The sequence below is a fragment of the Microcoleus sp. T3_D1 genome, from assembly GCF_036700405.1.
Classification (GTDB): Bacteria; Cyanobacteriota; Cyanobacteriia; order Cyanobacteriales; family Microcoleaceae; genus Microcoleus.
The window spans coordinates 26,322-83,992 of the sequence record NZ_JAUBOV010000003.1 but is presented as its reverse complement, the minus strand read 5'-3'; the positions used below and the strand labels follow the sequence as shown (position 1 = coordinate 83,992).

Annotated in this window: 41 protein-coding genes (1 of these 41 only partly in view); 25 read left to right on the top strand and 16 right to left on the bottom strand. The window is 45.2% G+C overall.

Annotation, left to right across the window (positions count from 1 at the left end):
• On the bottom strand, nucleotides 1–856 hold the 5' end (the start) of the coding sequence (locus QT992_RS02950) for an iron ABC transporter permease (RefSeq protein WP_333376510.1). Its footprint begins 866 nt before the window's first position; only the first 856 of its 1,722 coding nucleotides appear in the window; it begins with the start codon at nucleotides 854–856; its stop codon lies off the left edge, out of view.
• A 126-nt stretch (nucleotides 857–982) separates the two neighbouring features.
• Between QT992_RS02950 and QT992_RS02945 the strand changes: the two genes are divergently transcribed.
• Nucleotides 983–2,071, top strand: a complete 1,089-nt coding sequence (locus tag QT992_RS02945; RefSeq protein ID WP_333376507.1) for an ABC transporter ATP-binding protein — start codon at nucleotides 983–985, stop codon at nucleotides 2,069–2,071.
• A gap of 487 nt (nucleotides 2,072–2,558) precedes the next feature.
• On the opposite strand, the gene QT992_RS02935 is transcribed toward QT992_RS02945, so the two are convergent.
• The gene (locus QT992_RS02935) at nucleotides 2,559–3,329 is read right to left on the bottom strand and encodes a TerC family protein (RefSeq protein ID WP_333376505.1); all 771 of its coding nucleotides are present in this window, start codon (nucleotides 3,327–3,329) and stop codon (nucleotides 2,559–2,561) included.
• 134 nt (nucleotides 3,330–3,463) lie between these two features.
• Nucleotides 3,464–4,630 carry an RNA-guided endonuclease TnpB family protein gene (locus QT992_RS02930; RefSeq protein WP_333376503.1) on the bottom strand — a complete coding sequence of 389 codons (1,167 nt, stop codon included), beginning with the start codon at nucleotides 4,628–4,630 and terminating at the stop codon, nucleotides 3,464–3,466.
• 397 nt (nucleotides 4,631–5,027) lie between these two features.
• Between QT992_RS02930 and psaM the strand changes: the two genes are divergently transcribed.
• Both psaM and QT992_RS02920 read left to right on the top strand, forming a co-directional pair.
• Nucleotides 5,028–5,123 carry a photosystem I reaction center subunit XII gene (gene psaM / locus QT992_RS02925; protein WP_015174804.1) on the top strand — a complete coding sequence of 32 codons (96 nt, stop codon included), beginning with the start codon at nucleotides 5,028–5,030 and terminating at the stop codon, nucleotides 5,121–5,123.
• A gap of 284 nt (nucleotides 5,124–5,407) precedes the next feature.
• The gene (locus tag QT992_RS02920; RefSeq protein ID WP_333376501.1) at nucleotides 5,408–5,824 is read left to right on the top strand and encodes a slr1601 family putative cell division protein; all 417 of its coding nucleotides are present in this window, start codon (nucleotides 5,408–5,410) and stop codon (nucleotides 5,822–5,824) included.
• Nucleotides 5,825–6,047: 223 nt separating this feature from the next.
• Here the strand turns inward: QT992_RS02920 and ctpA are convergent, their stop codons facing one another.
• Entirely contained in the window at nucleotides 6,048–7,286 is a 1,239-nt protein-coding gene (gene ctpA, locus QT992_RS02915; RefSeq protein WP_333376499.1) for a carboxyl-terminal processing protease CtpA, read from the bottom strand.
• Nucleotides 7,287–7,486: 200 nt separating this feature from the next.
• On the opposite strand from ctpA, the gene QT992_RS02910 reads away from it, so the two are divergent.
• From QT992_RS02910 to QT992_RS02865, 10 genes are all read left to right on the top strand, one after another.
• Nucleotides 7,487–8,383: an AraC family transcriptional regulator gene (locus QT992_RS02910; protein WP_333205290.1), complete on the top strand. Its 897-nt coding sequence runs from the start codon at nucleotides 7,487–7,489 to the stop codon at nucleotides 8,381–8,383.
• Nucleotides 8,384–8,722: 339 nt separating this feature from the next.
• Entirely contained in the window at nucleotides 8,723–16,435 is a 7,713-nt protein-coding gene (locus QT992_RS02905) for a DUF4347 domain-containing protein (RefSeq protein ID WP_333376497.1), read from the top strand.
• Between the two features lie 339 nt (nucleotides 16,436–16,774).
• Entirely contained in the window at nucleotides 16,775–17,836 is a 1,062-nt protein-coding gene (locus QT992_RS02900; protein WP_333316372.1) for a calcium-binding protein, read from the top strand.
• Between the two features lie 599 nt (nucleotides 17,837–18,435).
• Nucleotides 18,436–19,104 carry a cytochrome b6 gene (petB, locus tag QT992_RS02895; RefSeq protein ID WP_172190423.1) on the top strand — a complete coding sequence of 223 codons (669 nt, stop codon included), beginning with the start codon at nucleotides 18,436–18,438 and terminating at the stop codon, nucleotides 19,102–19,104.
• A gap of 184 nt (nucleotides 19,105–19,288) precedes the next feature.
• Nucleotides 19,289–19,771 (top strand): cytochrome b6-f complex subunit IV, encoded by a 483-nt coding sequence (petD, locus tag QT992_RS02890; protein ID WP_333316370.1) that lies wholly within the window; start codon nucleotides 19,289–19,291, stop codon nucleotides 19,769–19,771.
• Nucleotides 19,772–20,459: 688 nt separating this feature from the next.
• A complete protein-coding gene (locus QT992_RS02885; RefSeq protein WP_333317345.1) occupies nucleotides 20,460–21,821 on the top strand; it encodes a cytochrome 450 in 1,362 nt (453 codons plus the stop codon).
• A 269-nt stretch (nucleotides 21,822–22,090) separates the two neighbouring features.
• Nucleotides 22,091–22,402, top strand: coding sequence for a hypothetical protein (locus QT992_RS02880; protein WP_333336905.1), 312 nt, complete (start codon nucleotides 22,091–22,093; stop codon nucleotides 22,400–22,402).
• 588 nt (nucleotides 22,403–22,990) lie between these two features.
• On the top strand, nucleotides 22,991–24,052 hold the full coding sequence (gene mtnA, locus QT992_RS02875; protein WP_333317339.1) for an S-methyl-5-thioribose-1-phosphate isomerase: 1,062 nt from the start codon (nucleotides 22,991–22,993) through the stop codon (nucleotides 24,050–24,052).
• A gap of 4 nt (nucleotides 24,053–24,056) precedes the next feature.
• On the top strand, nucleotides 24,057–24,578 hold the full coding sequence (locus QT992_RS02870; protein ID WP_333336903.1) for a type IV pilin-like G/H family protein: 522 nt from the start codon (nucleotides 24,057–24,059) through the stop codon (nucleotides 24,576–24,578).
• A 3-nt stretch (nucleotides 24,579–24,581) separates the two neighbouring features.
• Nucleotides 24,582–25,424 (top strand): rhodanese-like domain-containing protein, encoded by an 843-nt coding sequence (locus QT992_RS02865; protein WP_333336901.1) that lies wholly within the window; start codon nucleotides 24,582–24,584, stop codon nucleotides 25,422–25,424.
• A 389-nt stretch (nucleotides 25,425–25,813) separates the two neighbouring features.
• Here QT992_RS02865 and QT992_RS02860 read toward each other — a convergent pair whose 3' ends face one another.
• Complete coding sequence (locus tag QT992_RS02860) at nucleotides 25,814–26,161, bottom strand: hypothetical protein (protein WP_015174783.1); 348 nt, start codon at nucleotides 26,159–26,161, stop codon at nucleotides 25,814–25,816.
• Between the two features lie 241 nt (nucleotides 26,162–26,402).
• Between QT992_RS02860 and QT992_RS02855 the strand changes: the two genes are divergently transcribed.
• On the top strand, nucleotides 26,403–27,323 hold the full coding sequence (locus QT992_RS02855; RefSeq protein ID WP_333336899.1) for a cation diffusion facilitator family transporter: 921 nt from the start codon (nucleotides 26,403–26,405) through the stop codon (nucleotides 27,321–27,323).
• A 215-nt stretch (nucleotides 27,324–27,538) separates the two neighbouring features.
• Here the strand turns inward: QT992_RS02855 and QT992_RS02850 are convergent, their stop codons facing one another.
• A complete protein-coding gene (locus QT992_RS02850) occupies nucleotides 27,539–28,963 on the bottom strand; it encodes a TIGR03985 family CRISPR-associated protein (RefSeq protein ID WP_333376495.1) in 1,425 nt (474 codons plus the stop codon).
• Between the two features lie 115 nt (nucleotides 28,964–29,078).
• Here QT992_RS02850 and QT992_RS02845 point away from each other — a divergent pair, with 115 nt between their 5' ends.
• The 10 genes from QT992_RS02845 (at nucleotide 29,079) to QT992_RS02800 (ending at nucleotide 41,442) form a co-directional block, all read left to right on the top strand.
• Nucleotides 29,079–30,380, top strand: coding sequence for a Card1-like endonuclease domain-containing protein (locus QT992_RS02845; RefSeq protein WP_333376493.1), 1,302 nt, complete (start codon nucleotides 29,079–29,081; stop codon nucleotides 30,378–30,380).
• Nucleotides 30,377–32,071, top strand: a complete 1,695-nt coding sequence (locus tag QT992_RS02840; protein ID WP_333376491.1) for a Cas10/Cmr2 second palm domain-containing protein — start codon at nucleotides 30,377–30,379, stop codon at nucleotides 32,069–32,071. The genes QT992_RS02845 and QT992_RS02840 overlap by 4 nt, the downstream gene beginning before the upstream one ends.
• Nucleotides 32,034–32,705, top strand: coding sequence for an RAMP superfamily CRISPR-associated protein (locus QT992_RS02835; protein ID WP_333376489.1), 672 nt, complete (start codon nucleotides 32,034–32,036; stop codon nucleotides 32,703–32,705). Before QT992_RS02840 ends, QT992_RS02835 begins: the two co-directional genes overlap by 38 nt.
• The gene (locus tag QT992_RS02830; RefSeq protein WP_333376487.1) at nucleotides 32,702–34,279 is read left to right on the top strand and encodes an RAMP superfamily CRISPR-associated protein; all 1,578 of its coding nucleotides are present in this window, start codon (nucleotides 32,702–32,704) and stop codon (nucleotides 34,277–34,279) included. The genes QT992_RS02835 and QT992_RS02830 overlap by 4 nt, the downstream gene beginning before the upstream one ends.
• Nucleotides 34,279–35,769 carry an RAMP superfamily CRISPR-associated protein gene (locus tag QT992_RS02825; RefSeq protein ID WP_333376485.1) on the top strand — a complete coding sequence of 497 codons (1,491 nt, stop codon included), beginning with the start codon at nucleotides 34,279–34,281 and terminating at the stop codon, nucleotides 35,767–35,769. The genes QT992_RS02830 and QT992_RS02825 overlap by 1 nt, the downstream gene beginning before the upstream one ends.
• Nucleotides 35,766–36,350, top strand: coding sequence for a type III-D CRISPR-associated protein Csx19 (csx19, locus tag QT992_RS02820; RefSeq protein ID WP_333336885.1), 585 nt, complete (start codon nucleotides 35,766–35,768; stop codon nucleotides 36,348–36,350). The genes QT992_RS02825 and csx19 overlap by 4 nt, the downstream gene beginning before the upstream one ends.
• A complete protein-coding gene (locus tag QT992_RS02815) occupies nucleotides 36,347–38,689 on the top strand; it encodes a TIGR03986 family type III CRISPR-associated RAMP protein (protein WP_333336884.1) in 2,343 nt (780 codons plus the stop codon). Before csx19 ends, QT992_RS02815 begins: the two co-directional genes overlap by 4 nt.
• Before the next feature lie 187 nt (nucleotides 38,690–38,876).
• A complete protein-coding gene (locus tag QT992_RS02810; RefSeq protein WP_333336882.1) occupies nucleotides 38,877–39,029 on the top strand; it encodes a hypothetical protein in 153 nt (50 codons plus the stop codon).
• 234 nt (nucleotides 39,030–39,263) lie between these two features.
• Nucleotides 39,264–40,727 carry an ABC transporter substrate-binding protein/permease gene (locus tag QT992_RS02805; protein ID WP_333317316.1) on the top strand — a complete coding sequence of 488 codons (1,464 nt, stop codon included), beginning with the start codon at nucleotides 39,264–39,266 and terminating at the stop codon, nucleotides 40,725–40,727.
• Entirely contained in the window at nucleotides 40,693–41,442 is a 750-nt protein-coding gene (locus tag QT992_RS02800; protein WP_333317315.1) for an amino acid ABC transporter ATP-binding protein, read from the top strand. Before QT992_RS02805 ends, QT992_RS02800 begins: the two co-directional genes overlap by 35 nt.
• Nucleotides 41,443–41,602: 160 nt before the next feature.
• On the opposite strand, the gene QT992_RS02795 is transcribed toward QT992_RS02800, so the two are convergent.
• The 4 genes from QT992_RS02795 to QT992_RS02780 form a co-directional block, all read right to left on the bottom strand.
• Entirely contained in the window at nucleotides 41,603–42,328 is a 726-nt protein-coding gene (locus QT992_RS02795; protein WP_333317313.1) for a hypothetical protein, read from the bottom strand.
• Between the two features lie 18 nt (nucleotides 42,329–42,346).
• Nucleotides 42,347–43,654, bottom strand: coding sequence for a glutathionylspermidine synthase family protein (locus tag QT992_RS02790; RefSeq protein WP_333317311.1), 1,308 nt, complete (start codon nucleotides 43,652–43,654; stop codon nucleotides 42,347–42,349).
• A gap of 274 nt (nucleotides 43,655–43,928) precedes the next feature.
• Nucleotides 43,929–44,582: a DUF1190 domain-containing protein gene (locus tag QT992_RS02785; RefSeq protein WP_333336880.1), complete on the bottom strand. Its 654-nt coding sequence runs from the start codon at nucleotides 44,580–44,582 to the stop codon at nucleotides 43,929–43,931.
• Nucleotides 44,583–44,802: 220 nt separating this feature from the next.
• A complete protein-coding gene (locus QT992_RS02780; protein WP_333336878.1) occupies nucleotides 44,803–45,858 on the bottom strand; it encodes a UPF0104 family protein in 1,056 nt (351 codons plus the stop codon).
• Between the two features lie 551 nt (nucleotides 45,859–46,409).
• Between QT992_RS02780 and QT992_RS02775 the strand changes: the two genes are divergently transcribed.
• Nucleotides 46,410–48,455, top strand: a complete 2,046-nt coding sequence (locus QT992_RS02775; RefSeq protein WP_333317305.1) for a S8 family serine peptidase — start codon at nucleotides 46,410–46,412, stop codon at nucleotides 48,453–48,455.
• A 404-nt stretch (nucleotides 48,456–48,859) separates the two neighbouring features.
• Here QT992_RS02775 and QT992_RS02770 read toward each other — a convergent pair whose 3' ends face one another.
• From QT992_RS02770 to QT992_RS02745, 6 genes are all read right to left on the bottom strand, one after another.
• Nucleotides 48,860–49,339, bottom strand: coding sequence for a hypothetical protein (locus QT992_RS02770; protein WP_333101727.1), 480 nt, complete (start codon nucleotides 49,337–49,339; stop codon nucleotides 48,860–48,862).
• A 178-nt stretch (nucleotides 49,340–49,517) separates the two neighbouring features.
• Nucleotides 49,518–51,188, bottom strand: a complete 1,671-nt coding sequence (locus QT992_RS02765) for a glycosyltransferase family 39 protein (RefSeq protein WP_333340464.1) — start codon at nucleotides 51,186–51,188, stop codon at nucleotides 49,518–49,520.
• A 36-nt stretch (nucleotides 51,189–51,224) separates the two neighbouring features.
• The gene (locus tag QT992_RS02760; RefSeq protein WP_333317301.1) at nucleotides 51,225–52,844 is read right to left on the bottom strand and encodes a glycosyltransferase family 39 protein; all 1,620 of its coding nucleotides are present in this window, start codon (nucleotides 52,842–52,844) and stop codon (nucleotides 51,225–51,227) included.
• A 119-nt stretch (nucleotides 52,845–52,963) separates the two neighbouring features.
• Entirely contained in the window at nucleotides 52,964–55,939 is a 2,976-nt protein-coding gene (gene pruA / locus QT992_RS02755) for an L-glutamate gamma-semialdehyde dehydrogenase (RefSeq protein WP_333317299.1), read from the bottom strand.
• Between the two features lie 83 nt (nucleotides 55,940–56,022).
• On the bottom strand, nucleotides 56,023–56,946 hold the full coding sequence (locus QT992_RS02750; RefSeq protein ID WP_333317297.1) for a hypothetical protein: 924 nt from the start codon (nucleotides 56,944–56,946) through the stop codon (nucleotides 56,023–56,025).
• 193 nt (nucleotides 56,947–57,139) lie between these two features.
• Nucleotides 57,140–57,466 (bottom strand): DUF433 domain-containing protein, encoded by a 327-nt coding sequence (locus tag QT992_RS02745; RefSeq protein WP_333376483.1) that lies wholly within the window; start codon nucleotides 57,464–57,466, stop codon nucleotides 57,140–57,142.
• Nucleotides 57,467–57,671 lie beyond the last annotated feature (205 nt).

The following is a 57,671-nucleotide window of genomic DNA, read 5'->3' as shown; positions in this document are numbered from 1 at the left end:
TAGTCCGACTGCGCGACCAGCGTTCTAGTAAAATTAAACCGAGAACAAATAATAATAGCAGCGCAGCTAATTGATTGGCTGCAATTCGTTCTCCCATGCCAAACCAAGTCCGATAAATACCTGTGGTGAATGTATCAACTCCAAAATACTGAACAGTGCCATAATCGTTGAGAGTTTCCATCAAAGCCAGTGCTAAACCTGCTACAATTGCGGGTCTTGCCATTGGTAAGGCAACGGTAATAAAACTCCGCCAAGGACTACAGCCCAGGATTCTACTAGCTTCTAGGGTACAAGTTGATTGCTCCAAAAATGCAACTCGTGTTAATAGGTAGACGTAGGGATATAAAACTAATATTAGCATTAATATTGCTCCTGGGAGCGATCGCACGTTAGGAAACCAATAGTCTCCATAACTCCAGCCAAAAATATAACGCACAGCAGTTTGAACTGGGCCGGAAAATTCTAAAAAGTCTGTATAAATATAAGCTAGGACATAAGCTGGGGCCGCTAAGGGTAACAGTAATGCCCATTCAAATACGCGACTAGCCCGAAAGCGACACATTGTTACTAGCCACGCACATCCTACGCCAATCACGACAACACCAAAGCCTACACCGATCATTAACAATAAAGAGTTGATGATATAACGGGTTAAAACTGTATCGGTTAAATGTTGCCATGTATCTTTAGCTTCAAAAAAGATACTGGATAAGACACTGATGACTGGTATGGCGATCGGCAATGCTAAAGCGATAACCGCAAGTGTCCACCCACTAGCGGATAAACCGCGTAAGGTCGATAGCCATTGGATTGTCCTGATTCCTGTTTGCTGTAGTGATTGTTGGGAATTTTTCATCGCTAGTAAATTGTCTAGCTTGCTAGTTTATCAGTCGGTGTAAACATTTGTCAAGTCTTTCTGACAATTTATATCACTAAACTGGTTTATTGTAGAATAGTAAGTTGTTGATTATTTATAGCAATAATGGTTCGACCGATAATTCTGCATTTGGATGGTGTAACAAAACAGTATGCCCAAGCAGCATCACCTGCGGTGGCATCTGTCACCCTGACCTTACATCAAGGAGATATACTGGGGTTGTTGGGGCCATCGGGTTGTGGGAAAACAACGTTGCTGCGGTTAATTGCGGGTTTTGAACAGCTACAAGCAGGGACGATCGCCCTAGCAGGGAAAACTGTAGCCAGTGTTAATATGTCAATGCCGCCGGAACAGCGAGACATTGGTATGGTGTTTCAAGACTATGCACTCTTCCCCCATTTGACAGTCGCGAAAAATGTAGCTTTTGGCTTAACGCATCAAGGAAAAGAGTCAAAGCATCATATTCAGAAAGGTGTCACCGAAGCATTAGCGTTGGTGGGATTAGAAGGGTTGGAAAACCGTTATCCCCATGAATTATCCGGGGGTCAGCAACAGCGAGTGGCCCTGGCCCGTGCGTTAGCCCCTAGACCTGCGATTATTTTACTAGATGAACCATTGAGTAATTTAGATGTACAAGTACGGTTAAGATTGCGTCAGGAAGTCCGCGAGATTCTCAAAGCAACGGGAACCTCTGGTGTATTTGTCACGCACGATCGCGAAGAAGCACTTTCGATTTCCGATTGGGTAGCGGTGATGCGTCAAGGCCAATTAGAACAGTTTGGCACTCCAGAGGAAGTTTATCAAGAACCAGCATCTCGATTTGTGGCTGAGTTTGTGACGCAAGCTAATTTTGTGTCTGCATCGCTGAAGCAGGATTTTTGGGAAACAGAAGTAGGTTGTTTTGCTGTTAAACGAGATTCATGTTCACAAGTTCCCTGTGATGTTTCTACTGAAGGAGAATTGATGATCCGGCAGGAAGACTTGAGTTTATACTTAGATGAAGATTCGGCTGTTGTGGTTTGCGATCGCCAATTTTTAGGTAGAGAAAATCGTTATTGTTTAAAAACACCTTCGGGCGAAAAGTTATATGCACTCACAACCACAGGAAATGTTTTTCCCATTGGTTCTAAAGTTCGGTTATCTTGTGGTGATAATTCTCCCTTAGCTTTCTTTGTCGGTAAGCCTAGGCCATAGTTAATGGCTAATTTCTTTAATAGACCTCTCCGAAAAAGAATCTAAAACCGTTGTCCTATGTAGAAAAGGTTATTTGCAGCCACTCAACAGGAAGGTTACATTTTTTCCCGACAGGTGAATGCGATCGCCTGCAACTCCTTCCAATCACTCGCCCTCTTTCCCTCTCCTCAAGAAATACAGCCACCAGCAAGGCTCAAATCTGATCGCCTGCAATCGCCAATATGCCACCAATCCCGTCAGCAAAAAATTCCCCTCGCTATCCCACCAGCCTCCCCATTGCTGAGTCTGATTTTGATAACTGGCTTCCCATGGGATCAATTGTACTCCTATAAGTTCGATCGGCTACTGAAGGAAACGATATTACAACATAAAAGCCTTTCATCCCGGTGACTTTAGTCTGGGGATGAAAGGCTTTTGCACGTTTTGACCAGCCTTCAATCTGGTTGGTTTGACAGATTTAAGCTAATTTTATTCAAATGAAAGTATGTTAAATTTCGGACTTCTGTCCTTGCGATTCTGGCACAGCAACTTCTGAATCCGGCTGATTCAGAGCCATTTCTAGAGATTTTGCAATCTCGACTGACTCAGGAGTACGCTTAGAAAATCCCCAGACAAACATCAAGACGATACTGGAAACTAGCAGCCATTGCGGAGGAACTAAATCGGGATTAATTACTTTCACCAACAACCGCATTCCCACGAACCCAACTGTGATGTAACCAGCACTTTCTAGGTGAACGAACTCATCCAGCCAGCGGATGAACAACCCGGCCATGAATCGCAGGGCAATAATTCCAATAGTAGCGCCTGTTACGACGATAAAAGTGTTATCAGAAACAGCGATCGCAGTAGTAACGCTATCCAATGAAAACGCTAAATCCGTAAAAGCAATCATGGGAATTGCTTGCCACACAGAGGCAAATCTGGGCCCGTGATGTTCTCCTTCGGAGTCTGTCTCTGAAGTAAAATGTTGGAAAACAAGCCACAGCAGGTAGAGAGCACCAAGCAGTTCAAACTGCCAGTATTGGATCACCCAAGTAGCCGTTAAAATGAGGGCTATCCGCAGTACAAAAGCAATTATCAAACCCAAGTTGAGAGCTCTTTGCTGATCCTTGGCATCTTCCAAACCTTTAGAAATAGACGCCAGGGCGATCGCGTTGTCAGCCGAAAGTACAGCCTCCAAAGCCACCAAAACCAACAATAATAAAAAGCCGTCAACTCCAAAATTGGGTGAAGCGTCGAGAAATTGATCTATCATTAACTATTTTGTGCACCTAAGATTGCCAAGGATCGAGCGCAGCACAAATTACCCGCTCTGTCTAACATTAGTGTCACCTTCACGTGAACTACCAGACGCTGACCACTTCATTGGTACAGCGCTGGCTTCCTGATTCAACGGGGCGGCGCGTCCAACAAAACCGAAGTTTTGCCAGATCGACTTACATCCCCTCCACAGGCAGAAGCGCTAGTTCCTAACGCCAAAATCCGCAAGGCTTCATTTCTAATGTTGAGGGCTGCATTTACATCACGGTCATGATGAGTACCACAATGTTTACAAGTCCATGCCCTAACATCAAGAGTGAGATGCTCAACTTGATTTAGGCAGGCATGACAAGTTTTTGAGCTAGGAAACCATCGATCAATCTCAATGTATTGTTTACCTTCACTTTGGGCCTTGTACTTAAGCATTGTGCAGAACATACCCCAGCCAACATCACTAATGGCTTTGGCTAAATTATGATTCTTGACCATGCCTTTGATATTGAGATTTTCTACTGCAATAACTTGGTTTTCGTTAACTATCTTGCGGGATAGCTTTTGTAGAAAATCTTCCCGGCATCGGGCAATCTTGGAGTGAACTTTTGCCACCGCCCGTCTTGCCTTTTTCCTGTTTTGACTGCCTTTCTTTTTGCGATCGAGCTTTTGTTGTTTACGTTTTAAGTTTCGTTGACGTTTGACGAAATACTTGGGATTGCCGAACTTAGAACCATCACTGGTAATCGCAAAATGAGTTAACCCTACGTCAATGCCAATAGCTTTATCTGCTGGGACTAACTCAGGCTGTTCTTTCCCATCGTCAATCAAAACAGAAACAAAATGTTTACCGTCCGGGTTGCGAGATACGGTAACGGTCTTGATATCGCCCTGAAAATCACGATGTCGCCGACAGAAAACTAAACCAATCTTAGGTAGGTTGATATAGTCACCGTCGAATTTGACATTTTGAGGGTAGCTGATCGACTGCCTGCCATGCTTGGCTTTGAACTTGGGCAGCATCGCCATCTTGTCAAAGAAGTTTTTGTAGGCAGTAGATAAATTCAATGCAACCACCTGCAAGCATTGAGAATAAGGTTCTTTTAACCATTCGTATTCTTTTTTGAGTGCAGGGAGCAAGCCTTGTATGTATGCCCTAGATAGTCCTTTGCCAGTATTCTTGTAAGTTTCTTGACATAGATTCAAAGCATAGTTCCAGAACCATCTCGCACAGCCAAAAGACTTTGCAAGCAAGACATCTTGCTCATCTGTGGGATAAATTCTGTACTTGTAAGCTTTATACATTTATCAAGGTTGCAGAATACCGATAAAATTATCATAGCGCACAAAAAGGATATTGATTCGCTCTCGCTCAATTTATTTTCGGGCTGCGTTTTCATCCCGACGCTCACCTTCGGTAGAGCGCAAGACTTCCCATTCGCATTAGTTAAATCTTAACCTAACGCGGTAGTTCTGTGCGAGGCGATCGTCCCAACAACGTCGGAAGGAAGCAGTCCCAGGAAACAAGGAAAAATTCTCCCCCTCCGACACTCAAAAACAGCGCCACTGCGCCACTGCGCCACTAGGCCACTCCTCCCCGGAGGCAGCATTTGTGTTGCAAGTTGTAACAAATGATTCCCAAAAGCGCCAATTTGTCTCAAATTAGTGAAAGCTCGTCCCCGCGAAAAGGAGTTTTGCGAATATGTCTTTAACAGATACCCAAGTCTACGTAGCGCTCGTAATTGCTTTGATTCCCGGAATCTTGGCTTTCCGGTTGTCAACTGAACTGTACAAATAGTTTCCAGACACCAGTTGCGAACCGCAAAACGCCTGCCTGAGCAGTTAAATCTCTCGCATTACAGATACAGACAATTGCTGCCCCAGTGCAGTAGATTGTTTGTGTTCCGCAAGACGAGACTGCAAGGGCAGGCATTTTTATGGGAAAATTCCGTCTTAAGGCGTCACCTTTGTCTCAACAATTTTGGCTGTCAGCACCCTGACAAACAGCGGCGAGTGTGCGTTAAGCTCAGAATTTGCTCTTGTGAACTCTAAAACGTCAGTCTCAGGTATTTGAAAAAAATTATGCAAGCGATTCAACCCCCCGTTACCCCACTGCGTCCTGTAAAAAACTCCCCTCGGGTTACTCCTCGTCGCAGCAGCCGCCGCCAGCGTTCCTACCCTCACCAAACCCTCGCGGCTGAAACAGGGGTCAAGTTGGCAGTCAACATGGTACTTTCAGTCTGTGCTACTTCTGCTTTGGTTCAGCTTTGGCCTCACTACCGGGCGGTGCAAGAAAAATTGCACGAAATCCAAGCTGAAGTCAATCTTACCCAAGGGCGAGTAAATCAGTCGCGCTCGGACTTTAACCGCTACTTTGACCCTAGTCTTGCTAAAACTGTGATGCAAGAGCAAAGCAACCAAGCTGACCCGCAGCAGCGTCAGGTAATTTTGCAAGAAGCCGAGGTGCCCGAAGCCGAGGAATCAACCCCGCAACCTTAAGGGAACGGCTGTTTTGGGTTTTGATATCACGTCCGATGTGCATCATTCTTGTATGTCATTGGTTCGCACAGCGAAGAATGACAGATGAATCTGTCGGACTTGATATCACTTTTAAATAAAAGAGTTTTTTTGATGATTCTTGTCTGTCGTGGCGAAGCAAACGCAGAGACAGACAGACCTGCGTATTGTCACCTATTGCAATCTCAAAACTTCAAACTCAGGCTTATACTGACTTTGCCAGCACGGTTTTTTCTTTCAGTAGTTGCAGTGCAGCTTGATATTGCAAGTCTGCTGCGGTGCCGATTTGATCGCGCGCGATGGGTTCCAAAGGCACTACGCGATCGGGCGCAATCCCCAGCTTGTTAATATCTTTATGGTTCGGTGTCTCGTACTTAGCAACAGTCACGGCCAACCCAGAACCGTCAGACAAATCAAACAGCGACTGAATCAGTCCTTTGCCAAAAGTCTTTTCTCCTACCAGTTGAGCTCTGCCGTTATCTTGCAGCGCACCCGCCAAAATTTCGCTAGCACTGGCAGTTCCCTTGTTCACCAAAACAATCAGCGGATCGTTAGTTAGGGCTTGTCCAGAGGCTTCAAAACTTCCGAGAATGCCTTGTCTGTTCACCGTGTAGACGATCGTCCCGGAATCGAGCCACAGGCGGGCAATTTCAATCCCTGCTTGCAACAGTCCGCCCGGGTTGTTCCGCAGGTCGAGAATGTAGGCGGCGGCTCCTTGTTTTTCCAAGCGGTCGATCGCGTGAGCGACTTCTTCAGTGGCGTTAGCGCTGAATTGACTCAAGCGAATGTAGCCCACCGGCAAATTTTCCGACCCCGACTGCAATTCGGCGTAAACCGGATTCAGAGCAATGCGATCGCGCACTAGCTCAATGTCCTCAGCAGCGTCCCTTCCCTCGCGCCCCAAGGTGAGGGTGACAGGAGTGCCGATGCGGCCGCGCATTCGAGTTGCAGCCTCGTCTAGGCTCAATTCTGAGGTAGGAGTGCCGTCAATTTTCAGAATGCGATCGAGGGGTTGGATGCCAGCTTTATCCGCCGGTGAGCCGGCCAAAGGAGCCACCACAGTCAGGGTATTTGTCTGGGGGTCGATCGCAATTTGCAGCCCCACACCCGTCAATTCTCCCGAAGTGTTGACCTGCAAACTGCGGTACTGTTCGGGTTTCAGTAGTCGAGTGAAGGGGTCGTCGAGATTCGCCAGCATCCCCTGAATCGCCGTGTAAGTCTGCTGTCTGTCGTTAAGCGGTTGCTTGACAGCTTTTTGGCGAATCGACCACCAGTTTTGAGAGTTAAAGCTGTCGTCCACATAAGAGCGGTTAACAATTCGCCAAGCTTCGCTCAATAGCTGCTGTTCAGGAGTCAGCGCCGCGGCAGGCTGCGCCCACCCACCTAGAACTAGGACGACTTGGAGGCAAAGTACAATAGCAATCTGGAAAACTCGTCTGTGCATGATTTTTCTGTAAAATACCAGTAAGTATTACATTTTATGTATTTTACGTTTGTACGCTCGGAACGCTGTTGCAGATTTAACTCAGATTTGTTTCCCGACGGTCAGTCCCGAAGGCACTCGGATGCTTAGAAGAATCCTCGCCGTTATACGGCGAGGAGTTGTCAACTACAAAATAGCAACTCGTCCAGTCGGTGCCAGCTATGTCCCCACAGAAACCACTAATTCTTGATTTTGCCAAGACAGACGCGATGAAAGTGATTCTCCCGCGCCCCGCAATCCTGTCGAGTCACGGCACAAAGTGGCAAGGAATTCATGTCGAATATCACTCTCAGCCGCCAAACGAATGTCCCGAACACTGTCTCGAACAGCACACGGTTGGCTTGATGCTCAATTCAGCCACACTAAAAGGAACACTGAACGGGAAAAACTGCGGTAGCGAATCGTGGCAAAGTGGGCAGATGTTCATCGCTGCTGCTGGTACTTATTTCCAGTCAGTTGCAGCAGCAGACTATGAATTTATGGCGATCGCTCTTGAACCTACCGACTTCGACAATACAGTTGGCGAATCGATCAATTCAAATTCCATTGAAATTATACCGCAATGGCAAACCCGCGATCCGTTGATTAGCGGAATTGCCTGGGCTCTCAAAACCGAACTGGAATCAGGCGGATTAAACGGTACTCTTTATGTCGATGCACTAAAAAACGCGCTTTCACTGCACATACTGCACCGCTATGGCGCGAAAAAACCGAACCTGCGAGATGTTGGAGGCGGTCTTGACCCCGGTCAATTGCAATTAGTTATTCATTACATTAATGAATTCATAAACCGAGATTTGCACTTAAGTGAACTTGCTAATTTAGTGAACATTAGTTCTTATCATTTCAGCCGTATGTTTAAACAATCGACTGGATTAACCCCCCATCAGTACGTGACCCAGTGCCGAATTGAAAAAGCAAAACAGTTGTTGAAAAAACCGAAGTTATCAATAAAATATATCTCCCAGCAAGTGGGATTTCACGACCAAAGTCACTTTAGTAAGACATTCTGCAAAATTGTCGGTTTGACTCCTAAGCAATATCGCGATCGGCTTTAACAAAACTCAAGCCTCTGTCACATTAAAAGCAGTTTGTAGTTGCAAAGTATTTTCGCATAGGGCTTGCGGGGGTTCAGAAACCGGGTTTTTTAGCCGATCGGGAAACCTGTGTATTTTGGTACAAAACCCGGTTTCTTTGGTATCTAGGCGTAAGTTTTGTCGTATAAAAACCCCAGCCCGCCGGCGCTGTTACAATTCTTCATCAAATAGGGATAAATTCCGCAAGAAAATTATATTTTTCGCAAGTTTTCCGCAAGAATTTACAATACAGCAGAGCTGGTGCTTTTGTAGACTTGCTCGCATCACATAAACCCGAAGTATCAGCTAGGTAAATTAATCATGTCTACTTTCAGTATTGGTACCAAGTTTCCTGCCGGCACAAGTCCCCAATCCCTCAGTGCCGAAAACTGTAATAACGATAACATCCCAGACTTAAACATCCCAGACTTAGGGATCGCCCCAACGGCTGTTTCCCTAAAGTCAATGACTCAGCTTTCCTCAAAAGCGATCGCATTTATCGATGCTGCCGTCCCCGACCCTCAAACCTTAATCGACGGCGTTATCCCTGAAACCGAAGTAATTCAATTAGAGTCAAACCGCAACGGCCTGGAACAAATTGCCGAAGCTTTGCAGGGAAGGAAATTTTCAGTAATTCACATTATTGCCCACGGGCAACCCGGTTGCGTGCAACTGGGGAACGTTGAATTGAGTTGGAAAAATTTGAGCGATCGCGCCAGTAATTTCGTGCAAGCAGTCCAAGGATGGGCGCGATCGCTGACAGCAAATGCCGAAATTATGATCTACGGCTGCAATGTTGGCCAAGGAAATATAGGCAAAGCATTTGTAAACAGCCTGAGTCAACTAACAGGGGCAAGTGTTGCTGCTTCTGAGAATCTGACAGGTTGTGCAGAAGGTGGCGGCGACTGGGAATTGGCAGTGACAGCGGGGACAATTAAAGCTGGCATTGCATTTGGGCCAGAAGCGATCGCAGCTTACGGCCACGTTCTCAATACGTTTAAACAAACACCTACTGGCTTGACAACAGGAAATCTCCCTACAGCTATTGTTAGCCAGGACTTGAACGGAGATGGTGTTCTCGATTTAGCCGTAGCTAACAGAAGTTCTGACAGTGTGTCGATCTTGTTGGGAACAGGTCAAGGTAATTTTGGAACTGCTACTAACTTGACCTTGGGGAGTGGAGGATCTCCCAGCGGTATTGTTGCGGGCAATTTTAATGGGGATACGCTTCCCGATTTAGCTGTATCGGTAGCAATTGGCGGCGATATAGGAGGAGGGGCTTATGTCTTTTTAGGAACAGGGCAAGGCAACTTTAGCAATCCTAACAACTTTGGCCCTGGGATCACTAAAGAGGCGATCGCTGCGGGAGATTTTAATCAAGACACCTTCGCTGACTTAGTTGTGGCAGAAGAGAACCAAGTTTCTATTGCTTTAGGCAATAATCAAGGAACTTTTGGTGAGTTTAACAATGTGGGGACTGCAATCAGCCCCTTAGCGATCGCGATCGGAGATTTTAACGGCGACAACAATCTCGATGTCGCTGCCACTAACGGGAATCCGGCTAACAGCGTTTCTATTTTTTTCGGTACGGGTCAAGGCACTTTTGGCAATCCAACCAACTTGAGTGTCGGCACAAGTCCCAGCGCGATCGCCGTTGGAGATTTTAACGCTGACGGCAGATCCGATCTGGCTGTAACCGCAGGCCAGAACGTATCAATTTTATCAGGGACAGGTCAAGGCACTTTTAGCAATCCTGCTAACTTTAATGTTGGGTCAGGTCCTAATGATATTGCAGTTGGTGATTTCAACGCTGACGGTCAACCGGATTTAGCTGTAGCGAACGCCGCTTCTAATAATGTTTCAATTTTAACTGGAACCGGTCAAGGAACCTTTAACGGGCCATTTAATTATAATACCGGGGGACTCACTCCGAGCGCGATCGCGGTTGGAGATTTTAACTCTGATACCAGACCAGATATTGCTGTCGCCAATACCAACAGTAACAGAGTTTCAATTCTGTTGAATGTGCTATTGAAAGCAAGTTTTGCTAATTCTGCCTACAGCAGCCTTGAAGGAGACGCAGATGCGACTGTTAATATTCCTGTGACACTCGAAGACGGTTTACGATTTACAGACTTGATTGTACCGATCGCAACTGTCTTGCCCGTTCCTCCTGCTACCTCACGAGCGACTCAAGATTCTGACTATGCTCTTTCTACTAATACTCTCACTTTTCCCGCAGGTAGCGGCAGTTTGACTCAAAATATAGCTGTCACTATCAAACCAGACAACCTTGCAGAAATAGATGAAGCAGTTGTCTTGAGTTTTGGTACGAGTCCGGGAGGAGGAGGGTTTGGAGGTACAATCTCTGAAACAACCCTAACAATTCCTGCTAACGATCCGATTATTTACACAGTTGGTGCTAGTGCTGGTACTGTTCCTGAAGGCAACGCCGGCACAAATCCACTGATATTTACTGTTAGTCGCAGTGGCGGTACTGATACAGCAGGGACTGTCGATTATGCAATTGGTGGCACTGCAACCAACGGCAGCGATTACAACAATATCGGCGGCACTTCGGGCGCAGCAAGTACGACTGGTCTGATTAATTTTGCCTCTGGCGAAACATCGAAAACTGTCACCCTCGATGTGTTGGGTGATGATAGCGTTGAACCAGACGAAACTATTACCGTCACTCTATCAAATCCCGTCACATTGCCTGATGGCGGTCTTCCCGGCGGCAGTTCGACAATTGGTACTGCTAGTGCGACAACTACTATTACTAATGACGACACTGCTGGAATTGCCGTCAATCCCGCTAGCGGATTAATTACAACAGAAGCAGGAGGAACAGCAACATTTACTGTCCAACTCAACTCTGAACCAACTGCTAACGTGACTGTTGGCTTAAGCAGTTCCAATGTTGCCGAGGGAACAGTTTCTACACCCTCGCTGACATTCACTCCCGCCAATTGGAGTGCGCCCCAAACAGTAACAGTAACAGGCGTTGACGACAATATTGCTGACGGCAATCAAACTTACAATATTGTCACCGCTGCGGCTGTTAGTACAGACAGCAATTACAGCAATTTCAGTGCTGCCGATGTCAGCATTACGAATAGCGACGACGAAACTGCAGGCATTACCGTTAATCCCACAGCAGGATTAACTACAACAGAAGCTGGAGGTACGGCAAATTTCAGTGTTGTCCTCAACACTCAACCTACGGCACCTGTTACGGTAGCTTTAAGCAGTTCCAATCCTGCGGAGGGAACAGTTTCTACTAATACCTTAAGTTTCACTCCCAATAACTGGAATCAGGCGCAGACGGTAACGGTGACAGGTGTTGGCGACAATATTGCTGACGGCGATATTGCTTACACTATTGTCACTGAGGCTGCTGTTAGTACAGACAGCAATTACAGCAATTTCAGTGCTGCCGATGTCAGCGTTACTAACAGCGACAGCGATACTGTCGGCGTTACCGTTAATCCCGCCAGTACCACAGCAGCAGAAGGCGGTGCAACGGGAATTTATACACTTCAGCTAAATTCGCAGCCAACAGCGCCGGTAACAGTCAGCTTTGACGGGGGGAATCAAATAAGTGCGATCGCCCCCATTAGTTTCGACGCTGCTAATTGGAATATTGCCCAAACTGTAACTGTGATTGCGACGGATGACACAGTTATAGAAGGTACTCACAGTGGCACAATCAATCACGCGGTAACAAGTAACGACGCGAAATATAGCGGAATTGCGATCGCGCCTGTTACTGTCGCCATTACTGATAACGAAACTACGCCAACACCAACACCGCCAACACCAACACCGCCAACACCAACACCGCCAACACCACCGACACCAACACCAACACCGCCAACACCACCGACACCAACTCCGCCAACACCAACACCGCCAACACCAACACCGCCAACACCACCGACACCAACTCCGCCAACACCAACTCCAACACCAACTCCACCGACACCAACTCCACCAACTCCACCGACACCAACTCCACCAACACCAACACCAACACCAACTCCACCAACACCAACTCCACCAACACCGCCAACACCAACACCAACTCCACCAACACCAACTCCAACTCCACCAACGCCAACTCCACCAACGCCAACTCCACTACCGCCAGTAATCATGCCGCCGACGATACCTGCTGGCATTACTGTCGATCCGACATCAGGATTAGTCACCACAGAAGCGGGAGGTAAAGCAACATTTACAGTCAAACTAAATACTCCGCCAACTGCTGATGTCAGAATTGATTTAGAAAGTTCCAATCCAGCAGAAGGCATAGTTTCTCCACCCTCGCTGAACTTCAACTTTGCTAATTGGAATCAAACGCAAACGGTGACGGTAACTGGTGTTGATGACAAGGTTGTTGACGGTGATAAAACTTACAGCATTGTTACCAAACCTTCTGTCAGCAACGATCGCAATTATTCCGGTTTAAATGCAGCAGATGCGATCGTTACCAGCACGGATAATACTGCTGCTGGCAAACGCAATTCTTTATTGATTCCCCTAACACCGGGGCAAGTTGTCGCAGAACCAGACCTTGATGACCCTACTGTTAAACGCCAGCGGTTATCAAATGTAAATTTTGGTCTCATAGATGACCCGCAGCAGGATTTTGACGAGGGGCCGCTCAACATTAACTTATTTAACGATACATCTTTTGATGTAATCTTCGATCAGGTAACATCCTCATCCAATGGAGAAAGTTGGGTGCGTATCGGTCGTATTCAAGGTGCTTTAGATGACAGTGAAGTCATCTTAACTAATAGCAAAAAAGATGGCGTTGCGATCGGCAATATCAGGTACAAAGACAAATTTTACCAAATTCGCTACGCCGGTAACGGTCTGCACAGCATTCGAGAAATCGACCAAGCAGCTTTTCCCGACGTTCATCAAGACAGCGATGCAGTTCCCGTTCCCAGCGACAGTTTTGCTGACCTTCCAGACAGCAGCCCAGATTTGACCGGTGACGACCCCGCAGTAATAGATGTCATGGTCGTTTATACCGCAGCAGCCAAAGATGCTGAGGGAGGTACTGATGCCATGAATACCTTGATTGACCTGGCTGAATCTGAAACAAATTTAGGTTATGAAAACAGTGGCGTCAATCACCGGATACGGATAGTACACAGACAGGAAATAGACTACACAGAAAGTGGCAATGCCAGCACAGATTTAAACAGGCTTCGCAATACTTCCGATGGTTTTATAGACGAAGTTCACCAACTGCGGAATACCTATTCGGCCGACATGGTGAGCTTATTTGTTGATAGCTTAGACTACGGCGGTATAGGTTACTTAATGACAGATCCTAGCTATGGGTTTGCAAATTCAGCCTTTACTGTAGTCAAGAGGAATAATGCAGCAGGATCTTACACCTTTGCCCACGAACTAGGGCATAACCAAGGTGCTCATCATAATGAACAAAATGCAAGCAGTGCTGGCGCTTATCCCTATGCTTACGGCTATCGGGATACCACCGATCCAATCACTTTCCGCACCATCATGTCTTACCAGACCCGCCGTCCCGATCCTCCCATTACGCGGATCAATCGCTGGTCCAATCCCGATCGCACTTATCTCGGCGAACCCACAGGAACGAGTTCCACAGATAATGCTCGGACGCTGAATAATACTGCTATTTATGCTGCTAATTGGCGGCACTCAAACGATAATCTTGAGAATGCTAAAACTGTCACGGGTAGTTCTTTTTCCTCAACTGGTTTAAATGTCAACGGCACTAAACAAACAGGAGAATTAAACCATGCAGGTAACAGCGGCGGTAAATCTATTTGGTGGTCTTGGACAGCCCCAAGTTCTGGCGCGGTAACAGTTTCTACGGCCGGCAGTTCCTTCGATACTTTGTTGGGAGTTTACACTGGCGGTTCTGTTTCTAGTTTAACAACTGTTGCTAGCAATAATAACGACCCTGCTGGAGGTCAAACCAGTCGAGTCAATTTTACTGCTACTGCGGGTACGACTTACAAAATAGCAGTAGATGGCTTCGGCGGATCGTCAGGTTATATTAATCTGAATCTGAGTCCTGGTGTCAACCGCCCGCCTGTTTTAAACATTCCGTTCCGCGAACAAGGTTTGCGTTTGCAACCGGGTGCGAGTCCTCAATTGCAGTTTACTTTTCAAAACAACACTTTCACTGACCCCGATCCGGGCGATACGCTGACTTACACTGCTGATTGGTATGAAAATGTCACCAATTTCGAGTGGCGAAATGTCAGCGGCGGACGATCGCCAATCCCGACAAGTTGGAGTCGCATTAGCCCCTTACCAACTGGCATGACTTTCGATCCTGCCAGTCGCACTTTCAGGGTTGATGATAGCTTGCAGCGCAATCGCAACTACTGGATTCGAGTAACAGCAAGGGATGCTGCTGGTGCATCGGATATAGCATTTTTCGATCTTTATAATCGAGGTCGAGGTTCTGTTATTGACGGCTACATCGCTGGGGCTACAGTTTTCTTAGACGCTAACAAAAATGGCGAACTTGATGCTAGCGAACCCTCTGCAACAACTGGCCCAAAAGGTGAATACGAACTCGATATTTCCTTGGAAAATTTTGACAAAAATCGCAACGGCGAACTCGATCCGGAAGAAGGCAATATTGTGGCTTTTGGTGGCATTGATACGGCAACTGGTTTGCCTTTGGAAACGCCTGTCACTGCCCCGCCTTACGCTACAGTTGTCACCCTGTTAACCAGTTTAGTAGCGGATTTAATTGACAAGGGAATTGAGAGCGATCGCGCCGAATCTCTCGTCAAATCTGCTCTTTCAATTCCCGCTAATGTTGACATCACTGACTTAGATCCGATCGCAGCTACCGAAAACGCGATCGCGGGTGGAGTAGAAACTTTGACTGCAATGGTCAAGGTACAAAACGTCATTACCCAAACTGCTGCTTTAATAGACGGTGGGTCGATTCTGGATAATACCGACACCGTAAAAGCAGTTGTAAGTGCGATCGTTCAACAAATTCAATCGGGGACAACTCTCAATCTGGGCGATGCCAACCAGTTAGCAACAATTGTCGATCGCGCCGCCACAGCAGCGCAACAATTTGACTCGGATTTAAACACTCAGCAATTGTTGCAAATTGCCCCCGATGCAGCTAAGGTAATGGCCGAAGCAAATCAGCGCATTGACCAAGTTGTATCCAACACTGCAACAGCTTCAATTAACCGAGAAGTTGCCCGCGTGCAAAAAGTAGCCCTAGGCGCAACCTCTGAAGACTTAAAAGCAGTCGGTACAGGTACGAAATCGATCGCCCAAGTTATTGCCGAAAATACTGGTACTGCGTTAGATACCACAATTCAACAAACGACATTGCCCGATACACCTGCCGTTGCGGTGATTGAAGGAGAAATAGATGCGATCGCAGCTAACTCCAATCTCACGGGTACTGACGGCGACGACAGCCTCTCCGGCGACAGCGGCAGCGATACAATGGCCGGCCAACGCGGCAATGATACTCTCAGCGGTTTGGGCGGCAACGACTGGATACACGGCAATCAAGGCAATGATTCCCTCGACGGTGGCGACAGCAATGACACTGTTTACGGGGGCAAAGAAAGCGATAATTTGTTCGGCAATAATGGGGAAGATATCCTATTTGGAAATCGCGGTCAAGATAGCTTGAGTGGAGGTGAAGGCAATGACAGTCTTTACGGCGGTCAAGCTAGCGATATTCTCCTCGGCGGTAACGGATCAGATTTTCTCAGCGGTGAAAACGGCGATGACAGTTTGATAGGAGGAAATGGGAGCGATCGCTTCTTAATTTCAGCCAATTCTGGCAGCGATATCATTTTTGATTTTGAAGCCGGTATCGACTTCCTAGCACTTGCCGACAATTTAACCTTCTCGCAACTTTCTCTTATCCCTAGCAACAGTGCAACTTTAATCAGCTTGACAGAAACTGGTGAAATTTTAGCTGCTATCAATGGCGTGACAGCTAACCAAATTAGCATCGCCAATTTCATTTAAAATATTAGGGACACAGGATTTGCCTGTGTCCCTGAAATTCGTTCAACAATCACGGATGGTGCAACCGGAATCGCTCTAATTCATCGGCGTTAATCTGTGTTTATCTGCCATCATCTGCGGTAAAAAAAAGAGAATGTATTAACCGCCCCGGACAAGGGATGGACGCTGATTCACGCAGATGTCGAGAAGAGAGATAGGAATAATTCCGATGCTAAGAGACTTGATATCAGGACTAAAATCTTTACAAAATCCCAAATTCAAAATTGAGTGGACGGGAAGAAGCCAAAATCTAAAATTGAGTGACTGTAATTGTGAAATAGTTTTCAGGAGGACAAGTTTATGGTAGTTATATGCGGTGACAATTTCGATAATTTGCTAGCCGGTGAAATTGGCGATGATTCCCTGTGCGGGCTGGGAGGCAATGATACTCTATCTGGTTTGGGTGGTAATGACACTTTAGATGGCGGAGAAGGAAATGATAGTCTCGCAGGTGGAGTCGGTAGCGATCGCCTTTTGGGCTACTCTGGTAACGACAGTCTCAGCGGTGGCGAAGGCGATGACAAAATTGAAGGAGGTGTTGGGAATGATCTTCTTGAGGGTGGCGAAGGCGCTGATTTAATCAGAGGAGAAAACAATAACGACAGTATCTTGGGAGGGGCTGGCAATGACTGTCTTTACGGCGGTCAAGGCAATGATACGGCGATCGGAGGAGATGGAGACGATCGCTTGTTTGGTGGCAGCAACAACGACTTGCTAATGGGCGGCAAAGGTAACGATCGCCTGTTGGGAGAAAGTGGGAACGACACTGTAAGAGGTGACTTAGATAATGACTACATTAACGGCAATGCAGGAGACGATTTGCTTGAGGGAAATGAAGGCAGCGACACCCTGATTGGCGGGCCGGGTAAGGACATCATATTGGGTTACAGCTTTTCATCAATAGGAGAACAAATCGATTATTTAATCGGGCAAAGTGAAGCTGACGTATTTGTTCTCGGTTCGTCAAATGCCCGCCCTTACCTCTTCTATGGCGGTGAAGGTCGCCATGCCGTTATTGAGGATTTTAACCGGGTCGAAGGTGACAAAATTCAAGTCGTTGGTTTCGTACAAGATCGTAATGGTCCTAACTTCTTCTCTTACCGATTTGAATCTTATGATGACGGTATCACACGGGGAACTCGGATATTTGTCGGATCGGATTTAATCGCCGACGTTAAAAATGTTACAGATGTGAGTCTATCCGATTGCGCGATCGTTTCGACTGGATTTACACCGCCATCGCGAGACTTTCCATCCTTCCCGTCTCTTCCTGAAATTCCCTTCCCGATACCGCCGCGTCCCACTCCTTTCTCGCCAATACTGCCAGTTTTTGTGGAAAGTTTGCTTTCTTTTCAATTGTGATAGGACTTTACGGATGGGGGCAATCACCGGCTTTTTTTACGGAAATACGCAGGTTGCCGCCAGCAGATTTTGTTAGTAAAGACTGCAGTCCTGACTACAAAACAAGATTCGATTGTACGATCGAGCCGGTTCGGGTTACTCGATCGACAATGAGGGCGTTTGGGCCCAAAAGGTAAAGTTTTACGATCGAGATGAAATTTGGCCTCTCCCGGCAAACCGGTTTCCGGCTCGGACTGCTTTCTGTAGCTCAGCCCTACCCGCATAGTAGCTTGGGCGGATGTTGAGATTCCCAAAAAAGCCTTTTAAGTGTCCAAAAAGCGATCGGGGGCGTGAAAATTGCACGGCAATTATGTTACATTTTTTATCACAGTCTGGAATTCGATCGGGCAACGCCAGCGAGTAGGGACAAGCCACCGCTTAGTTTCCCAGGGCTTGCAGGCGATCGCACAAGAGAGTTCCTTTCGTCAGCTCCAAATTTAAAAAATAGCCTCAGGCATTTGCTAGTAAAAGCAAGCTGCTCGGCGCGGGGCGACAAAAAACCTTGTGGCTGCTGCCCTGAACCTCAACCACAGCAATATTCTTTTAGGAATTCTGGCTCCATGTTTTCTAAACAAATCACCGACTCAAAAACCTACCAGTGGTTTGAGGAACGCCTGGAAATTCAGGCGCTCGCCGATGACATCACTACAAAGTATGTACCCCCGCACGTCAATATTTTCTACTGCTTGGGCGGAATTACTTTAGTTTGCTTTCTGATCCAGTTTGCCACCGGCTTCGCCATGACTTTCTATTACCGTCCGACGGTAGCAGAAGCTTTTTCTTCAGTGCAATACCTGATGAATGAAGTCAACTTCGGCTGGCTGATCCGCTCCATCCACCGCTGGTCTGCCAGCATGATGGTACTGATGATGATTTTGCACACCTTCCGGGTTTATCTGACAGGCGGCTTCAAAAAGCCCCGCGAGTTAACCTGGGTGACAGGAGTAATCTTGGCAGTCATCACTGTTTCTTTCGGCGTGACCGGCTATTCGCTGCCTTGGGATCAAATCGGTTACTGGGCGGTTAAAATCGTTTCGGGCGTCCCCGAAGCCATCCCGTTTGTCGGTTCTTTGATGGTTGAACTGCTGCGTGGCGGTGTCAGCGTCGGTCAAGGCACTTTGACTCGCTACTACAGCTTGCACACTTTTGTGTTGCCTTGGCTGATTGTAGTGTTCATGCTGGCTCACTTCTTGATGATTCGCAAGCAAGGTATCTCTGGCCCGTTGTAAGTTTTGAGTTGTGGGGGCGGTATTTTTTTTGCCCCCCCGCTGAATTGTGAGTTGAAAATTCAGAATTCATCACTCAAGATATTTATTTACGGCTAATACTTCCTGCGATCGCCCCGCTGATTCAGACTAACGAATACAGCGGAATCCCAGGCTCGGGTAAAACTAAAAGGAGAACACTCTCACTATGTCTATTATCAAAAAACCAGATTTGAGCGATCCCGCGCTCCGCGCTAAGCTCGCTAAGGGCATGGGTCACAACTATTACGGCGAACCAGCTTGGCCTAATGACTTGCTCTACGTTTTCCCTATAGTAATCATGGGAACGTTTGCTCTTTGCGTCGGTTTGGCTGTACTCGACCCGGCTTTGGTTGGAGAACCGGCTGATCCTTTTGCTACTCCGCTGGAAATTCTGCCGGAATGGTATTTGTGGCCTGTGTTCCAACTCCTGCGGGTTTTGCCTAACAAATTGTTGGGTATTGCTTGCATGGCTGCTGTTCCCCTTGGCTTGATTTTGATTCCGTTCATCGAAAGCGTTAACAAGTTTCAAAATCCGTTCCGCCGCCCTGTTGCTACTACAGTTTTCCTGTTGGGAACTGCGGTAACTCTGTGGTTGGGTATTGGTGCTATTTTCCCGATCGACAAATCTTTCACACTGGGTCTTTTCTAAGATTTAAGTTTGCTTGATATTGACGCCTGCGGGTTTCCTGTAAAGTGCTTTTGTACTGCTGGGAAACTTTAGCGGGCGTCATTTTATTTTAGATTTTAGATTTTAGATTTTAGATTTTAGAATTGGGGATTGCATTTGATTTTAGATTTTAGATTGAAGAATTGGGGATTGGGGATTGGAAATTTCAATTGATTGAATAATTTAAGAAGTGAAGAATTGGGGAGTGGGGATTGGGGATTTTTAGCTCTATTATTTAATAATACTCAGTAATGAATTATCTGATTTTATTCAATTAAATTCAGAAGCATACAGAAGCCTAAAATATTATATCTAAATATATAAGCACAAACAAAACTATAGTATTTTGTAGGGGCGAGTTCCTGTAAATATCTACGGTTAGGTGTGGCTCTCAGAGATTGGGGCTAATACTTTAGATGCAGAAAGTATATCTACTTACCAGCAATCGTTAAAAATTTCACTCAATCTCCGGGACAAGGCTAGATTTGGGCGCAGACATATTCAGTAAAACTATATCTATATTGCCACTGCGTTTACAAATAAAAATGGCTATAGTTATACTTACTTATTTGGGCAATTAAGTGGGATTCAATACCCGCTCAATTGCCACTCAATACCCTCTTGCTGCTAAATGCAAAGCGGGTTATGGCGAGTGGATCTCGGAGGAATTATGATGAACCTAAATTTAGATACTATTTTCTCATCGCTGATGAACCCGGCCCTGAATGAGTTTCAGGCTTGGGCTTTGCAAAACCCGGAAGAAAGTCTCAGCAAAACGATGCTACCGGTGATCGCCCTGATTGAGGGTTTGATTGCCAACGAACCCACGTATTTGCCAGTAAAACGGCAGGCTTTCGGAGCCAATTTTTGCTGCGCGGGGCAAGTCGTGATGTCCGAGTTTGCAACGCTGGAAAAAGCACTCACATCGCCCCAGGCGCGCGGCTGGCGGCTGGGTACTATTGTACTCGATCCCGATCGCGCGCCCAACCAAGATGTCGGCGGTAGGAACCTTTTCCTGCTGTCTTTGTCCGATCGCGCCACTGATGCTAGCAGCAACCACGCAGCATTCCGAAGCTGTATGCAGAAGTATCTCTTCAACAGTGCCACAACGGATCGCCAGGGAGACGAAATCGCGCGACGGTTGCTCACGACGCTAGCAGCCGATTATACCGAAATGCCACACGGTGCGGGGGGAGCGTTTTTTACCGATGTCAAGCGCGGTTGGAAGAGATTTTTAGTCCGATACCTGCACTACGTCATCTTTGGGCTCAACCCAGACGACGAGGAGTCGATCGAACTCCTCACCGAATTACATTACATCCGCCACAGCCCACTGCACTACTTCGCCGTCATCGGGAACCTGCTGCAAAGCCTGAACCTGTTTGGACACGGGGATTTGTCCACTCTAATCGAGCGTGCAGCGACTATCTATGAAAATTCCCCAGCCTTAGCCGACTTCGAGGAGAGCTCGGAAAACAACGGCATGACTAAGCGGGAATTGGCGAAGCTGATGACATCGATTATGGGTATAGCGGGACTCCAAGGCCCCCTGCAGCTAGGCTACACGGCAATGGGATATCACCCTCTCCCCGCCTATAAAGGACAGCAGACGGCCGAAATTAACCCGACTGATTTTTGGGATCGGCTCGATTTGGACGATCGCCAGTCGATCGAGCTGTTCCTCCTGGAATGCGCGCGCCTCGGGGCCCCCGTCATTGCCACGCACCGAGTCGCGACAGAGCCTTTCACCGCAACGGTAGCGGGCAAAGAGCGCACCTTCCCTGCCGGAACCAAGGTACTGATACCGCTCAGTTTGGGGCTGCTAGACGAGAGTTTCTGGGGCTCTACGGTATACGAATTCAACGCTAAGCGGGAGAATCTGTGCCCTTTTCATATGGGATTTCATTCCGTGGGCGATCGGAGTGCGGGACGGATTTGCCCCGGTAAAGACATCGCACTCAAGATGCTGGTGGATGTTGTGAGTACGGTAGGCAAAGTGCGGCGAGCCTCAGAGCCTAACTTGGGGCGGTAATCAATCCAAAAGCTCGCATCAGACAGCGGTTGAAACTGAGATATTACACAATTCTCAAGAACAGGCTTTCCGGCCTGTTCCACAAAGAATTAATTGCTTGTGGGGAGTAGGGGTTGGGCATCCTGCCCGCACATAAAAGCCTTATTGAGAATGGTGCAAGATGTGAGTTGAAACCGCACGCCACACAAACTATCGATCGCTCGACTCAGAAATCAAGGGGGGATCTAATAGGAAACCAAAGCACAACTATTTTGACGATAAATAATACCATGTTAATCGAACAAAAGCAACTAAAAGACATCGCTAATTGGATGAAAGTAGAACATCCAGCGGAGTTACCTGAAGTCCTGCAAGGTATCTTTTTTAGGGACGGGAATGTTGTACCAGACGATTGTCTGACGATGTATAGTTCAGACTGGAAGGGTGACGAACGGACGTTATTGCTGCGCGTTTTTGACCAGGAATTTCAAAGGTGGTACCCGCCACGTGATTTATCCGTGGAATCAATCCAAAATCGAAAATCAAAAATCCTCAAGGCCCCGCATTTATCCGTGGGGTCGCCTCTAAAATCTAAAATCTAAAATCTAAAATCGATTGACCCTGTTATCTGGACATTTCATTCATCAATGGCGGGACGGATGTTAATTTATTTAGTCAAATTTTCTCGCTTCAGCTACTTGTTCCGATTCTCGGATGCAACTTTGCAGCACGGGCACATTACGCCGATAGTGTTTGGATGGTGTGTACCGCCGTGGCTGGTAGATTTTTTGCTCGATATCCGAACACTCCGAATGGAGATATCTGGCATCGCACAAACTCGTTTTTCGGCAGACCTGCTGAGAGCGGATATATACTCCGCAAGGTTGTAGACAAAGATGGCAATTACACCTCAGCGTTTCCAGATATGCTGTCTAAAGTGGAGAGTGATTGTTTAATCATTGCCAAAGAGTGAAACTATTTAGGAAAACTATAGCATTCCTTGCAGGGGTCGTAAATTTTTTACCCCACCCCAACCCTCCCCTTAGTAAGGGGAGGGAGTAAGAAATTCACAAATGATTTAGGATTGCTATACAACACCCGCTTAATTAGGCGGGTTTTGTCGATCGAAGTGGCGGGAATCGTCGCCTTCATGGCATCATAGAAACTTGTCCCTCACATAATTGAAATAGATGACCGCTCAAAACTCCCCCGTTTCGCCCGTCACCTGGATGGAAGACCGAGTTCTGCTAATTGACCAAAACCGACTGCCGAAAGAATACGGTGTAGTCGAAATTAGTCGCTACGAAGATATGGCTGAGGCGATTAAAACTATGATAGTCCGAGGTGCTCCGGCGATCGGGGTAGCAGCAGCCTACGGGATGTATTTGGGGGCGCGAGAAATCGAAACGGGCGATCGTACCGAATTTCTCGCTAAATTAGAACAAGTTGGCGAGTTATTGCGATCGACTCGTCCCACTGCGGTTAATTTGTTTTGGGCAATATCGCGAATGCTCAAAACTGCCGAGAGAACTAGCGGTTCTGTCGAACAAGTGCAAAAAACTTTGTTAGAAATGGCTAAAACCATTCAAGCAGAAGACTTGCAAACTTGTAAAGATATCGGCGACAAAGGTTTAGAAGTTCTGCCCGCTACACCCGAAAAATTGAACTTACTAACTCACTGCAATGCCGGTGCATTAGCAACTGCCGGCTACGGTACTGCTTTAGGTGTATTTCGTTCTGCTTGGCGAGAAGGAAGACTCGGAAGAGTTTTTGCAGACGAAACTCGGCCCCGTCTCCAAGGTGCCAAACTGACCACTTGGGAATGCGTGCAAGAAGGAATTCCTGTCACATTAATAGCAGACAATATGGCCGCTCACTGCATGAAACTCGGCATGATTCACGCAGTAGTTGTCGGTGCAGACAGAATCGCTGCTAACGGCGACGCCGCCAATAAAATTGGCACTTACAGTTTAGCAATTGTTGCCAAAGCTCACAACGTCCCGTTTTTTGTCGCCGCGCCTCTGTCAACAATTGATTTTGAACTTTCCGACGGTAGCAAAATCCCCATTGAAGAACGCGATCCAGTTGAAATGTATCAAGTTGGAACTACGCGAATTTGTCCTGTGGGAGTCGAATTTTACAATCCCGCTTTTGACGTAACTCCGGCGGAATTAATCTCAGGAATTATTACTGAACACGGCACGGTTGCTCCTGGGGCGTTGAAACAGTTTCAGGCAAAACAATTAGTTTAATTGTATGTTGCTCAACCGCTCATTCCACCTGTTATCTGTGAAATTAAGCAGGATTTATAGCAGCCGCAACTGGCAGCTCAAAGTTGCGCTCGCAGCTCTAACTCTGCCAGTTGTTTTCACTCCGGTCTCGGAAGCTCAAGTTTCACAAACGCTTACAGCGAAGGAATCACAAGCGAAAAACTTTGTGGGTTCGATGAATAAAGCCCAGCAAGTTTACTATGCTGAAAAAGCAGGCTTTACAAGTTCTGTTTCCAATCTATTGGTTTATCTCGGTCTCCAAGTTAAACCTAACTCAGCAAACTACAGCTACTCGATCGGCATGGTGAAAAAAGGTGCTGTATTTAACTACGGAGTATCGAAGCAAGCTAATCTCAAAAGTTTTGTGGGGGGAGTGTTTTTGGTGGCAAACAAGACCCAAACAATCTTGTGTATAAATGCTGCTCCTGGCAAGACTAAACCAGCTAATCCAACTAATACCAAAGGGGTTTTAGCCTGCGGTGCTAATACAGCCAAAGTTACTCAATAAATTATGTCTAATTTACTGGGTAATTTAGCAAATAACTGGATAGTAAATGCAGATTTAGCTAAGCAATTGCTGGAACAAGAAGCTACTCTTCTAGATGCTCGCGCACCCATTTTAAAGTGGTTTTGCCGTCTCCCACCAGCTATTCCCGTAACTTGGCAGGAATTTTCGCGATCGGACTTTCCCCACAAGGGAAAAATTATCGAAAACAACACAGTTTTAACTCAAAAACTGCAAGCAATTGGTATTTGTCAAGACAAACCTGTTATAGTCGTTGCCGATTCCGTGAAAGGGTGGGGCGAAGACGGGCGAATTGTTTGGATGTTGCGGACTTTGGGACACGAAAAAGCAGTTTTTGTCGATGGAGGATATGGGGCTTTAATCAAAGCTGGAATTAATCGAGTAAAAGCTGTAAACAATCCACCGCAAACAGGAGATTTTGTAATATCTCGCCGCTCGAATTGGGAAATTCAGCGGGATGAATTGAAAGCTATTTTAGGAGATGAGAATTTAGTCATTATCGACGCCAGAGAGCCGCGAGAATATGCAGGTAAAACGCCTTACGGAGAACAACGGGGCGGCCACATTCCCGGTGCGGTTCACCTCTATTACAAACAGTTAATGGACAAACAGGGAAAACTGCTGGATCGCGGGGAAATTGTCGCTATTTTACAGGAGAAAGGAGTTTGGCAGTCAACTCAAATTGTGAGTTATTGTAGTGGGGGAATTCGCTCTGCATGGTTGACTTGTGTCTTGACAAATGTGGGATTTAATGCTAAGAATTATGCAGGTTCAATGTGGGAATGGTCGGCTTGGCCGGCAGATAGCTATCCCCTGAAAAAAAATTAAAACTAGCAATTAGAAATTAGTCGTAGGGTATGTCAGTCGTAGGGTGCGTCAGAAGAGAGTCTCTCAATTACCGATAAAAGAAACCTAGCTGACGCACCTTACTAAGCCAATTAGGATCGCGAATTAAATAATTTACACAAGTTTGTGGGGAGTAGGGGTTGGGCACTCTTAGCCCGCCCTTTCTGGACGGGCGGGACGCCCATCCCACAAGAACCATCACGCATTGTAAGTTATTTAATTCTCATTCCTTAGTCCTAGGGTGCGTCAGAAGAGAGTCTCTCAATTACCGACCAAAGAACCCTAGCTGACGCACCCTACTGAAGCCAAAACCCCAATGATTCTAATGGGAATTTAACCTTGACAAACGGGCGGGCTTCAGGTTGAGAATCTCAACCTACTTGTTCGATATACTGAGCGAGATCGTCGCGCAGGCGGCTGAGTTCGGCTTCGGTGGTGACGCGCACGCGATCGTCCCTAACCGTAATCAGCACTTTCGCAGCAAAAGGAGTGGGCCAGATATTCGGGTTGCAGAAAACTTCCAAAAATACATCTCCTGCATACCGATATTCCATCGGTTTTTGGGGAGAAGCTTTAGCGCCAGCGGTTTTGGCTGCTACAGCTTTCAAGCTTTCCATCAAAGCTGCAATTTCGCTTTGCAAATCCCGCGCGGCTTGCGGGGAAAAGCTAAAGGAGACAGAACCTTCGACTAAATTCAGTGTCAGCGGAGAAAGAGACATGGGCAATGAAATTTAACATACTATTGTTAATGATAAAATATACAATAACCTAAAAGAAGTACCAGCCAACTAAATTGGGCGGCGAAAGTGCTATTAATTAAAATTTGTCTCAAGAAGCTAGGCTAAATTAATGAATATAAATCTAGTCGCAAGCTAGATTCAGCAATACTTTTAACCTTTTATGACTTGATAAGCTTTAAACTAGAAACCAGAAAACTTGACGGCCGAGCGAGGAGATTTTATGGTTGCCGATAACCGTTCCGAAGTCCGCAAGGTTTTAATAATTACCTTATTGCTAAATTTGCTGGTGATGGCAATTAAAGCAGCCGTGGGATGGCTGACTGGTTCCCTCAGTTTGCTGGCAGATGCTTTGCACAGCGTCACGGACAGCGCTAATAATATTTTAGGATTGGTAACTAATCATTATGCCAATCCGCAGCCCGATCGCGATCATCCCTACGGACACCAAAAATTTGATGCTCTCGGAGCTCTGGGAATAGCTGTTTTTCTGGGAATTGCCTGTTTTGAAATTCTCAGCGGCGCTGTTCACAGGTTGCTCAAAGGTGGCACAGTTGTCAACATATCGCCAAATGAATTGTGGATATTACTGCTCGTACTGGGGATTAATATTTTTGTCACTTTTTACGAGCGCAGAGTTGGCCAACGTCTCGGTAGCGCGATTTTAGTGGCTGATGCTCAGCACACGATGAGCGATGTTTGGGTGACAATTATGGTGATCGGCGGGTTGATTGGTGTTTGGCAAGGGCAGGTTTGGAATATACCTCAATTACAATCCCTGGATGTGTTTTTGTCTTTTCCTGTGGCTGTTTTGGTATTTAGCAGCGGTTGGAAGGTTTTAAGGGAAAATCTGCCTTGGTTGGTGGATGAAATGGCGATCGCACCGGAAGTTATTCACGCGATCGCGATCGATGTACCGGGGGTTGTCAACTGTCACTCGATCGCCTCCCGTGGCGTTGTAGGGCGTCAAGTATTTATTGAGATGCACATGATTGTGGATGCTGTCGATGTAGAAACAGCTCACCGGATTACAGAAGAAGTAGAAGCCCGTTTGGAAGAACGTTTCAGCCCTGTACGCATCTTAATTCACGTTGAGCCACCAGCTTACGAGTCCGACCAAATTAGCTACGATTCTGAAAAATGAAGGCACAACCAGTGATTTTGAGACGGATACAGGGATTAATTGAAGAATCGGGAAAGTATTTTTACTTACCGCAATTCCTCCAATTTTTTAAATCCTATCAATCGGGTTAGAGCGATCGCACTTAATTTAGTGCTAGTTTTCCACAGGAAAAGGGGGGTTTTCCACAGGAATCGGCAAGTTTTCCACAATAGGTTTGATAATTCTCGAGCAAAAGACTATTGGTATAAGTTGCCAGTTTTTTGGATTTCTACGGCCATTTTCTGTCGCAAGTCCCAAGGTAGCAGAATTTCGACTTCTGAACCCAAAGCTCGCAACCACCTCAGCGGGTAGTAGTCTGTCACTCGGTAAGTGACTTGGTAGTAAGCATCGTCGGTTGGGCGAGACTGGAGGATTTGTAAAAGTGCCGATCGGTGTTCTGGATTGGGAGTATATTGTTTGATTAATGTGGCGGCGCGATCGTACTCTATGGCGGTAAAAGTATTGTGGATGGTGATTCCTTGCATATAACTTTGATGAAAAGTGCGATCGAACCGCAATACCATCAGCGCAGTTTCTTTATAAAAATCGCAGCCCCAAGCTTCCTTTAACATATCGTTAACTGTTTTGGGAGTTGGCAGGTTATTCTCCTGATATTTTTCCTTGAGTAATTGGGGAACCCGAGAATCTTGCCAATCCAAGGATTCTAGACGTTTTGAAATAATGCGATCGAGCCGATATTTGTACCAATTAATTTCACCTCTGGGGGTGCTGCCGTAGGCACACAAATATTTAGCTCGATCCATAAAGTAAATACAAACAGGATAAACAACGCACTCTTTAATCTGATTTTGATGAGCGCTGCGATAAGTTAATAGCAGAGGAGCGATATTTTGAGAATCCCACATTTCCTGCAATTCGCTCTGAAATTGATCGACAGCATCTTGCATGGGACTGGATTCGGGTACGAGATAATCAACGTACAAAAAGACGCGGTGATTATCTTCATCAACTACCTCTTCTGAAAATTGGTCTGCTAATAAAGGCAAACTTGGGTCTAGAAAACTAAACATCCCCAAAGTAGCAGCGAGATAAGCCTGTGTTTTTGGAGTAAAATTGCTGTCTGTATTGGGGTTTTCTGTTGGGCTGGAAAATGGCGGTATTGTGTCAACTCGGCGGTAGTTTTTACTTCTACCCGTCACGCTGGTTAACCGTTGCAGCAAATTCCGACTTACCAAGAAATCGAAGTCATTTTGCAGCGATTTTCGCACCTGAGCGAATAACTTTTCTGCTAATAGCTTGTCTAAATCAGCATCGGTAATCGTAGTTATTTGTTTTTGCAAAGAATGCCGCCACTCGTTTACATATACATTCCATTTTGTCAACCACTGTTGCGTTGTTTTGTTGCAAGCACAATTGGGGTCTGAATAGTTAAGAATATCTTCCTGCTTTTCATCTTTGTAATTTTTGCCAAAGAAAGCTTCGCGCCAATCAGCATAGGTAAAGGGGCTGCTAAGGGCAATATATCCCTCGTCGCTGTACAGCCAACTTACCAAAACCCATAACCTGATGGCGCGGGTGAGATTTTGAATTTGGTCGAGGGTTCCGTTGGCGAAATCCTCTAGGAGTCTGGGGTGTGGCGGATTGCGAAATGTTGGGTTCATGGTGGGTTGAGGGATTTAAATTGTGTTTTATAGCGTAAGGGCGATCGGAAGGGGGTGCTTCCGATAGTATGCAATAATTGGCGTACAAGTTGAGCAAGACGGAGAGACAGGCTTTATGAGTACATCTGAGTTCGACAAGTACAAAGTTGACCACCTGTTTTTGCTGATTGGCGAGAACCCTTTGCCTAACTATGTAGCAGCGAGACTTTTGTTAAATCCAGGAGGTACGCCCTACCTTGTGTATACGACTGGTACAGAGAAGCCAGCCAAGTGTCTGCAAACAATATTGAGTAGGGAACCAATTGGTTTAAAGACAGCTCAACTTGTGCCGCTCAACGATGGCGAAGCTGATGCCTATCAGATTCAAAAGGCAATTCGCTCTAAGCTAGAAACTATCAAGGATGGAAAAATTGGATTGAATTATACGGGCGGTACGAAGGCGATGGCTGTACACGCTTACAGAGCAGTTTTTAGCAAAAAGTCTCCTGATACTGTTTTTAGCTATCTCGATCCGCGCAAGCTAAAGATGTGCATAGACAGCGAGAACACTCCCATCAAACCGATCAAAGTGAAACCAGAAGTGATCCCCGTCGAACTTGCCAAAGTGTTTCAAATACACGGATGGACGTGGCAAGACAAGTCAGATCCTATTGACAAGCCGGAATTACCTGAAGCTGCAAAAGCCTTTGCTGAATTTCATAATAATGGTGATTTAGTGCAACTATGGCGTGATTGGTGTAATGAAGTTTTGCGGAAAGCAGCAAGAGATGAAAAAGATAAAAATAAATGGAAAAAGGAAACTAAGCTAACAGAGATTTCTACTTTGAGCCTTGAGAAACTGAAGTCTAAGGAAAACATCATGAGTACCTTGAGTCATTTAGGAGTTGTGGGTGAAAATTTATCACTTCATGCTATCAAGGAGAAAGGAATCAAAAGCTTAGAATCTGCCTGTAAATGGTTAGACGGCGAATGGTTAGAGCATTATGTTTTACAACAAGTGCAAGAAATTCCTGAAGACTTATCTATTTACGATAGCGCTACTTCATTTTGGATTCGGAATCCAATCGATCCGAAAAATACTAAATTTCAGTTTGATGTTGCCTTCATGCGAGGATATCAGCTATTTGCGATCTCTTGTACAACTATCGCTCGTAAATCTGATTGCAAATCGAAGCTATTTGAAGCTTACATCAGAGCGCGACAACTCGGTGGGGATGAAGCGCGAGTGGCTCTAGTATGTTGTGCTAGCGAAAAAGATGTTAACGCCCTTGAAACAGAAATTGTAAATGTTTTTAATCCGGCTCCCGAAAGTGGGCAAAGAAACCACAAAATCGCCGTATTTGGACGTGATGACCTAATGGATTTAGCGAGCAGGATTGCAGAATGGATTAAGCAAAATGATGAGGATGCAAAATGAAAAAATTTACTGTCACTGTACTAGACACAACAGGAATTCAACCCTACATTTTTGGTAGTAACCGCCTGCGCGAAAATATTGGTGCATCTTACCTAGTTTCTCAGGCAACAGATGACTGGGCTAGAGAAGCTTTACATACCTTCGCGCGCCAAGATATAAATCGCAAAGTTTATGCTTTCAATCCTAAAGATCCTAAAAAGCATCAACCAGATGCCAAACCACGTATTGAAGATGATGGACTAGCTGCTGAATTAGTTTATGCAGGTGGCGGTAATACAGTCTTGCTATTTTCAGACAAGCAATATGCCGTGCAATTTACTCAAATTTTGAGCAAGCGAATCTTAGAAGAAGCACCAGGAATTAATCTTGTAGCTGTTCATCAAGAATTTGATTGGGATAGTCAATCTCTATATGATGTCGTTCAGAATTTGATGAAAAATGACTTGGATGCAAAAAAACGCAGCAGAATACCTTCTGCACCATTGCTGGGTTTGGGTGTGACTGCAACTTGTCGATCGACTCAGTTAGTCGCTGTAGGGATGAGCGAGAATTTTAAGGATGATGAACCCTATCTTATTTCAACAGAGATTGATGCCAAACTCAAAGTTGTTCGTCAAGCTAATGATAAGCTGCAAGAAATGTTTGCCTCTGCTTTAGGTTCCTATGAATTCCCTCTAAGAACAGACGAGATGGGTCGTTCTGAAGCAGATTCCAGCTATTCGGCTGTGATTCATGCTGATGGCAATGGTATGGGTAAACGCTTTCAAAATTTTGGCAAGGATAAGTGTAATCGAGACTACATTATCGCCATGCGGGAACTATCCCACAGCGTCAATCAGGCTGGTATTGATGCGCTGAAAGGAGTGGTAGAGATACTGGTTAAATCAATTAAGGTAGATTCCGAGGGAAAAAGAAAAGTAAAGGGTCAGTTTGAGATCAAAGATAATTACTTGCCCTTCCGTCCTCTAGTCTACGGTGGTGATGACATTACCTTCGTTTGTGATGGAAGATTGGGATTAGAACTCGCGGCAATTTTTTTGCAAGAATTTGAGAAACAGCTAGTTGTAGGCAATGAAAATGGTAAAAATCCTCTCACTGCCTGTGCAGGGATATGTGTTGTTAAGACTCACTATCCCTTTGCACGAGCTTATCAACTAAGCGAAGATTTGTGTCGCAAGGCTAAAGGGTTTGTTAAAGATGAGAAAAAACTTGGTAAAGAAGATTTCTCAGCTTTGGATTGGCATTTAGCAGCCAGTGGCTTAAGCGGGTCAATTTCTGAAATTCGCGATCGCGAATTTCAAGTACCGGCAGGTAATTTGGCAATGCGACCTATCAGTTTAAAACAAGAAATAGATAGCGATTGGCGTACTTGGCAAGGTTTCACCAAAGTAGTCAAGCACTTAAATGAAGATGAAGATTGGAAAGGTCGTCGAAATAAGGTGATTGCTTTACGAGATGTACTGCGTCAAGGAATTGAAGCAACTCAGAATTTTCTCAAAAACTACAGAATAAAGGATGAGCAACTGCCAACTTTCCCAGAATCTAGTGGTCGTAGTGAGAATTTAGCTAAAGATGGTTGGCTAGATAGAGTTTGTGGTTATTTTGATGCCATTGAAGCGATGGACTTTTATATCTCACTGAGGGAAGAATCAAATGCCGATTTACCAAATGAAAATCAAACTGCTGAGTGATACAACTTTTGGACGGGGAGATGGAGTCGCAGGTTTAATTGACCAAGAAGTCGAACACGATTCTTTTGGTTTTCCCTACTTGCGGGGGCGTACTCTCAAGGGATTGCTGAGCGAAGAAGGCGATAACTTAATTGCAATGTTGACTAATCATCGCCCATCTTGGGAAAGAGTTGCTTGCGATTTGTTCGGTACGTTGGGTAGTACCATCGGGACAATGGGTGCAGTTCATGTAGGCGATGCTTGTTTGCCAGAGGATTTACGTCAAGCTGTTGCTTTCCAGATTAAGGATGAAACTTTAACAAAAACAGAGGTACTTGATTCGCTAACAAGTATCCGTCGTCAAACTTCTATAGATCCACAATCTGGTACACCGGATGAGGGGAGTTTGCGTTCATTTCGCGTAGTTTTGCGCGACCTTAGTTTCACGGCTGACTTAATTTTTGAGAAGAGGCCAAGTGATGAAATGCTATCGCTTTTAGCAGTTGGTGCGTTGGCACTCCGACGCTTGGGTAGCGGACGCAATCGAGGTCGGGGTCACGTGCAATGTACGTTACATGATGATGCAAACGGTGATGACATTACGCATCACTATGCTAACTATTTTGCCAAAAAAATTAAGGAGAAAGTTGCATGAAAGCAATTACTTTAACATTACAAACTCAGCAACCAATTCTCGCCACTTCATTTCAAGGCGATCCCAACAGCGATGTATCGTACTCTTACATTCCGGGCAGTATGATTCGCGGTGCAATTATTGGGCGTTACATGAGGCAGCATCACTTGTCCGAACTGGATTTAACCAATAAGGATGTGAAGCGACTTTTCTTTGATGCCAATAGTACCCGCTACTTAAATGCTTATCTTTTGAGTTACGAAAAGCAACCGCAACGCACTCTTCCCCTACCTTTATGTTGGTTCAAGGATAAGGATGCAGAACTTAAGGAGGATTTACCTATAACTGTCTATGATTTCAGTATTGAGAGAGGAGACGATCCAGAAACTCCTAAATCTGTGGGTGAATACTTCTGGACTAAGGAACGGGAAGTTGTCAAATTATACAAGGAAAAGCGGCGGATTAATATTCATAATTTTCGCGATCGCCAAAAAGGACGTTCTACAGATAACCAAGGTGAAATTTTCCGCTACGATGCCCTAGATGCGGGACAAATCTTTCAATCAGTCATTCTCTGCGAAGATGAAGACGTAACAGCAATTCAAGATTTATTAGCAGAACCTAACTTATGGTTAGGAGGTTCTAAAAGTGCTGGATACGGACATACCAAGATTATCGATCCAAAACCTCTTAATGCTTGGAATGAAATTGGAGTTCCTGCAGAAAAACGCGAAGATAATGACGAAGTTTTAAACATTACACTTCTCAGCGACACGCTTTTAAGGGATGAATGCGGTCAACCTGTAGCAGATCCGATGTTAATTAAACAAGCTGTCGAGGAAATGTTAAATATCTCATTGCCTGAACCTAGCAATATTTTTGCTGGTAGCACTTTAATTAGTGGATTTAACCGTAAATGGGGATTGCCTTTACCCCAAGTACCAGCATTGGCAGCAGGAAGTGTGATGGTTTTTGAAGGTATTGAGATTAATGAATCACAAATTCAACAACTTGAAGATCAGGGAATTGGAGAGAGAAGAGAAGATGGTTTTGGTCGAATTGCTGTAAATGGGCTGAAAAATCTTCTTTTTTCAGCCAGTTTAGCGAAGTCATCTGATACATCTAGTTTGCCTCCCTTGAAAGATGAAGCATCAAGGCTTTTGGCTGAACAGATGGCACAAAGATTATTAGAGCAAAAACTAGAGGAGTATCTTCAAAAAAAGGTTGGACCTTTAAGCTTGGATGATGGCATCAGTAACAGCCAACTGTCAAGACTACAATCTGTTGCACGACAAGGGCTTCCCAATGGGGATTGTAGTTTAGTTATCTCGCTGCTAAACAACTTACCATCGAATGCTAAGAGTCAGTTCGATCGCACAAAAATAGGTAATGAATCAGACAAAAAATCCTTCAGGCAACAGCTAGACGAGTGGCTGGGGAATCCGACTGATTGGATTAATGGTATAGAAGTGAAAATTGCTGATGTAGATCGCAAGTTTGATGACGATCGCGCTAGACAAGATAAGCTAGCTGAAAAGTACACGCTGCGGCTGATTATGGCAGTGGCAAAGAAGGCAACTAAGGAGAAAAAATAATGAGTCAAGAACGCCTTAAACGCAATCAGCATCTGATCGCCCAACGCATCATTGTACGGGGTACGTTAATCTTAGATACGCCGACTTGCTTGGGAAGCGGTGATGCAGAGAGTCCAACGGATATCGCATTGCTGAGAGATAGCGTGAGCGACTGTACGCTTTTAACTGGTGCATCGATTGCAGGTGCTTTGCGAAACTACTTGCGGGAGTACCAACACGGATACGGTGTAGAGGAAGAACAAAATGGCGATCGGGCTACTAACTTATTTGGTGGTACTCGTCGCGATCCTGAAGGCGAACAAAGTCCATTAATTATCAATGATGCTATTAGCAGCACTATCCCGACTGTGGAATTAAGAGATGGTGTAGAAATTGAACTCACAACTGGCACAGCCAAACCAGGCCATAAATATGACGTGGAACTGTTAGCGGCAGGAACAGAATTTCCGCTCTACTTTGAATTGCTCATAGAAAAAAATAAAGCTCAGACAGAACAGCAACCATTAATTAATTGTTTAGCATTAGCCTTAGAAGGTTTAGAACGAGGTGAAATCAGTATTGGCATGAAAAAGCGGCGCGGTTTTGGTCGCTGTCATGTCAAAGAGTGGCAGGTTTGGAACTTTCACATGGAAGATCCTGCTCAGCGAATGGTATGGTTAAAGTTTGAACATTGGCATACAGGTTTATTGCCCGATCGCGAAACTTATTCATCAATTGCTACAGCTCTGGGAGTATCATTAGAGAATCAGGATGATAAGCGCGATCGATTCCTCATCCACGCTCAATTCCAATTAGTCGGTTCTCTCCTGATCCGTTCCGGTCAAGATTCAACGGGACGCGCTCCCGATGTTGTACACTTGAAATCTCATCGACCAGGTAAATCAGACTCATTACCAGTATTATCCGGTACGAGTTTAGCTGGAGTATTGCGCCATCGAGCCGAGCGTATTGTTAACACATTGGGCGGTAGTTCCACACTTGTGAAAGAGTTATTTGGTTTTGTTGAAGGGAAGGAAGCCAAATCAAGTCGTTTAGTCGTTCACGAGAAAGTAATTGAAAAGGCTACTGACTTAGTACAAAATAGAATTGCGATCGATCGCTTTACAGGAGGGGCTTATCACGGCGCATTATTTGAGGAACAACCTATCTTTGGTGGTGATGAAACGATTGTCACTATTGAACTAGAGTTACGCAATCCATACAACCATGAAATTGGATTATTGTTACTCTTGCTAAAAGATTTGTGGACAAGCGATTTACCTGTGGGAGGTGAAAGCAGTATTGGCAGAGGACGTTTAAAAGGAATCAAAGCAGACTTAATACATCATCATCCACAAAATCCACAACAATGGGAAATTTCTGAGGAAAATGGAACATTGCACGTTACCGATAAAGCTGACAAAGGGGGATCGGGAGAATCCGTTAGAGATACGCTAGAAGGATTTGTCAAAGAATTGTTGGCACATTTAGGGAAGGAGGTAGAGGTATGAAGGATGCGATGGATTGTTCATCTCAAACTAAACAATTTGTTAATGATGATGAGTTATGCAGTTGGCTAGAGGAGCAAGCCAAGTCTTATCAACTACCTTATTTGTTAGGTCATGCTGAGGATGGGGTAATTTGGGGTCGTTTTGATAATGGAAAGTTGACAACGGCTGAACAAATATTTCACAAGCCTGAATTTAAAGTAGATTTTCCTCAGTTGCGCTTATTGACTTTGCAACAATGTCGTATTTTTGGTCAGAATGGTGAATTGTTGCTTTGGCAGATTAGCGAAAAAAAGTTTAGATGGCGTTTCATCGGGAATCTAGAGGAAGATAAAATCCCAGAAAGTCAGATTCTTTGGGGAACGCATGGAGAGAAGCAGGGTAACTTTACTTTGCTTTGGGATGGTTCCCAAGGACTGAAACACGCCGTACCATTTACTGATATCGAGTTAAAGGGCGATCGCTTAGTCAAACCAGTGCGTTTGCTCGTACACCACTACATAAAATATGACGAAGAAACTGGTTTAGCTCGTATCTATCTCAGCCGTCTTGTCTATCTAACTACTAAGGAGAACGCACTATGAATCCGAAACAGATCAAAAATATTACCGATCCACAACGTATAGCTAAAGCGCCATACAATTTTGTGGAATTACCTGCAAAGGTTGTTGAAGCAGAACCCTTACCGGAGGGCGATCGCTATCATCCAGACCGACATACTGGAAAAATTGAATGCACTTTAACAACTAAATCTCAACTATACACCCGTTGCGGTTGGAGTCCCGAGGATTTTGCTAAATACTCAGAACCTCCCACACATAAAACAAAAGAAGAAAGAGAGCGATGGGAGAAAGACGAAAAAGCAAAGTGGGAAAAGGAAAGACGAGAAATTCTTGCTGCCTTCTTTAGTTACCCTGGCGGTAATCTTGCTGCCATATCTGGTAGTAGTATACGCGGGATGCTGCGAACTCTAGTTGAAATTGTTAGTTTTGGAAAAATAGATCGTGTTTCAGAGCAACAGCGCTTTTTCTTTCGAGCGGTTGCTGCCGATCAAGACGATCCGCTGAAGGAAGAATACAAGAAATATGTCAAACCCAAAAATATTAAAGCTGGGTACTTGGTAGAAAAAGCAGAGGGTTGGTTTATTCGTCCCGCTATGCCTGTTGATGAGGCTCCCTTCGTCTGGGTTAAAGAGGATAAGTTACGGTCAATCTCTGGGTTCATTCCAATGAGCAACCTATCAGATTATAGACCTCGGTATTTTATGAATATTAGTTTTGAAGATATCTATACAAAAAACACTCGTCGGTTTGCGGGGAAAGTCAGTAACAATTGTACAACCTATAAATATCAAGGAGTTGTAGTGACTAGCGGCAATATGCTGGAAGGAGGAAATAATCCAGGCGATCTCAAACGTCAGAATCACTGCATTGTCCGACAACCAGACTCAAACGCTGAAGCTATTCCAATCAGTGAAGATGCAATTCAGGACTATTGCAGTGCTTTAACTCCTTTTCAAAAGCAAGATCCACCATTCGATCAAAATAGAGGTGTTCTAGAAAATGGTCGTTGTATCTTCTACTGTCAACCCCAAGCTGGACAACCAGTAACGCTATTTGGTCAAAGTCCTAACTTTCGGATTCCTTACTCTCCTCAAGGTAATGGCAAAGCTTCAACAGCACGAGATTTTATTCCCGATTTCCTGAAAGATTCTAAAGATAAACCCGCAATCACTGATATAGCTGAAGCTATTTTTGGCTTTGTCCGACGTGACAAGCAACCTGAAGAAATGGAACAAAGTCGTGCTGGTAGAGTGTTTATAAGTGATGGTATCCTGAAGCCAAATCAGGAGGAGATGGTACAGCAAAGCCTGAATCAAGAACCCAAACCTATTCTGTTATCTAGCCCAAAACCTACAACTTTTCAGCATTACCTGGTTCAACCACCAGAAACAGGGGCAAAGAAGAGTCAACTCAAGCACTATGCTAGTAAGCCATCAACTGATACAGAAGCAGGAGAAACTGTTATTCGAGGACATAAGTTGTACTGGCATAAACCTGCTCAGATTGAAGTTCCTAGCGGCGCATCAGATACCCAAACGAGTTTAATTAAACCGATTGATGAAGGTATTCAATTTTCATTTACCATCTACTTTGAGAACTTAAGTCAAGTAGAGATTGGTGCAATACTGTGGGTATTAAAAATTGCAGAAAATGAGAAATACTGCTTTTCTCTAGGTATGGGTAAACCTTTGGGGATGGGTGCTATCAAGGTCAAAATTGATAAGCTTAGGTTTGGCGATCGCACTCAACGCTACAACACATTATTCACCGATCGCAATAGCTGGGAGCATGGAGAGACTAACACTGATTCTGAATCCGAAGAGTGCAGAAAAGCATTTGAGAATTATGTACTGGAGAATATTCACGAAAATGACCATCCAGAGGGACGTAAAGCTACCAGCCTAGATGAGCTTCCGCGAATCGAAATGTTATTGGCAATGTTGCAATGTGAAGGTTTACAAAACTCACTCCATGCTGAGTATATGACGATTGAACCTAACGAGTACAAAGAGCGCAGAGTGCTACCAACTCCGTTACAAATAGCACGAATCGATGATAATCGCAGAGTCGCTCCAACTTTTTCACCAAGTACGCTACCAAGTGTTGTAGTTAAGTCAGAACGGCAAGTGGAAATTGCTAAAGCTGTTAAGTCAAAAAAGTTTGAGATTGGACAAATTTTGGAGGCTACTGTAGCTCGCATCAACAGCAATCACGTAACTTATCATATGTTGGAAGTCTTAAAACTTACGGAGAAGGAGCCTAAAAAAGCAGCTTTATTGAGAGAAGGACAAGCAGTTCATGTAAAGATTACTGCTCTCAAAGAAGATGGGAGTATTAAAAGTGTCAAATGTGCGGATTGAGTGGCTTTCCCATAAAAGCGATCGCACTTCCAAGTTTTTGCACAGAGGCTTTATTTATATCTAAACGGGCGGCTCCTTTCCTAATTTATGTATCACCTTGTTGATACGCTTTAACTATTTTTTCACGAAACTATATCTGAGAACGTTTCATTTTTGGCTCTGATCTACTGAATACCGTGTCCCACAAATGGAATATGCTGGATCATTACAAATACCGATCGCAACTTGGACAACGGTACAACATGGGTGGGAGTTGTGCGGACAAGCTTTACCTTCTAAAATGTTAGAGAAGAAGGCAGGCACGACACGGATTGACACGGATACACGGATTAAGTATTGAGCGTGATTTACTTTAAGTAGCGTGCGTCAGTTAGCATGATTTTTCCTACAAACCAACAATCTCACAACTAACGCATTTTGCAACAAATGATGCCTCAGAATCACACTTTCTATGCTGACTAAGAATCTCCAACCTGACGCACCCTACCACTGTTATCTATCTTTAGAGTGGTGACAGAATTGTGAAGTTTCGCATAATTTGTCGGCTAGGGGATTTTTTAGGACAATGTTCGATATGAAACGTTTAAAATTAAAATCAATGCTGGCGGCGGCGATCGCGATCGCCCTTTGTTTAATTGCGATCGCCAGCTACGCCCAAGCGAACAAGACTTTAACACTGGCGACTTCCCCAGACTACCCGCCCTATGAATTTAAAGATACGGCTGTTAGCGGCAACGAAATCATCGGTTTTGACATCGATATTGCCAAATATATTACTAAAAAATTAGGCTACGAACTGAAAGTAATTGGCATGGATTTTAACGGCTTAATTCCAGCTTTGCAGGCGGAAAGAGCCGATTTTGTGATGGCTGGAATGACTCCCACAGCAGAAAGGAAAAAAAATGTTGATTTTTCTGATCTTTACTACGAAGCTCAAAATACAATTGTCGCCAATAAAGGTAGCAATTTGACCAAAGCTGAAGATTTAGCCGGGAAAAAAGTAGGCGTTCAACTCGGAAGTATTCAGCAGGAAGCTGTGAAAAAAATGGCCGGTGTGCAACTGGCTGCTCTCAATAGGATTCCTGACATCATTCAAGAAATTAAATCGAACCGCATCGCCGCAGGAGTGATCGAGGATACTGTCGCTACGGGTTATGCAGCAGCGAACCCGGACTTGGAATTTAACACAATCCCGAATACTGAAGAAAGCGGTTCGGCGATCGCCTTTCCGAAAGGTTCGAGATTAGTTCCCGAATTCAACCGAGTCCTTCAGCAAATGAAAGCCAGCGGTCAAATTAAGGAACTAGCTACTAAGTGGTTTTCTCGCCCGATTCCGCAAGAACAGGCTCAAGCAAATCAGCCTGCGGTAGCGTCCAAGTTCGGGTTAGATTTTGGCAAAATCTTGCCGAGTTTGCCTTATATTTTGTCCGGGCTTTGGGTAACGCTAACTTTTACCTTGCTGTCGGCATTTCTCGGATTTATCTGGGGAATCGTGCTGTCTCTGTTTAAGATTTCTAGCATTAAACCGCTGTTCTGGTTTGCCACTGCTTACACCTCAATTTTTCGCGGAACGCCGCTAATTTTGCAGTTGACTTTAGTTTATTTTGCAACGCCGCAGCTTACGGGCTATAATATATCGGCGCTGCAAGCTGGCGTGATTACTTTTTTCCTGAATTCTGGGGCTTATATTTCCGAAACAATCCGCGCGGGAATTCAAGCCGTAGATAAAGGTCAAAAAGAAGCCGCAGAATCCCTTGGCGTTCCCTACAAACTGATGATGGGCGATATTATCTTGCCGCAAGCGTTGAAAAATATTTTGCCTTCCTTGGTGAATGAAAGTATTGCTTTGCTGAAGGATTCAGCTTTAGTTTCAGTAATTGGCGTAGAAGACTTGCTGCGCCGCGCTACAATTGTGGGAGCAGAAAAGTATATTTACTTTGAACCTTTGATATTTGTCGGTGCAATTTATTATTTGATGGTGCTTAGTTTAACTTGGGGGGCAAATGTACTCGAACGCAGACTCCAAACTAGCAGTTAAGGTCGATCGCCTGTATAAATCTTTTGGCAATCTGAAGGTTTTGCGCGAGATAACTACTGAGATTCATAAAGGAGAAGTGATTGCCATTATCGGCCCTTCGGGGTGCGGCAAGTCTACTTTTTTGCGGTGTTTGAATTTACTGGAAATTCCGACTTCGGGACACATATACATTGACGGGGTGGATATTACTTTGCCGAAGGCAGATATTCTGAAAATCCGCCAGAAAGTGGGGATGGTGTTTCAGCATTTCCACTTGTTCCCACACATGACTGTGCTGCAAAATGTGATGTATGCGCCTGTAAAGGTGAAGCAGGTGGCTAAGGATGAGGCGCGTCTGAAGGGGTTAGAATTGCTGGAAAAAGTGGGTTTGTCAGATAAGGCAGAGGTTTATCCTTCTAAGCTTTCGGGGGGACAAAAACAGCGGGTGGCGATCGCCCGCTGTTTGGCTATGGAACCGGAAATTTTGTTGATGGACGAACCGACTTCTGCACTCGATCCTGAAATGGTTAAAGAAGTGTTAGATGTGATGAAAGCTTTGACGAAAACGGGAATTACGATGGCGATTGTAACTCACGAAATGGGTTTTGCGCGGGAAGTCGCCCACCGGATTTTGTTTCTCGATGGCGGAAAGGTGGCGGAAGATGTGCCGCCGCAGGAGTTTTTTAGTAACCCGAAGTGCGATCGCGCTAAGCAATTTCTGGAAAAAATGCTTTAATTCATATAAGAATTAGAGTTTTTAACCGCAGAGGACACAGAGGACACAGAGAGAGTTAGAGGAGAAAGAGAAAGTTGCGGTAGGCTGCGTCAGGTTGCAGATGCTCGATCGCCACGGAAAGTATAATAATGTTGATCCGATGATTAACTTGGTAATTCTGTTAGAAAAAGGAGAGAATTCTTTGAATCACCTGGGTATTAAAATCTTTCGGAAAGCGGTCTCTTTCCTGAGCGTGATCTAGAAAGAAAGTCTTGGGATAATAAGCAAGACGGGCTTCCATTTCGCTAATCTTTTCTAATAAGGGTTTGATGCGATCGATTTTGTCGGGATGGCGATGTTGGATGAGAGTCGCAGCATTCCTAAAATGCCGCCCCTCATCCTGCGTCACCAAATGTCCTACGCGAGCAAAGCCGTTCCCATAGTGTTGGTAGAATTCCTTAATATCCCGGTGATAAGACCACACGGAACCCATTTCGTCAAACATTAAACCAACTAGAATGGTGAATTCGTTCTCTATCAGAAACGAGATCGGTTCGAGTTCATGCACCCGACTCTGGTTTTTTTGGTCGATCGCCTCTGGGGACAAACCTGATACCATGTGATAGACCTTACGTAGAGCAACGTAGTGCCGTAATTCGTCTTGCAGCCAAAGTTCGATCGCACTCATGAATTCTAACGAGAACTCCGAACTGCGAGATAGCAGATGCTCGTAGAGTGGCTGACTGTCTCCCTCAGAGAACACATCTCGGCTAAGGAGATCCATAAATCCAGCCTGAATTGTAGGCGCGACTTCGGGAATTTTCAACTCATCGGCAATAAATTCATCTACACTCCACTCACTGCTAAGAATCGGAACTCCTCGGACATCATGAGTTTGTAATTTCATAGTTTTTCTGATTAAAAGTTAAGTATTCACCAGATTATCGCTCACGATATGCGGAACGATTAAGCAATGTCGTCCGGTGATCGGATTGGTATCTCCGCGCAATACGATGCCGGATGGAGTATCGCCAACAACCCAGGAACCTACGACGAAGTGGTAGCCAAAATATTCGGGCAAGGGTTGATAGGACTGAATAATGAATCCTTCGCGATCGTAGCCCATCGCCTCGCGGGCGTGAACGGCTCCGGCAACAAAATCGCCGGTTTCAATAGAAACCCCAACACCTTCTAGACCGACGAGGGGCTTTTTGACGTGCATTTGGGTCAGCAATGCTGTGGATTCGATCGAGATAGTATCTGTGAAGAAAGTCGGTAGCAAGAATTGAGCGTACACTGGGTGGTTGCCAAATAATTCCCACATCCACACCATCGATCCTTTATTGCTTAAAATCTGTTTCCACAGCGGCTCAATGATTTTCACGTCCCCTGCTATCAGGCGCGATGCTAGGGCTTCATCTGCGTTAAAAGATTCGCTTGCGAGTTGCAAATCCAGCCAATCGACGATTTTCCACAGCCGCATGATCCGATTATTGAATTGATCGACAAAAAATCCTTCTTCATCCACGCCTAGATGGTTACGCAATCCTACAAGTTGGGTAAAAAAGCGATCGTTTCCTAATTCTTGATTAATAATTTCGACCAGTTGTCCAGCCATCTCGGTATCTTCTGACAGATGCTCGTCAATTAACAAGCTCAGGCCGAACTGCTTTAAATCATAATGACGACTTAGAGTGCGGAATCGACCCGCAACTTCGTCCCAAAAGTTGTTGAACTGATTGGCATCGTTGGGAAGCGAGCTCAAATCTCGGCTTGGTTTTTTCATGTCATCTAACCACAGCCATTGATAGACTGTTTCTGCACCCAAGAGAGGAGTTTCGCCGTTGATTTCTAGAAGGCTAATTTTTCCATCTTCAGTGACGGCAAGATCGAAACGGGTATAAAGAGACATATCTTCTTCTTCGTAAACCCGATCCCACGAAACCTGAATTGCTTCCCAGAAAGCAGGGGGAATAGCGAGTTTTTCCATCCGATTTTCTAGGCCATCAGCGGTGAAAAACCAGTCCAAAAACTCCCGACACATATCCCAAAGAGCCTCAGTAGCATCCCAGATCCTCGCCTCTTCCTGGCGCGAAAACATCACCCCAAAGGGACGGTGTAAGGCTTCTGCCCAGTAGCGTTGGTTGATGTCTGCAAGAGGCTGACATTGGTAGGCGTTATCTAATACGTGCTGCTGCCAGTTGCGTCGTCGCTGAAACAAAAAGGGATACATGGAGGAAGCGCCTTGCTAGTGGTGTGGAACTCAAGGATCTACAAAAACAGAGAAAAGAACTAGAGAAAAAATAGTTGGGGGATGAATCGCCGCTCAAAAATGCTTCCATCATATCAATTCTGGCTGCGCCGGAATGATATCAAATCCGCGCTTCATCGTCGGGCATAAAGTCGAATCAAGTTGCCAACAAATAATTCGCGCAATTTTCATTTTTTTGACCCCTCCTTCTACAGTCAACAGTCAACAATGATAAGGAGTGCAACCGCAATCGATATCACTTGCCTCCGCTTCCCAAAGGAGCCGTGGAGCGGACAGAAGTACCAAAGCTCCCTCGTCCCTTGATGGTTCCGCGAGCTGCGTGGCCTGGGGGGCGATTTGGGGTGTCGCCACTGGAGGAAAAGTAGGGAGAATCTAGCGGTATGCCCTGTAGGGGACGAGTAATCTGGGTTCTATCTGGAGTTACAATTCCGATGTTGGAGCGGTAAACGGGTTGCACTGGATAAATCCTGTAGGAGCCGCCGTTGACGCCGTTGACCACTGTTGGAGGGGCATCATCATCGACATCATCGGTGAAATAGAAGCCGCCGAACTCTGGTCGCCATCCGGGGGTAGCAACGCTGGAATTCGATACCTGCGAGCAAATGCTTGCTGTGTCTTCTTGGCATTCTGGCTGCGTGCGATACACGGGCGTAATGCGTTCGTATTCCTGCATTGCGTACCGGAACTGGGCCTGACACTGCTCTTTGGTGAACCCGTTGCTTTGGTTCGTCGCATCTACAATACATTGCTGTTCGGATGCGTAGTAGCGTACTTCCTTGGGTTGGCGCAACATTGTATAAGCAAGATAGCCTAATCCACCGATCGCCAGTACACCTGATGTAATTAGAAGGTAACGAATTGTTGTCGTTCGATTGTTGTTATGAGTCATGGCTAACCGGAGGTTAGAGTCATTATTTCAAAGAACCTGGAATGTGATGAATTTGCTGCCAATGAGATGATTGGATTTACACGGTCAGCCAAAGTTCAAGTAATTTACCTAAGTCTGTGAGTTGGCACTCACGACTTTGATTATAGCTTTTACTAGATTGCCCGATTCAGGGATTCCTCGATCGCAGCAAATTATATTCCTCAAATATTTTATTTCAAATTCACCTTTTTTTACTGTGCCGATCGCGCTGGCGATCGAGCTTTGCCAAAGCAGCACCCGAAACATCCGCCAGAATGCTAATTATCCGATACAAAGCCACCGCACTCAGAATTATACCCGTAGAAAAGCGATCGGACAGCAGGGCGATCGCCGTTGCTTCAAATACTCCCATTCCCCCCGGTGCTCCCGGTACGACTAAACCGACAACAAAGGCAAAACAAAAAGCACCGAACAAGTTGGGAATATTGCTAAAGCTCACCGGAGTTAAAGCCATTACCGTTAGCAAAAAACCGCAGCCCCGCAATCCGATAAAACACATTTGTCCGATTAACGGCACTAAAGGATAGCGTTTAATTGGCAAATTAATTTTGCGGCGGGACTTGACATTCGATGTTTTTTTAGCTAGATTGGAGGTAGACTCTGCACGAATATTCAGTTCCTCGCTCGCAGCCTCCCCAGCCTGGGAATTTTCCCCATTGTTCTTGGATAACTTCAACCGCTCTACAAACAGAACGATCGGATTTAAAATGCGGGGATGAATCGCGGTTAAAATAGCAGCACAACCGACAAGCCGCAACCACCAATTGAATTTGTCAAAACAAATCAACCCAATCAAAACGCCCGCAGAAGCCATCAGCAGCGGTTCCAGCAACACGCTAAGAGTAGCAGCTTTCGGGAAAATTCCTGCCTTTTTCGCGTCCAATATTCGACCCCAAAAATGCCAAATATTCCCCGGCAAATACTTGGCAATATTAGTTTTGAGAAAAACTTGAATTGCCCAGGCGGCAGTTACAGGTTGGCGGAATTCCCGCAAAATCAACATCCACACCCAGCCGACGAAAATTAGAGAAAATAAAGTGACGCCAAGGGCGATCGCCAGCAACGGAAAACTTTCCGCTCGAATTTGGATATTCGCGACTTCTCGCCAGTGAGTTAAAAAAGCTTTGGCAATAAATAAAAACGTCCCGCCCAAAATCAAATAGCGCAAATAAGGCTTTAAATGCGATTTTGCGATGTTGAAAAAATTCTGAATTCGATGCAAGTGTTGTTTTCCCATTTTCTGATCCCGATTTTGAATTTGGGATTAAGTTATACTGTTTTAGATTTTATATTTTAGAGGGGCTAAGGCGGAATTGTGGTTAATTTACACGGCATGATATGACGGAATAAATCTGTTTCACCTGAGATGTTGCACCCTTGTCAAGAACGGGCTCTCCGGCCCGTTCCACAATAACTCAACATTTTTGTGGAACAGGCCGAAAAGCCTGTTGGTTCCACAATAACTCAACATTTTTGTGGAACAGGCCGAAAAGCCTGTTGGTTCCACAATAACTCAACATTCTTGTGGAACAGGCATCTTGCCTGTTCCTAAACGGGCTCTCCGGCCCGTTCCACAATAACTCAACATTTTTGTGGAACAGGCCGAAAAGCCTGTTCCTAAACAAGTAATTGAGAAGGGTGGAACATCTCAGTTTAACCTAACCTATGCAAGCCTCTACAGACTGTCTGTAATGCGCGCATTACAGACTATTTAGGGCGTTTTTAACCACAAACTTAAATTTAAAATCTAAAATTTAGATCGATATACCTCGCTAGGAGTACATTTCTATGCCCGGCCCGAGCCCTGACGGTCTTTCCTATCTTTTAGATGATAGCCCCAACAGTTTCGCCTTGACTCCGGGCTTTTTGACTCCTTATCCTAACGGATTTTTTGCCCTCGGCGGCAACGATTTTATTGTCGGTTCGTCGGATGCCGATCGCATCAGTGGCGATAATGGTAACGATCGCATTCTCGGCGGCAGCAATTCCGATACGCTGTTAGGGGGCGCAGACAACGATGTACTTAACGGTGGTGTCAGCAGCGACTTCCTGTTTGGCGATGCCGACAGCGATACCTTGCAGGGAGGTAAGGGAGATGACGCCCTCAACGGTGACTTTGGCAGCGACGTTTTAGTGGGGGATGGGGGCAAAGATACGCTGACAGGGGGTTTGGGCCCTGATACCTTTGTCCTCCGCAGCAACTCCGCAGTCTCCGATCCGGCTGCGGCAGACGTTATTACTGACTTTAACAGTTTTGTGGATTCGATCGGACTGACTGACAATCTTACCGAAGCTGACTTGATTCTCGAAGAAATATCGATCGCCCCCGGTATTTCCAATACATTAATTAAAATTCGCCAATCCAATGCTATTTTAGGCTTGGTAGCCAACGCATCTCCACAAGACCTCGCCAATACATTCATCTCTGCAACTACCGTATTGGGCAACCAACTGGATCAAGCTCGCGATTTAGGCGTTTTGGGCGGCACTCAAACGATCGCAGACTCGCTTAGCAACGCCCGGCCAGACGGCCTTTACCGCTTTACTTTGCCTGCAACTAGCGACTTTAAATTAACTGTCAGCGGTTTGACGGCAGATGTTGATGTTGCTCTAATTAAAGATATTAACGGCGACAATTCTATTGACTTTACCGATATTATTGCTTCTTCTCAACAACCGAATTTATCGCCGGAAGCGATCGACATCAACGGTTTAGCCGCAGGAACTTACTTTATCCGAGTTTATCAATACCAAGGCAGTACAAATTTCTCCCTCAATCTGTCTGCAACCCCTGGAACTGTTTTTACTAACAATGCGAGCAACTTGCAGGGTTTTGACTCTCGTTTTGGGTTCGGTTTGGTGAATGCAGCGGCGGCAGTTGCTAAAGCTAAAGGTACTGCAACTTTTCCTGATGTTCCCGACTTGGGTGGCGACGAGTGGGGCAGAGATTTAATTAAAGCTCCAGAGGTTTGGGCCCAGGGATTGACTGGAGACGGCATTGTGGTGGCAGTTATCGACAGCGGAGTTGACTACAATCACCCGGATTTGACGGGGAATATTTGGAGCAATGCGGGGGAAACCGGTGTTGATGCGATCGGTCGCAATAAAGCTAGCAACGGGGTTGATGATGATAGCAATGGCTTTGTTGACGATTTCCGAGGATGGGATTTTGTCAACAACGATAATGACCCGAGGGATGATAACAATCACGGCACTCATATATCGGGTTTAGTTGCTGCGAAAAAAGATGGGATAGGGATTACGGGAACAGCTCCGACTGCGAAGATTATGCCTTTGAAAATACTCGATCGGGCAGGGGTAGGTAAAATTCGGGATGAAATTAATGCGATTAATTATGCGGTGGCAAATGGAGCGAAGATAATCAATGTGAGTTTGGGCGGTCAACAGTTGAATGCTCAAGAATTGGATGCTATTCGAGCGGCCGAAGCTCAAGGCGCGATCGTGATTTCGGCGGCGGGAAATGATGCTCGCCCACAAGTAGATTATCCGGCTCGGTTTGCCAATGAGGTAGGAATTGCTGTCGGTGGTGTTACCAGAAATGGCTTGTTTGGGGAGTATTCTAACCGGGCGGGTACGGAGACTATTAATTATTTTGTTGCTCCGGGTGGCGACGGTGGTAGGGCGGATTCTAGTGATGTTTATTCAACTGTGCCGCTTTCTCAACCGGGGATTCCCTATCGATATTTTGCCGGTACTTCAATGGGAGTGCCACAAGTATCCGGCGTGATAGCTTTGATGTTGCAAGCTAATCCGAGTCTGAGTCCTGCTGATATTAAGAGGATTCTTGCGGAAACTGCGAATCGAGCGGTTTGAATTCATTGATAATTGGTAATTGGTAATTGGGAATTGGTAATGGGCTTGACATACTGTTACCAGATTTCGTAGGGGCGGGTTGGGAGCATCTCAGTTTTGTAAAAAGCATTTTTTTTATTGTAGTGCGAGCGTCCCCGCTCGCGTATTGTACAATACGCGAGCGGGGACGCTCGCACTGTCAATGCAAAACTGAGATGCTCCCGGCGGGTTTCACCAACAATATCGATTTTCTACTAACAATATACATAAACCCGCCCCCACACAACTAACAATCTACATCAACATTGATTTGTATTGAATGCGAAAAATGTACAAGGGGTTTACCGTGGGATAGGGGCGGGTTTTATAGATTGTTAATTAACCTAAATATTGTTGGTGAAACCCGCCCCTCCCTACAAGCACAATTAAAAATTGGCGGCGTAAGTTAAGTCAAATTGGCGGCACAGGGTGATGCAGCAGTAGGTTGGTCGATCGAATACTAACTCGTAATTCATCTGGCCGTCTATTTTGGTGATCGGCTGCTTTAAGGGGATGCCCTGAATGTCGTATTGGCGGCGTTCTAAGGCACTCCAGTCGATAATTTTAACGTCGATTTGGTTCTGCAACTCAGTTGCGATCAGATATAGGTGCATCTTGTCTTGAACTTTCCCAGTCAGGGGAACTTTTATTAACACTGACTGGGTGACGAGAGGTTTTTGGTCGTTGGGATGCTTCTGGGTGTGGCAGCTTTTGAGTTCTATATCGTAAGGTTCTACCTTGAATTTCTCTCCACTGGCGATCGCAGATGAGTGCAAATCTTTCAGGCACTTTTCTAGGTGAGGAATCAGCCCTAAGTCTGGATCGCACAGCAGTTTACGAATGTTGGAGGTTTCAGTGACTGTCATTTGAGATTTTTGATGTTATTTTTTGATTCTTAATTTCTAGCTTACCACGAAAACAAAACCTATCGAACTCTACTTGCGACATACTTCCAAAAATGCCGTTTGTGGCCAGTATGTCGCAGTGAATAAGACATTTATTTTTTGGGCAGCAAACCCTTGTTTTTGGCCTTAATGTTTGAGATTATTTCTGGGTAATTTTCCACAGATTAAGATCGACATTAGTGTCAGCCGGATCTATTTGATAGTTTTGTTGCTGAATAGCCGATCGCAAAGTAGAGGAGGGTCTGTATAAAAACAACTCATTGAAACCGCCGGGAATTTGCGGGGGTTGGGGTTTTTTCTTTGCCAATTCTCGATTTTTGTAGCAAGAAGTGTAACAGCGGGGTTCTATTAGCAGTTTGACTTTTGGTTCTAGGTAATAACTTAAAGGCATGATATGTGCGATATTGGCATCGCTGATAATTAGGGGATTGCTGGCTTGATTGACAGTCGCAGCTACTTCCACGGCGCGCAACCAACCGCTACCTTTATTCCACCAAATATCTGCTTGAGAACTAACTCCACCGGATATAATACCTGCGGAAAAAACGGCAACTATAACTATTTTCCACAGTTTTTGCTGTTTAAACTTTTCCAAATTGTTACTAATTTTCGCAGACAGCAGGTAAGCCACTGCTATCTGAATTCCCACATAACAAGGAACTAAATATCGCGGATTTGCCGATCGCCTTCCACCCTTGATTATATCAGGCACTGCCAAAAATAAAGCAGTTGTTGCAATTAATAACAATACAATCAACCACACTCGCTTTGGTGTTTGTCGGCATAGATAATAAAGGGCATAGCCGACTAAAGCTAGAATCATGATACCAACTGGAATTACCAAGGCTAGTTGTGTGGCGTTGGCAGTTCCATCGATGCCAATATCAAAAAATGCTATGGTGACGGAACCAACCCACCTGCTGACTAATCTTAAGAAATTTGTTTGTTCTGCCCATACTGTTGTGCTTCTAATTTGATTGAAGTTTTCTAAAGAATTTATCAGGGGAGGGATGGAGGCAATTAATGCTACTACAACTGCTACATAATAGGCAATAAATGTTTTAATATCCCGCCAGTTGGCAAGGATTGCGATGTAGATTGCGTGGGCGGCGGCGACGCAGACAAATAACAAGTGGGTGTAAAATCCCATTGCTGCTGTGACTGCGTACAGTGCCCAGTGAGACACAAGGGCGAGAGCATTTTGATTTTTGTCAGGGCGCGTGGCTCGCAGTAGGGCTGCACTGGATAAAATAGTAGTTAATGTCCACAAACTGTACTGTCTCGCTTCTTGGGCAAACAAGATGTGGTAGGGAGAAATTGCGAACAGTGCGATCGCCATCCACGCTACTGCAGAAGATTCAAATAACTCCCAAGCCAGCCAATAAATTGCGGGAAATACTAGCAGGCTAATCACGGCGGCCAAACTTCTCATTACGGCAACGGAACTGCCGAACCATTGCGCCCAATATCGCGCTAGTATGTAATACAGCGGCGGGTGTTGGGGGTCTTCTGTTGCTAAAGAATGTAGCGTGTCAGTTAAATTGTGTTCTGAATTTATCTGCTGATATTTTTGTAAATCCGAGGGCGAGGTTATTTTCTGGTACGAAATTTCTGTGATTATTTCGGCTTCGGTGTAGCCAGAAACTCTCAAAGAAGTATATGTTTCGTCGAGCCAGTAAAATTTGCGATCGAGATTGGCGAACCGAAATAAAATACCGATGACTAATACAGCGATAATTAAAAATCGCAGCCACTTGTCAAGTGAAGGCTTGTGAGAATTTAGTCGCTCGCGATCTTTCGTAGATTCCATTTTAAACAAACTCAAGTGCGGTTGCTATATAAAACATCATTTATTGACTATTTTGCCTAGGATCATTGCGTCATTTTCTTCATAGATTGTTTGTATTTTATATTGATTACTTTTGTTGGCAATTTTTGTCTTTAATTGTGGAGTAATACTGTACAAAAATATTTCGTTAAAATTTTCTGGAATTTCAACATTATTTTTAGGTGACATTAGTAATAATTTAGCTCTGGGATCGATTTGGTGACTCATACCGAGTAAATTTCCGATCGTATCTACACTATACTCGGGAAACTCTGTTATGATTAATGGCTTAGAAGCTGAGTTGACTGTACGGGCGATCCGGATGTTAATATAAGAGCGGTCTTTATTCCACCAATTATCTGCTGACACATAGAGGCAGCAAGACGCAATTCCAATTGAGAGCAGAACAACTAGAGCTACTCTCCACAGCTTTTGTAATTGGGTTGTAACTTGAACTTGAGTAAAAAGATAAGCAAGAGATATCTGGATTCCTAAATAACAGGGGATCATGTAACGAGTGTTGATAGATCGAATCCCTCCCCTAATTAAGTCCGCGGGGCATAAAATTCCTACTATCACGAACGTTAAGGTCACAACAAACAACCAAACTCGCATTTCGGTTTTACTGACAAGTAAATAAAAAGAATACCCGACCATTATTAAAATCATTAAACTAACTGGCAGAGTAGATATCAAATAGGGTCGTAGCAAATCCCAGTAAATTCCCACATCAAAAAATTGCTTGCTAATGTTCCATACCCAATTTTTCATCAATTCTGAAACAGGTATTCTCAGAGACAGCCAGGAGGTTTTATCAGCGGCACTGCCCGAATTTTTTATAAAAGCTATAATCCAAGGAGACAGAGCAATCAATCCTGCTATGGATGCTAGCAAATAGCCAATTACCGTCTTATTAAACCGGAATTTTTCGATAATTAATACATAGACTCCATGTCCTATTGCAACTATTCCAAATAATAGGTGAGAATAAAATCCAACTACTAATGTTACAGCATAAATTGCCCAACTACTATTAGTTTTTCGACGCATTCCTCGTAGCAAGACCGCGCTTGAGAGTAAAATTAACATGACAAACAAACTGTAAGGTCGAGCTTCCTGAGCATAAACTACCTGAAAAGGCGATACAGCTATTATGGCAACTGCTAACCAAGCTGTCACCGATGACTCAAATAATTCTAAGCATAGCCAATACATACAAGGCAATGCCAGCACGCTAAAAACCGCCGACAAGCTTCTAGTTACTGCGATGGAATCTCCAAACAGTTGCACCCAAAATCTCACTGCTACAAAGTACAGGGGAGTAAGTTGAGCTTCTTCTATTGCCAATCCTTTTACGGTGTCAAAAACGCTTTTATCTGCATTTATCCGCTGATACTTTTGTAGACTTTTTATTTCCTTGATTTGACCGTCACCAAACTCTTGAATAAATTCAGCTTCTGTATAACCGGAAATCCGCAGAGATGTGTAACCTTCGTCTATCCAGTAAACTTTTTTGTCGAGATTGGCGAAACGAAAAAATATACCCATGACTAATATAACTATCATTAAAACTCTCACCCACTTGTCAAGTGAAGGATTGTGAGAATTTAGACGAGTACCATTTTTTCTATATTCCATTTTAAGTAAATTCAATTAGAACAACAGAATAGGTGCACCCGACTTTTTTGAACAATGATAGCATATACCCGACTTCTTTAAGAAGTCGGGTATCAAATCTTAATCAAACGAATTTGAGATTAATCATCCACTCCTTCAATCGGCGCAAAACCCTGCCGCTGAATATTTTCGGTTATTGTGCGGGGTTCGAGGAATTGCAGCAAATAATCCGGGCCGCCAGCTTTAGAACCAACTCCCGAAAGTTTGAAGCCTCCGAAGGGTTGCCGCGATACCACAGCGCCGGTAATTCCGCGATTGATGTACAGGTTTCCGACTTCAAAATCGGATGCGGCTCGATCGATATGCGAAGGCGTGCGAGAATACAATCCGCCAGTTAAAGCAAAATTCGTGCCGTTAGCAATCGCAATCGCTTCGCTGAAATTATGAGCCCGCATCACGGACAAAACCGGGCCGAAAATTTCTTCTTGGGCGATAGTTGCTGTCGGCGATACTTCGGTAACAATGACTGGGCCGACAAAATAACCGGTTTCTGGTGCCGGCATTTCTAAAGCTATTTTAGCTTCGGCGCGACCTTTTTCGATGTATTCGCGGATGCGCGAATGGGCATTTGCATCGATCACAGGGCCGACTTGAGTGCCGGGATTTTCTGCAGGACCGACATTGAGCGATCGCGTCGCTTCTACCAATCTTGCCACAAAATTATCGTACACCGATTCGACCACAATTACTCGCGAACAAGCGGAACATTTTTGGCCGCTGTATCCAAATGCCGAATAAACTACGCCTGCGACTGCTTGGTCTAAATCCGCACTTTCATCGACAATAATTGCATTTTTGCCGCCCATTTCCGCAATTACTCGTTTCAGGTGTTTTTGTCCAGGCTGCAAAATCGCAGCATCGGCATAAATCTGACAGCCAACTTCCTGAGAACCAGTGAAAGTAATCATGTGAACGTCAGGATGTTTCACCATGTAAGCACCGACGGTTGAACCTTTGCAAGGCACGTATTGAAATACGCCTTTGGGGATTCCGGCTTCTAGCAATATTTCTGCTATTTTTGCTGCAATTACTGAGGAAACTTCCGCAGGTTTGAGTAAAGTACAATTTCCAGCAACTAGGGATGCAACTGTCATGCCGACGGGAATTGCGAGGGGGAAATTCCAAGGCGAAATGATTAAAGAAATGCCGCGCGGCTGATAGGTGTAGCGGTTAGTTTCTCCGGGGATGTCGTAATTTTTCCCTTGTTCTAACCGTTCCATTTCGTCGGCGTAGTAGCGGCAAAAATCAATAGCTTCGGAGACTTCGGCATCGCATTCTCTGACGGGTTTGCCGACTTCAAACACCATCCAAGCTGATAGTTCGTGCCGCCGCTGTTCCATCAATTCTGCGGCTTTGCGGAGGACGCCGGCGCGCTGTCGGACGGGGGTTTTTCGCCAACCTGTGAAGGCTGCTTTTGCTGCTTCAAGGGCTTGTTTGGCCTGTTCTTCGGAAATCAATCCGATTGTGCCAACTACTTCTGTGGGATTGGAAGGGTTGAGTGAGTTAACTGTTGCTTCAGTATTTTGGTACTCGCCATTGATTAGCGGTAAATAGGTTTTACCTAAGTTGGCGCGCACTGATTTGATGGCTGTTTCTGCTTGTTGCCGCAATTTGGTATTGGCGTAGTCGGTATCGGCAACGTTGGGAAATACTTTGCTGTAAACTAGCTGGTCATTTCCGTTAGCAACTGGGGCGGCTAACAATTGTTCGATCGGCATTTCTTCGGAACTTTGCCGGATGAAAGAACTGTTGGCGGTATTTTCCAGCAAACGGCGGATCAAATAAGCCATTCCCGGCAGCAAATCGCCGTAGGGGCAGTAGACTCGGACGCGATAACCCCGATCGACCAAAAGCTTAGCCAATTTGTCGCCCATGCCGTACAGCACTTGCATTTCAAAGCGGCGGCGCGGTATATTGAGAGTTTCGGCAATGGCGATCGCCCTCGCTTGCGATCGTACATTATGACTGCCAATAGCTGCATACAAATATTCGTGATTTTCTAACAGCAACTGCGTCATCTGCTCGAAATTGGCATCGGTAGCAACTTTGTCATTGTAGACCGGCTGCGGCCAATCTTTCTGCATCGCTTTGATAGTTTCCTGATCCCAGTAAGCGCCTTTTACCAGACGTACTGTTACCGGATTACCGCGTTTTTTTGCCCAGGAAATCAGGTTTCGCAAATCTTGGGCACTGTCGCGCAAATATGCTTGCAATGTAATTCCAATATCCGTGCGACTGCGAAACTCTTCCTCTAACAATAAGTCTTTGAGAATTGTCAGAGTTAAACTTTTGTAAGCATACTGTTCCATGTCAAAATGAACAGCAGCGCCCAATTCCTTCGCGCGGCGCAGTAACAGGCGAATTCTCTCGCTTACTTTCTCCTCGCTACCTTTAGCATCCAAAGGGTCAAACTGAGAATAAAAAGCCGTTAACTTTACGGATACTTGCACTCGCGGCAGAGTTTCGCCGTCAGCTTTGTCAATTGCATCTACCTGCGGCCAATTCTTCGCTGCCTTCGCCAGTTCCTCCATCAATTCCAAATAGCGGTTAAGATAAATTTCCGCCTCAGTTTCAGTGATGACAGCTTCCCCCAAAAGGTCAACTGTAAAACCCATTTTATCTTTGCGAAGTCGCTCTAAAGTTTTAACTACCTGCTTGATATTTTCCCCAGAAATATACTTGTGCGCCAAAGTTTCCACCGCAGGCGCAACCGTCGTCGCGGCCAATTGTCCAGGAATCGACTCAGCGTTAGTAAAATTGAGCAATTTTTTCAAAGCTTCGGGCAATTCTACCTCTTGGGCCGTCAGGTATTCTTGCAAGTGGCGGGCAATTTCCGGCTTGCTGCGGAGTGCCGGCAAACAGTCGATGAATCGAAACAATTGCACCCGCAGTCCGGGGCTAGCCATCGCCCAATCCATTAGTTTGTCGTCCCAGCGCATTTGGTCTTGCAGTTGACCGAAAAAAGAGCGCTTTTTGTCTTGAGTTGCCTTCAGGATTTCTTTGGCAATTTCCTGGGTTTTTGCTTCGTAGATGTTTTCAGATACTTGTGCGATCATTGGTAATAAGTAATTGGTAATTTGTAATTAGCAACAGGGGGGGTTAGGTATTTTGTAACTACCCCCTGATACAATTATACTTGCTATTTGACTTCAATTTTAACTTGGTAGTTGGCTTGGCGATCGCCTGAAATTTCAATAGTATAATCGCCGCTACTGGCTAGTTGACCTTGCCACTGACCTGTGCTATCAGTAGTACCTAAATTTTCACCGTTAGGAGCAATAATTGCGGCGCTAACTTGACCTTCTTGAACATTTATTGTCATGCTTTGGCCGCTATTGCACTCCAGTAAGTAGCGCCTGGATATGTTGGCTCGCAAACTATTGCTCAGAGTAGTTCCCGTAGCACCGGCTTGAAAGTAAACTCGCTCGGTTACAGGGGTTTCAACCGCAGCGGGAGTTGGAGTTGGAGAAGGCAACGGCAAAGGAGAAGGCAACGGCGAAGCAAGTTGCGGAAGGCCAGACAGAGAGGGGATTTGAGTGGGACGGGGCGACGGAGGGAATGTGGGGGGCCGTCCATTTCCAGGGGCTGGGGGAAGTCCGGGCCGACGGTTGACTGGTGCTGTTGCGACGGTTGGAGGGCTTTCGGGGAGGGGTACGTCAGCGGGTAGTTTGATTTGAAGGTTCGCTCTTTCCTGATACATTCTCCACGCTAGCAAACTGCCGAGACTAAGGACGGAACCGACTAAAATTCCGCTGAGAAAAACTGCTAAAATTTGCCACGAGCGAGCTGGTTTTGGTTCGGGGTGGGCAGTTGGAATTGTTGGAGGCGGATAACTTGCAAGTTGAGTTGTTTCCGGCGCGATATCGGCTGCCACTGGAATTGTTTCGGCTTGGTCGATTGGCGCTGAAATATCTTCGGGGGCGGCAATTTCTGCGGGAGTTTCTGCTGATGCGGAAGTTGAATCAGCCCTGGCAATTTCACTGCGATCGAACTCATCGCTGGCAGGGGAAATTATTTCCGGTTGCTGAGTCAAAATTTGTTTTTTTTCCTGTTCGTCGCTCATGGGGCTAAATTTATTTTACAAATACCGCTTTTAGACATTTTACGTTACTGGTGCGATCGCCTGCACTGAAATTATCTAGCAGAAGGAAGAAGGCACTCTAAGAGAGTTTGACACGGATACACGGATTAATTATCGAGGGTTAGGCAAAAGTTAGAAGGAAGATTGTTCATCTGCATACAAACCTGCCATGATATTAGTCTATATTGTTTAACTTAATCGCTGATTCAATCTCGTCAGGAAATGCTTCAGCATAAGCCCAGGCATTTTTCAAGTCGCTAGCACTAAGATGCGGATAATCTTCTAAAAGTTGAGCATCAGTTGCACCTAATCGACGAGACTCTACCAATCCCCAAACAGAAATTCTAGTCCCTGCAATCCTGGCATTACCGCCGACTACACCGGGAGTTTTTTCAATTCCCTGCCAGGTGTTGGCTAAACTTTGAGCTAATATCTGTATTGCTTGAGCTTTCTCGGGCGGACTCAGGGAAAGCAGTTGCGGTTCTAATTCTTTTAGTGTCATAGTTAATCAGGAGTTTGGCTGCTGGGAAGGTCGTATCTCTATTATAGCGATGGAGCTTTTTACTGGTAAAAATAAACCACCCGACAAAAAAATGGTACTTGTGTGGAACAGGCATCTTGCCTGTTCATAAAAATGGTACTTGTGTGGAACAGGCATCTTGCCTGTTCATAAAAATGGTACTTGTGTGGAACAGGCATCTTGCCTG

Bases quoted from the DNA above. Each gene is read 5' to 3' on its own strand.
- QT992_RS02945 (WP_333376507.1), top strand. From the start codon at position 983: ATGGTTCGACCGATAATTCTGCATTTGGATGGTGTAACAAAACAGTAT.
- QT992_RS02935 (WP_333376505.1), bottom strand. From the start codon at position 3,329: ATGATAGATCAATTTCTCGACGCTTCACCCAATTTTGGAGTTGACGGC.
- QT992_RS02930 (WP_333376503.1), bottom strand. From the start codon at position 4,630: ATGTATAAAGCTTACAAGTACAGAATTTATCCCACAGATGAGCAAGAT.
- psaM (WP_015174804.1), top strand. From the start codon at position 5,028: ATGTCTTTAACAGATACCCAAGTCTACGTAGCGCTCGTAATTGCTTTG.
- QT992_RS02920 (WP_333376501.1), top strand. From the start codon at position 5,408: ATGCAAGCGATTCAACCCCCCGTTACCCCACTGCGTCCTGTAAAAAAC.
- ctpA (WP_333376499.1), bottom strand. From the start codon at position 7,286: ATGCACAGACGAGTTTTCCAGATTGCTATTGTACTTTGCCTCCAAGTC.
- QT992_RS02910 (WP_333205290.1), top strand. From the start codon at position 7,487: ATGTCCCCACAGAAACCACTAATTCTTGATTTTGCCAAGACAGACGCG.
- QT992_RS02905 (WP_333376497.1), top strand. From the start codon at position 8,723: ATGTCTACTTTCAGTATTGGTACCAAGTTTCCTGCCGGCACAAGTCCC.
- QT992_RS02900 (WP_333316372.1), top strand. From the start codon at position 16,775: ATGGTAGTTATATGCGGTGACAATTTCGATAATTTGCTAGCCGGTGAA.
- petB (WP_172190423.1), top strand. From the start codon at position 18,436: ATGTTTTCTAAACAAATCACCGACTCAAAAACCTACCAGTGGTTTGAG.
- petD (WP_333316370.1), top strand. From the start codon at position 19,289: ATGTCTATTATCAAAAAACCAGATTTGAGCGATCCCGCGCTCCGCGCT.
- QT992_RS02885 (WP_333317345.1), top strand. From the start codon at position 20,460: ATGATGAACCTAAATTTAGATACTATTTTCTCATCGCTGATGAACCCG.
- QT992_RS02880 (WP_333336905.1), top strand. From the start codon at position 22,091: ATGTTAATCGAACAAAAGCAACTAAAAGACATCGCTAATTGGATGAAA.
- mtnA (WP_333317339.1), top strand. From the start codon at position 22,991: ATGACCGCTCAAAACTCCCCCGTTTCGCCCGTCACCTGGATGGAAGAC.
- QT992_RS02870 (WP_333336903.1), top strand. From the start codon at position 24,057: ATGTTGCTCAACCGCTCATTCCACCTGTTATCTGTGAAATTAAGCAGG.
- QT992_RS02865 (WP_333336901.1), top strand. From the start codon at position 24,582: ATGTCTAATTTACTGGGTAATTTAGCAAATAACTGGATAGTAAATGCA.
- QT992_RS02860 (WP_015174783.1), bottom strand. From the start codon at position 26,161: ATGTCTCTTTCTCCGCTGACACTGAATTTAGTCGAAGGTTCTGTCTCC.
- QT992_RS02855 (WP_333336899.1), top strand. From the start codon at position 26,403: ATGGTTGCCGATAACCGTTCCGAAGTCCGCAAGGTTTTAATAATTACC.
- QT992_RS02850 (WP_333376495.1), bottom strand. From the start codon at position 28,963: ATGAACCCAACATTTCGCAATCCGCCACACCCCAGACTCCTAGAGGAT.
- QT992_RS02845 (WP_333376493.1), top strand. From the start codon at position 29,079: ATGAGTACATCTGAGTTCGACAAGTACAAAGTTGACCACCTGTTTTTG.
- QT992_RS02840 (WP_333376491.1), top strand. From the start codon at position 30,377: ATGAAAAAATTTACTGTCACTGTACTAGACACAACAGGAATTCAACCC.
- QT992_RS02835 (WP_333376489.1), top strand. From the start codon at position 32,034: ATGCCGATTTACCAAATGAAAATCAAACTGCTGAGTGATACAACTTTT.
- QT992_RS02830 (WP_333376487.1), top strand. From the start codon at position 32,702: ATGAAAGCAATTACTTTAACATTACAAACTCAGCAACCAATTCTCGCC.
- QT992_RS02825 (WP_333376485.1), top strand. From the start codon at position 34,279: ATGAGTCAAGAACGCCTTAAACGCAATCAGCATCTGATCGCCCAACGC.
- csx19 (WP_333336885.1), top strand. From the start codon at position 35,766: ATGAAGGATGCGATGGATTGTTCATCTCAAACTAAACAATTTGTTAAT.
- QT992_RS02815 (WP_333336884.1), top strand. From the start codon at position 36,347: ATGAATCCGAAACAGATCAAAAATATTACCGATCCACAACGTATAGCT.
- QT992_RS02810 (WP_333336882.1), top strand. From the start codon at position 38,877: ATGGAATATGCTGGATCATTACAAATACCGATCGCAACTTGGACAACG.
- QT992_RS02805 (WP_333317316.1), top strand. From the start codon at position 39,264: ATGAAACGTTTAAAATTAAAATCAATGCTGGCGGCGGCGATCGCGATC.
- QT992_RS02800 (WP_333317315.1), top strand. From the start codon at position 40,693: ATGTACTCGAACGCAGACTCCAAACTAGCAGTTAAGGTCGATCGCCTG.
- QT992_RS02795 (WP_333317313.1), bottom strand. From the start codon at position 42,328: ATGAAATTACAAACTCATGATGTCCGAGGAGTTCCGATTCTTAGCAGT.
- QT992_RS02790 (WP_333317311.1), bottom strand. From the start codon at position 43,654: ATGTATCCCTTTTTGTTTCAGCGACGACGCAACTGGCAGCAGCACGTA.
- QT992_RS02785 (WP_333336880.1), bottom strand. From the start codon at position 44,582: ATGACTCATAACAACAATCGAACGACAACAATTCGTTACCTTCTAATT.
- QT992_RS02780 (WP_333336878.1), bottom strand. From the start codon at position 45,858: ATGGGAAAACAACACTTGCATCGAATTCAGAATTTTTTCAACATCGCA.
- QT992_RS02775 (WP_333317305.1), top strand. From the start codon at position 46,410: ATGCCCGGCCCGAGCCCTGACGGTCTTTCCTATCTTTTAGATGATAGC.
- QT992_RS02770 (WP_333101727.1), bottom strand. From the start codon at position 49,339: ATGACAGTCACTGAAACCTCCAACATTCGTAAACTGCTGTGCGATCCA.
- QT992_RS02765 (WP_333340464.1), bottom strand. From the start codon at position 51,188: ATGGAATCTACGAAAGATCGCGAGCGACTAAATTCTCACAAGCCTTCA.
- QT992_RS02760 (WP_333317301.1), bottom strand. From the start codon at position 52,844: ATGGAATATAGAAAAAATGGTACTCGTCTAAATTCTCACAATCCTTCA.
- pruA (WP_333317299.1), bottom strand. From the start codon at position 55,939: ATGATCGCACAAGTATCTGAAAACATCTACGAAGCAAAAACCCAGGAA.
- QT992_RS02750 (WP_333317297.1), bottom strand. From the start codon at position 56,946: ATGAGCGACGAACAGGAAAAAAAACAAATTTTGACTCAGCAACCGGAA.
- QT992_RS02745 (WP_333376483.1), bottom strand. From the start codon at position 57,466: ATGACACTAAAAGAATTAGAACCGCAACTGCTTTCCCTGAGTCCGCCC.